The following is a 57671-nucleotide window of genomic DNA, read 5'->3' as shown; positions in this document are numbered from 1 at the left end:
TAGCTGAAACCCAGCATCACGCCATGGAAGCATCGCAAAAACAGCTACAAGATTTGGCGCAACATGCTAATTACCCCATCAAGCATACCTTGGTAGGTAGCGGTGATTTGACGAATGAACTGTGCGAAACCATCAGCGAATTTAACGTGGATTTATTGGTGTGTGGTCATCACCAAGATTTCTGGAGCAAACTGCTCTCCTCCACACGTCAGCTGATCAATAGCTCACCCGTGGATATGCTCGTCGTACCACTCTACGACTGACGAGCAGAAAATACTCAGGTAGACTGCGCACTCCATTCACTCATTTGATAGCGTTATGGTTTATCTCTCTGCAGTCACCCTGTTGTGGGCATTTTCATTTAGCCTGATCGGCGTCTATTTAGCCGGTCAGGTAGACTCTTGGTTTGCGGTCTGGATGCGAGTAGCCCTTGCGAGCTTAGTCTTCATTCCCTTTCTTCGTTTTAAAAACGTACCGCGTGCTCTGATTGCGAAACTGATGGCAATTGGCGGCATTCAGCTTGGCTTGATGTACTGTTTTTACTACCAATCTTTCTTGCTGCTTTCCGTCCCAGAAGTGCTGCTGTTCACCGTTTTCACCCCGATTTATGTCACTTTGATTTACGATTTGCTCACAGGGCGTTTTTCTCCTTGGTATTTAGTTACAGCATTCATTGCCGTTTTGGGTGCGGTGCTGATTAAATTTGCGGGAATTAATGACAACTTCCTGACGGGTTTTTTCGTGGTGCAAGGAGCCAACCTCTGCTTTGCGATTGGCCAAGTTGGCTATAAATACCTGATGGAGCGTGAGCAAACCTTCTTGCCGCAGCATACGGTGTTTGGCTATTTCTACCTCGGCGCGCTGGTAGTGGCTAGCGTGGCATTTTTGCTGCTTGGTAACCCTGAAAAGCTTCCGACCACTTCACTGCAATGGAGCATATTGCTCTATTTGGGATTGATCGCTTCTGGGCTTGGCTATTTTGCGTGGAACAAAGGCGCGTGCATGGTCAATGCCGGAGCCTTAGCGATCATGAACAATGCGCTAGTGCCTGCTGGTTTGGTGGTGAACATTCTAATTTGGAACCGCGATGTCGACCTCATCCGCCTTTCACTAGGTGGAGCCGTTATTCTCGCATCTTTGTGGATCAACGAAACTTGGGTAAAACGTCGCGTTGAGCGTGATTATCAACGCCAAAAATTAACCTAAGCGGACTCTATCGCCTAAAACATAAAAGCCCATCATTAGATGGGCTTTTGCTTACAATTTATCGACGTTTCAAGCTTAATGCATACTGACTTGAGCGGCTATCTCATGAACCAGAGCAGGGTTAGTCTGCGCGACTTTTCCTTCCAGCTGTTGCTGTTTTTTCATCAGCTTACGCTGCTTCTTCAGCACTTTTTCCAGTTTCTTATGAAACTTCTGCTGTTTCTTCAAACTGCCTTTCGGCAATAAACTCGCCACGCCGGTATTGGTTTCGTTTTCCGATAACGCGGAGATATTGGCAGCAGGAGACTTCGCACTCAAAGCTTGCGGTTTACACAGGCTTTTCTTATCACCCGCCACTCGCGCGCAGGCTCGACATAGAAACTGCGGCTCAGCCACTAAGCGTTCAATCTCACCAAGGGAAGTCGTAATCTCATTGCGGCTGAGTTTACATAGACGTTTAGCCACTGACTGCTCCAGCTAAAATACGAATTATTCTCAGGCGCCGATATTACGTGGTTCATTTGAAAACACAAGTCAGATTCTGTGCACGCTCTTTTCACCAATCATGTTGGGTTGAATTGGGTTATTCACCATCCATTGCAGCGAGCACATACACATCAAAGCGGTTTTTCTTGGTTTCTATCGCCATGCTCGGTTTACGATTTTGTAGCCACGGCGCGTAGTCTGGGCGCTTCACCACGACTCGTTTTTTTGCCAATTGCAGCGCTGGCTCAAGTAAGGCATCGGCATCATTATCTGCTCCCACCAGCGATTGAAAAACCCGCATCTCTTTTTTCACTAACGCACTTTTCTTTTTATTCTCAGGATGTGGATACATAGGGTCTAAATAGATCACATCAGGGGAAACAAAGTTTGGATCGGCGGCCAATTGCTGCAAAGCATCATGGCTTGAAGCGTGCAGTAGACTGATGCGATCACTCACCCAAGTCCCTATTTCACTATCTTGTTTAGCGCGTTGTAAGCCATCTTCCAGTAACGCCGCCACCACGGGATGGCGCTCCACCATTTGTATTCGGCAACCTAAAGAAGCCAGAACAAACGCATCTCGTCCCAAGCCCGCTGTCGCATCTAGCACAACAGGAGTCACCCCCTTGTTGAGACCCGCAGCTTTGGCGATCGACTGACCTTTACCACCACCGAATTTACGACGATGCGCTACAGCGCCGTCCACCCAATCAACATAGATTGCGCCCAGCTTTGGCTCATCTAATTTGCGCAGTTCAAGGCGTTCCTCAGTGAGTACCAAAGCAAATACACTGTCATCACTGGCTTGCAATTGCCAACGCGCAGCAATCTGCTCTAACTCCTGCGCACGGTATGGCGCTTCGCAAATCAGTTGTATCAACAAGGGAACTCCGAAAACCTAGACAAAACGGCGCTCAGTGTAGCGGATTTTGTTAGCAAACCCTACGCTTTCTCTTTGAGCTGCTTAGCAACCAAATCAGCAATAGGTTGTGGTCTACTGAACAGGTACCCTTGCGCATAGTCGACCCCGATCTGCTGCAAGGCTTGCAGAATTTGTTCGTTTTCGACAAACTCTGCAACCGTGGTCTTGCCCATCTGCTTAGTCAGCTCATGAATCGAACGCACCATCAAACGATCCATCTCGTTTTGGTCCATGTCACACACAAAAATGCCATCAATTTTCACGATATCTACTGGCAGTTTTTGTAAGTATCCAAACGAAGAGAGACCAGAGCCAAAATCGTCCAGCGCTAACACACATCCCAATTCCTTCAACTGCGACAAGACTGCAATGGCTTGATTGAGATTACGCATTGCGGCAGTTTCCGTGATTTCAAAACAAATTTTGTTGCACGGTATGTGGCCATGACATAAGCGATCGAGTAAAAAGGCCACAAAATCAGGATTGCCAATCGAGTTCCCCGAAAGGTTAATGGACACTCGCCCAAGTTTCTTTGTCACCTCAGGGCGCCCTTCAAGCCAACTGAGCGTCTGTTCCACGATCTGACGATCTAAACGGTGTGCAAGGTTATAACGCTCAGAAGCTGGTACAAAAATTCCGGGCGAGACGTATTCACCTGCCGCGTTTTTTATGCGCACAAGCACTTCAAAATGAAGCAGCACATCGGGGTGATTCAGAGGCACGATACGCTGTGCAAAAAGCTCAATTCGATCGTTGGCCAAGGCATCATGCACTAGGTTGACACATTCCATTTCCTGCTGGCGTCGGCGTAAATCTGCATCATCTTGTCGGTACAAGTTAAACCGATTGCGACCTTCTTCTTTCGCGGCATGACAAGCGGTATCTGCCTGCGCATGCACCATTTGTGGTGAAGTTGCGGTATGGTCAATCATACGAATGCCAATTGAACAGGTCAGATTAAATCGGATGTGCTCCCACACAAATGGCACTTCACTCAGCGCATGAATAATACTTTGCGCCACCAACACCGCATCTCGTTCGGTACAATCGCGCAATAAAATGGAAAACTCATCGCCTCCCATACGCGCCAACGTGGCTCTAAACGGTAATACATCTTCCAGCATACTGGCACAAAACTGAATGGCACCATCACCCGCATCATGCCCTGCGGTATCGTTAAGGACTTTGAGTTGATCGAGATCGAGATACAACATCGCGTGTGTACGCAGCTGGCTTTCTGTTTCTTTGAGTGCTTTGGCCAACTCCAATTCAAATTGGTTACGGTTGAGCGTGTGCGTTAATGAGTCATAACGAGCTTGATAAGCCAATTGGTCAGCAAGTTGGCGAGTTTCCGTAATATCTTCACCTACAATCAAGAGCGTTCCTGTTTCAAGCAGAGGACGGATATTTTCACGCACCCACACCGTTTCACCCGTACGGTGCTGATAACTGACTTCTCGTCGCCATACCGAAGATGCGTGTCGGCTGGGCAGTAACAAGACTTGCCTTGGCGTTAATGCGTCCTGATCTTGATAAAAATCACGAATGTGGTGCCCTAACATGGCATCAGCCGGATACCCCAAAAGCTGCTCAGCAAACTGATTCACTTGTTGTATATGGTTACGGTCATCCAACGTCAGCATCATCACGGGCTGCTGATCGTAGTAATGGCGTAAACTGGCTTCACGTTGGAACAACTTATCCTCCGTGATTTTACGCCAAGTAATATCCTGAGCTTCGAGCAGAATTTGTGACTCTTCGCGAGTAGGCAATGGTTTAAATTGGCACTCCAACACAATAGCACCTAGCTCGGGATGCCAGATTTCCGCATTAAATTGCCGAGTCTGCGGTAAGGATTCGGCAAAGTAATGTTGTATGTGTTCAACTGCAGAGTCCTCCCAGCCTTTGTGCAACCATATCGGCCGAAGTAAACTTTCCCCATGTCGATACAGCAGGCTTTGCAACTTACCATTGCAAGAGATAATGCGCCCTTCCAGATCAAAAATACCTATGTAATGCGTGCTTTGATCGAAAATTGATTCCAATAACTTTTGGTTCGTACGTAAGCGCTGAGTGTAGTAATACTGACGGACAATGATCATCAGCAGAAGAAATACGCCCCCGATGAGGGCAAACCACAACATCGTTCCCCCCACCATATCACTATCCCATTGATAGCGATTCACCGCCAACGGCGTTAATTCAGCTTTGCTTACCGGCAATGTTTGCCCTTGTGCCTGTGCTGCAACAATCAAGCAACTCAGCATAAGAGCAAATGGAATGCGGGGGCTTAGGCACATGATTCGCGATAGGCTCAATCCTGACTCCAAGGTTAAAGAATATTATTAATGATGATAAAATCAGCACTCTCTATTTTGTGTCGGCAGACTATCAGGAAGGACAATGCAAACCAACCACACCAAACTCGATGACTTGGATCGTGCCATCTTGAAAATTCTTATGGATGATGCGCGCACACCTTATGCAGAGATGGCGAAACAATTTAATGTTAGTCCAGCAACGATTCACGTGCGAATCGAGAAAATGAAAGCTGGGGATATTATTCAAGGGACAGAAGTGGTGGTAAATACCAAAAAGCTCGGTTATGACGTCTGCTGCTTTATTGGTATTAATTTGAATGCCGCGCGCGACTACCATTCGGCACTGGCCAAATTGAATGCACTGGATGAGGTAGTCGAAGCCTACTACACCACTGGCGCCTATAACATCTTTGTGAAATTGATGTGTCGTTCGATCGAAGAATTACAGCATGTGCTGATCGATAAGCTGCAAGCGATTGATGAAGTTCAGTCGACAGAAACGCTGATTTCTTTACAAAATCCCATTAACCGTAATGTGAACCCGTAAGGGTATTGAGCACGCACCCCGCCTTGTCATTTCGACATCAACCATAAGAAACACAAGGCTTGAGATGAGGATGGCGCTTTTTTAGGAGGAAAAATCGCTAGCGTTTCTGTAAGTAGTTCAGTAGTTCTTCTGCAGAAATACCTTGTTGTGCCAGTTCTTTGGCCATAATTTCAACTTGCTCACCTTTACGTGATTCAATCACTTGCTGGAACTGATAAACCAGATCACGTAACACGGTAATGGGAACTTGCTTTGCCGCGCTACGGATGCGTTCACTGCTTTGATTACCGAGTTCATTGAGTAATTTGCCAAACATCACCTTCTCTGGTGCTTCATCAAGCTGTTCCAGAATGCGAGCCATTTCATAGGTGGTTAAAGACATGGGTATTGAATTCCAAACGGTTAGTCAGTATCGAAGAGGCAAATAATATACACAGGATACACGCTGAGTAAAATAGCCTCAGCGTGTATTTATCTTGTTGAATCAGCACTCAGATGTTTGGGTATGCCAACGAAAACCTATCGGAGAGAACAAAATAAGTAATGCAGGTGCAGCGAGCCACATCGTCAAACCAATCAGCGGTTGAGGCTCAGACATGAAGCGTTGTAAAGTCCCGACGAGCAAACCCGCGCCACTCATTTGGAATAAACCTAAAAGCGCTGCTGCCGTACCCGCTTTGTCACCAAATGGGGCTAATGCTTTACCGGCTGCGCCACCAAGAATCCAAGCAAAACCCATTGAGGATAAAAATACAGGGAGCATAAATGCCAACGCCGTTGGCTGATGTTGCAGAATCATCATCAGCCCCCCAGCAATCATCAACGTCACAATCCCAATAATCAGTGAAACGCGCGTACCCAATTTATCCATGACTTTCGGAGCGGTCATACAGGCAATAATGTTAATCACCGCGTTAACGCCAAACCAGAAAGTAAACTCATTCATACTGAGCTGTAAACGTTCCATTAGGATCACAGGGGCCGAAGTCACATAGGCTAAAATCACCGCCATCGCTAGCAAACAGAGTGTCGCATGGAAAAGAAATGTCGGCTCTCTCAGTACCGCCACATAGCGTGAAAGCTTAAATACCGCCGGCCGACTCCCTGCATTAGGATTACTCTCTTGCATACGTAGCGCAATCGCCGAACCCACGACCAACGCAAAACAAGCCATAAAGCTGAAATTCGCTCGCCAGCCGAATTGTTGGGTAAGCCAGCTTCCCATAATGGGTGCAAGAGCCGGAATAAAGCAGATCGCTCCATTGAGGTAGCTGATCATTTTTCCACTCTTCTGAGGGCCAAATAAATCGCGAACCGTTGCAAAAGCTGCTACGGAGGTTGCACACGCTCCTAAGCCTTGTAGCAGCCGAGCCATCAACATCCACTCAATACTTTGAGCACTCCACGCCAATAAAGCGCTCAAGATATAGATAGTGATGCCTCCTAATGCAACCGTTCGACGACCGTACTTATCTGCTAATGGGCCTGCAAAAAGCTGCCCCACACCCATAGCAAACAAAAACCATGTGATCGTATCTTGCGCGAGTGCATGTTCCACGTGAAACGCTTGCGAAATTTGTGGCAATGCCGGTAAGTAAATATCGATGGCTAAAGGGCTAAAAAGAACCAAAAGCGTCAGTAATACCATTTGTTGTTTACTGACCTGATTAGGCATTGCTTGTTTCACTTCACACTCCGACTCAATTTTAAAGATCGGTGCATGATACGCGTCTCAAGATATGCTAAACAGTGGTATATCGTCATTGCTGTTATTCTATTTTGGAAAAACTCATGCAAATTGAAAAATTAGCGCGCATCGACCTCAATCTATTGGTGTGCTTAAAGGTCCTAATTGAAGAACTCAGTGTCACACGAGCCGCCGCTCGTTTGTGCTTAAGCCAATCAGCCGTCAGTAAATCACTGGCTAAACTGCGTGAGCAATTTGATGATCCGCTTTTTATTCGCACTTCTTATGGTTTAAATGCAACCCCTAAGGCACTATTTTTAAAACCCAAACTCGATGTATTGGTCAATCAACTTGAATTGCTCACACAACCCGCCCATTTTTCTCCTCAATCGAGCGAATACCGCTTTCAAATTGCTGCGGTAGAAAGTGCTTATCCACTGATCATGCCCTACTTTTTACCCACCATTTTCCGTCATGGTCCACATCTCAGTATCAGCACTCATTCATGGAATGAACAAACGTTTCGTAAGCTCCAAGTGGGAGAGCTCGATTTTGGTCTGACCGGAAAAGACATCGACATCAACGATGCCAAACTCACTATGCTTCCTCCTAGCGATATTTGTGAACAGGAGTTATTTCAAGACAGGCAGCACTGTGTGCTACGCAGAGATCATCCACTGCTAGCTCAGGAGTGGAACCTCACTACCTACTTAAATCATCGTCATGTACAAGTCCGTTGTGATGGTAATGATCGCTGGTTATTAGATTATCGTTTAGCCGATATTGGTTTTCAGCGTGATATAGCCATTACGGTTCCAGATTTCAATAGCGCGGCAAGCTTGTGCACCTACACTGATTTTGTCTTTACTGCGCCAAGCCACTTCACCCAGTTAGTGGCAAAACAACTCGGCCTGATTGAACTTCCATTGCCTTTCGAACTCCCCCCGATGGCCTACACCCTGTTTTGGCATCGTGACCGAGAAAGTGATCCGGCAATCCGTTGGCTGCGCGAAGTGATACAAACCAATACACTTCATTTACGTTGAATCCATAGTCGGATATTTGCGCGCCTTGCATAAAAGGAGTAGCTTATTCGCTCTCGTCCACTTGCTGTATTGTCTCTTTCATCGCGATACAGCAAGCCATAACAAAGGACTGTTTAGAAAAAGGATAACCTCAGATGTCAAACTCTTATGCTCAGCGCCTCGCGGATTTTCGCCACTGGCTACACACCCAACAACTTGATGCTTTCATCATCCCTCATGAAGATGAATATCTCGGTGAATATGTCCCCGAACACAACGAGCGCTTGCATTGGTTAACGGGTTTTACTGGTTCTGCCGGTGCTTCGATCGTTGCTACCAATCGTGCTGCGATTTTTGTTGATGGCCGCTATACCGTTCAAGTACGTAAACAGGTCTCTCCTGAGTTGTTTGAGTACCGCCATTTGATTGAAGAACCTTACTTAGGTTGGTTAGCGGAACAACTTCCAGCGGGAGCCAAAGTGGGTTATGACCCACGTATGCACCGTGGCAGCTGGCTTACTCAAGCGCAGCAAAAACTTGCGGGGAAAGTGTTACTGTGTCCGGTAGCGGATAATCCCGTTGATCGGTTATGGCATGATCGCCCAGCACCTGTTGTGTCTGAAATGCGCTTAATGCCTTTGGCGCGAGTTGGCCAGACTAGCCTTGAAAAGCGAGAGTTGATCGCAGCCACCTTGCGCTCTAAAAATGTCGATTGCGTAGTGCTTACCGAGCTTGATTCGATCGCATGGCTACTCAATATCCGTGGTTTGGATGTTTCTCGCTTGCCCGTTTTGCTTTCTCACGCGATTGTTCATAGCGACGCAAGTGTCGATTTTTTCCTTGACCCTGTACGCTTGGCGGCAGACTTTGATGCCCATGTGGGAGGGACGGTTCGCGTACATCATCCTGAGCAGCTTGAAGCGAAACTGCGTCAACTCTCTGGTCGTCGTGTCATGCTCGATTCTGCGACTAGCAATGCTTGGTTCACACTCACGTTGCAGAATGCAGGAGCAGAGTTGATCAATGAAGCGGATCCGTGCTTACTGCCTAAAGCAGCCAAAAACAGCGTTGAAGTGGCAGGAATGCGCGCTTGCCATGTGCGCGATGGTGCAGCCATGGTGCAATTTCTCGCATGGTTAGACAGTGAAGTAGCCAACGGCCGTTTACATAACGAAGCGCAGCTGGCTGAACGATTGGAAACTTTCCGTCGCCAGGACCCGACTCTAGTCGACCTAAGTTTTGATACGATTTCCGCGGCAGGCACCAACGCAGCCATGTGTCATTACAACCATCAAAATCAACCCATACCTGGTGAGCTTTCAATGAATAGCCTGTATTTGGTTGACTCTGGTGGCCAATACACCGATGGAACCACCGACATTACCCGCACCATTGCGATTGGTAATGTCAGCTCTGAGATGAAACAACAATTCACTTTAGTGCTCAAAGGACACATCGCGTTAGCTCGTGCCCGCTTCCCTAACGGCACTACAGGTTCACAACTGGATGTGTTAGCTAGACAACACTTGTGGGCGCAAGGCTATGACTATGACCATGGTACTGGCCACGGTGTAGGCCACTTTTTAAGTGTTCATGAGGGGCCACAGCGGATCGCAAAAGTACACAATAGTGTCGCTTTACGTCCCGGAATGGTGCTCTCCAATGAACCGGGCTATTACCGAGCTGACGCTTTCGGGATTCGTATTGAAAACCTAGAGCTCGTCTCTGAGTTCCAAACTCAAGGTGATTTCTCGGTACTCGGCTTTGAGTCTTTAACTCGTTGCCCGATCGATAAGCGTGCGATTGACGTGAATTTACTGACCAAACCGGAGTTGAATTGGCTCAATCAATACCATCAAAAAGTATGGGATGAAGTAAGCCCTCTCATCACTAACGAGGCAACTCACCAATGGCTTGTTCAAGCGACGTCACCATTGAGCCATTCATAACGCAATACCCGTGGGTTTAATGCATTTAGCAAGAACCTACTGATAAAAGAAAACCGCCGATTGGCGGTTTTCTTTTATCTATAACTTTTTGGAGCGTTAACTTTTACAAACTAATTAAAACCAAGTTGGTTTCACGTGAAACATCATCTCGAATAGGCTCGATGCCAATCTTGCCAAACGACTTGTAATCCCTGTGTCATTAACGCTGCGCTCACTTCTGCCGCAGAACGCTCATCACTGACAGAAAACTGCTCTAGCTCCACTTTTGGATCTGCGTATCCCCCCGGCTGAGTTTTCGAAGCCGCTGACATCGAAGTCACCCCAAGTTTGGCCACCTGATTGCGGAATTCGGGAGACTCCCGAGTAGAAAGTGATAACTCAACTTCACCGTTCAATAAGCGATAAGCACAGATTAATTGAACTAATTGCCGATCAGACATTACCGATTTCGGTTGCAATGCACCTTCACACGGGCGCAAGCGTGGGAAAGAGATCGAGTAGCGTGTTTTCCAATACTGCCTCTGTAAATAGTCCAGATGTGCGGCTACAAAAAAGCAGTCAGTGCGCCAATCTTCAAGGCCAATTAATGCCCCAATACCGATCTTATCAATACCCGCTTTCGCCAAACGATCCGGCGTTTCCAATCGGAATTGGAAATCCATCTTATTGCCACGTAGATGATGCTGAGCATAAGTTGATGGATGATAGGTTTCTTGGTAGACCATGACGGCATCGAGCCCGAGTTCAATCAGCTGAGCGTACTCTTCTTGTTGTAACGGCTGTACTTCCATCGCAACGTAGCTGAATGCCCGCTTGATGATGGGCAATACTCGGCGAAAATAGTCGATACCAACTTTAGTTTCATGTTCTCCCGTGACGAGCAAGACACTATCAAATCCCATTTTCTTGATCGCTACAACCTCACGCTCAACCTCTTCAACATTCAGTGTTTTGCGCTTGATTCGGTGCTCCATCGAAAAACCACAATAGGTACATGAGTTTGAACAAAGATTCGAAAGATAAAGCGGGATATACATCGACATAGTGTTACCAAATCGCTGACGAGTAGCTTGATAAGCGACTTGAGCCATTGCTTCGAGGTAAGGCTCTGCAGCAGGAGAAATCAGTGCTTTGAAGTCCTCCAGTGTACGCTTATGCGAAGAGAGAGCCTGCTCCACATCCCTTGCTGTTTTGGCATGAATAGATAGGCGAATGTCATCCCAGTCCATTAGTTGGAAGCGCTGCATGAACGTCATAACGCAAAATCCAAAAATCCAGTTAACGGGCTCGAAGCTGATGCCGTCCTTAAGCGTGATGGCATACCTGACTCATACGCCATGCGTCCCGCTTCAACTGCAAGCTTAAATGCTTGAGCCATCGCGATTGGATCCCTAGCGGCTGCAATAGCCGTGTTAACCAGCACCGCATCGGCACCCAATTCCATCGCTAATGCCGCATCAGAGGGTGAACCAATCCCAGCATCAACAATCACCGGAACATTAGCTTGTTCGATGATAATATCGAGGAAAGCTTTAGAGGCTAAGCCTTGATTACTACCGATCGGGGAACCAAGCGGCATCACGGCGGCACATCCGACTTCTTCCAATCTTTTGCACAGCACGGGGTCCGCATGACAATAAGGTAAGACGGTAAAACCCAATTTAACCAACTGCTCTGCCGCCAGCAAAGTCTCCACGGGATCTGGCATTAAATATTTCGGATCGGGATGAATTTCTAACTTTAACCAAGATGTTCCCAAAGCTTCTCGTGCCAACTGAGCCGCATACACAGCATCGGCCGCGTTTTTGGCACCCGATGTATTGGGTAACAAGTTGATCTGCATGTTGAGTAGAGGTGCGAGAATATCGTCGTTAAGTTGGGTGAAATCAATACGCTTCAATGCCATGGTGACCAACTCCGATCCCGAAGCTGCGAGTGCATTCGTCATGACGGTGCGGTTGGAGAATTTTCCGGTACCCGTAAATAATCTGGAATGAAATGTTTTGTCTGCAATCTTCAGCATGGGATTAGCCTCCTGCTATCGCTTGAAATAGTGAAATCTGATCACCTGCACTTAACCCAACGTGTTCCCATTCACTTCTGGGAATCACATCGCCATTGAGACTAAATACACAGCCTTGTTGCGGGAGCTTGAGCTGGGTGTGCAATTCACGCAATGAAGTTTCAGCAACAACGTTAAAAGGCTGTTGATTAATAAATATAACTAACACTGGGCACACTCCTTGATTACTGCGGAATGAATACCGCAAACAGGACAGGCTTTATCTTGGTGTAATTGCAAGGTTTGCCATTGCATTTGCATTCCATTAAAGCGCATCAATTGTTCGGCAGGAAATCGCGTGTTATCGAGTAAATAATGTAGAGCAAGTAATGCTTGTGCATTCCCTACCATTCCCACCACGGGTCCAATCACACCAGAGTCGCTGCAGCGCTGTCTCTCCGACATATCTGGAACAATGCAGTGATAGCAAGGCGAGTTTTGCTGATAGCGAAACGCCATCAAATGTCCTTCCCACCCGATTGCCGCACCACTAATGAGTGGAACTTGTGCATTAAAGCAGACTCGGTTAATGGCATGACGGGTTGCCAAGTTGTCACTGCAGTCAATGACCAGATCCACTTGATCTATTTCCAGTGTCAAAATCAGCTCGTCAACTTGCCTTGGAACGGTTCGAATGCGGACATTAGAATTCAATAGGCGGAGATGTTGGACTAGTAATTCCGCCTTATTGCCTCCTAACTGTTCTTCGCGATAGATAATCTGCCGATGTAAATTGTGTATTTCCAACTCATCTCCATCAGCAATGGTGAGACTCCCGATACCAGCTCCGACTAAATAAGGAGCCACCACACAACCAAGACCACCGCACCCGACCATCAAAATTCGCGCATTGATGAGTTTTTGTTGACCGATGTGATCCACTTCGGCAAGGCTAATTTGCCGTTGGTAGCGCAGAAAAAGTTGATCACTGAGCATCACTAGCCTCCTGAGTCAAAGTGGCTATTTTCTGTTTCAGACCCAGAAACTGCTTTTCCTTACACTCATAAAACGCAGAGAAGAGTTGGTGCACGGCGAAAGCTGGATTCTCAGCTAGAGTGATCGCCCGAACAACAGCAGCTGACGTCACTCCACAAGCGAGCACATCACGAATATTTGAGAGTTCAATCCCTCCAATCGCCACCGTGGGTATGCCTAGATCACCGTGATAAGGCATCTGATCAGCAACGGTTTGATAAGCCGCCAAGCGTACCAATCCTTGTGGTCTTGATGGCATCTGTTTAGTTGTCGTGGGGAAAATATGGCCCAGTGCAATATAGCTAGGTTGTATACATGCCGCATTCACTAACTCAAAATAACCATGGGTCGAGAGGCCTAATCGCAATCCTGCTTGCGACAACAGTTCTAAATTGGCAGACGTCAGATCCTCTTGCCCCAGATGAACACCATAAGCATGGTACTTAATGGCCAGCTGCCAGTAATCGTTAATAAAGACTTGTGCGTCATATTCCCGCCCCAAACTGACTGCGCGAGAGATTTGCTCTTCCAAGTCTTGCCGTGATGGATCTTTAATACGCAATTGAACCGTGGTTACTCCAAGCTTCAATAGAAGTTCAATCCAAGCCACATCGTCTACTACAGGGTAGAGTGTAAATTTTGCCTTATCGATTGCAGGGAAAGCGACAACTTTAACGGAATGCGACGCTGTTTTGACTACAGGAAAATGCTGCCACTGTGTCGGCCATGTTTCACGTGAAACATACAGAGCTTGACTCATCGCGGCACGAGCAATACACAATGTATCCTCAAGAGGAAAATCCAGAGCTAACAGTGCTAACACCCAAGCAAGATGTTGATTATGCTGATAATTCAATGATGTATGAACAAATGGATAAGAGATCTGTTGTGGAGTGTTCGCCTTAGTAAGCCACTGATCTATTTGGAAATCACCGTCACGCGGATCGGGCAGCCCCACCTTCACCGTACAGTTGGCCTGATGTACTGGCTGCCCTGCTAAATACTGTATGTAATAATCTAAAGGTTCACTTGCGTTCTCTGGGGAGCACACATCACTGCCAATCACTAACGAACACCCACCGATTAATACAAAATATGGACTATCACCCACATCTAAGCTGATGTGTTGTATAGAAAATCCCTGCTTTTCAGCCAGAAACAACACTGATTGCACTCGGCCAGTGAATGCAGCCATGTGACGGGGAAAAACTAAGCGAGCCATCATCACTCCTCAGCTAATTCTTTAACTAATGGATGATAGAGCTCAGCCCCCGAGGCTAAAAACTCTTGAGATTTATCGTGCATTCCTTGTTGAGCCAATTGCTCCGGCATGGTCAATTCAATGACTGAAGTCTCTGAGGTTTGTTGATGATTAGCGTAATCTCTTACCTCTTGTGAAATCTTCATAGAACAGAATTTAGGGCCACACATAGAACAGAAATGGGCAACCTTACCCGACTCTTGCGGTAAAGTTTCATCATGGAAAGCACGAGCTGTTACCGGATCTAATGAAAGGTTGAATTGGTCTTCCCAACGGAATTCAAAACGCGCTTTTGATAATGCATTGTCGCGAATCTGAGCCCCTGGATGCCCTTTTGCTAAATCAGCAGCATGTGCAGCTAACTTGTACGTAATAAGGCCTGTTTTAACATCTTCTTTATTGGGTAATCCTAAGTGCTCTTTCGGCGTTACATAGCAGAGCATGGCACACCCAAACCAACCAATCATTGCCGCACCAATACCTGAGGTAATGTGATCATAACCAGGAGCGATATCGGTGGTTAATGGTCCAAGAGTATAGAAAGGAGCCTCATGGCAGTGTTTTAGCTGCTCATCCATATTCGCCTTAATCAAATGCATCGGCACATGTCCTGGGCCTTCAATCATGACCTGAACATCATATTCCCAAGCTATTTGGGTTAGCTCACCAAGGGTACGTAACTCAGCAAATTGTGCTTCATCGTTAGCATCAGCAATCGAGCCTGGACGAAGCCCATCTCCAAGAGATAGAGCCACATCATATTGCGCGCAAATCTCACAGATTTCACGAAAATGGGTATAAAGGAAATTCTCCTTATGGTGAGAAAGGCACCATTTAGCAATGATAGAACCACCGCGAGAAACAATCCCAGTCATGCGTTTTGCCGTCATCGGCACATAACGTAATAACAAACCGGCATGAATCGTAAAATAGTCCACACCTTGCTCGGCTTGCTCAAGCAAAGTGTCACGCATGACTTCCCAAGTGAGATTTTCAGCGATGCCATTCACTTTTTCTAATGCTTGATACATAGGTACAGTACCAATAGGGACAGGGCTATTGCGCAGAATCCATTCTCGTGTTTCGTGAATATTCCGCCCAGTAGAAAGATCCATGACCGTATCTGCACCCCAGCGAGTAGCCCACACCAGTTTCTCCACCTCCTCTTCGATAGATGAACTGACCGAAGAGTTACCAATATTTGCGTTCACCTTAACCAAGAAATTACGACCAATGATCATTGGCTCGGATTCAGGATGATTAATATTGCATGGGATAATGGCACGCCCTTCTGCAACCTCATTGCGTACGAATTCAGGGGTAATCAAATCAGGAAGGTGTGCTCCAAAATTCTGGCCTGCATGTTGCTGAGTTAAACTGGGGTCTTGATTTGATAGGCGACGAGAGTTTTCTCGAATCGCAACGAACTCCATTTCAGGTGTAACAATACCCTGTCTTGCGTAATGTAACTGAGTCACTCGACGCTGCTTTGCAGACCGTCGAATCCGAGGAAGATGCCCATAGCGCAGCTCATCAAGTGTCTCATCGGCCAATCGCTCACGAGCAAAATGAGAACTCATGCTAGATAGAATCTGGGTATCCTGACGCTCTTCAATCCATGACTCTCTCAGTTTAGGGAGTCCTGTATAGAGGTCTATATCATGCTCAGGATCAGTATAAACACCAGAGGTGTCGTAGACACAGATCGGCTCGTTAGGCTCAAAAATAGGTGCCTCTTTGCTACCACCGATCAAAGTATTACTGAGGGTTATTTCACGCACAGGCACACGAATATCCGTACGAGATCCTACAAGATATGTCTTTTGAGAGTTTGGATAGGGTTCAACTGAAAGAGTTTCTATAAAACGTTTAGCTTCCAGTCTTGCTTGCTTACGATTCGACATAGCATTTCCTTTTTAATAAGAGGGAGAAATGCTTGACGGAAAAATGCTATAAGAGGTGAGTCGACAGGTAAGATCGCTACTAAAAATAATAGGTCACCCAGAGAGTCTTCTCTTGTTCCCTTCGCAGGTATTAACCTGATCAGGTTCAACGGATCCCGAATAAACGGTCTCAGCCCAATGGCACTCCGACAAGTGGAAGCATTATAGATAAAGGTTATTGGTTAACCAAGTAAAATGACTGTTTCACTTATCAACTTTTTATTAACCAGTAGAACCCAAGCCAAGCAGCGGAAATACTCAAAATCACGTTGAGCAGCACATTCGCTCCCATTTTAAAAAAGGCTCCTTGTTGCATTAACAGCACATTATCCATTGAGAAAGTAGAGAATGTCGTCAATGCCCCCAGAAAACCGAGGCCAATCACTTGTTTCCACGGGTAAGGGCTTAACCACTCGTTTTCAACACAAGCAATCAAAACCCCCATAATGAATGAACCAACAACATTCACGGTGAGCGTTCCCACAGGGAAACCCCGGCCAAAAAGAGTAATGCACATTTCAGAGACTAAGAAGCGGGCACAAGCGCCAATCGCCCCACCCAAAGCAATAAACCCCAACATAGATAGCGGCATGCTTGTTCCTCCATTATTTAGAGAAGCTATTTTAAACATTCATAATGATAAAGTGCGATATTTCAGCGCAAGAATAGATTTAATTAAAAGAAGAAATATGGGAAGAAGGGAGGCATAGATGGTAAATAAGAAAAGTTACATACGTCACGTATCACGATGTTTGACTGGAATTTGTCAAAACACAGATAAAGAAAAACCTCAGCATTGCTGCTGAGGTTCAATATATGGCAGGGGTGGAGAGATTCGAACTCCCAACACGCGGATTTGGAATCCGCTGCTCTGCCAATTGGAGCTACACCCCTGTTGTTCTTGTGAGCCTAAGCTCTAAATAAGTGGCGGAGCGGACGGGACTCGAACCCGCGACCCCCGGCGTGACAGGCCGGTATTCTAACCAACTGAACTACCGCTCCGCATTGGTTAGCGCTTGGTGCTAAATTAAAAGCCTGGCGATGTTCTACTCTCACATGGGGAAACCCCACACTACCATCGACGCTGTTTCGTTTCACTTCTGAGTTCGGGATGGAATCAGGTGGGTCCAAAACGCTATGGTCGCCAAGCAAATTCTTAAAATTCGGAAAGCTGTTTTCGTTCTCACACACATTCTTATGCGCTTAGCTTATTGAGTCCACTACAAAACCCCTTGGGTGTTGTATGGTTAAGCCTCACGGGCAATTAGTACAGGTTAGCTCAACGCCTCACAACGCTTACACACCCTGCCTATCAACGTTCTAGTCTCGAACAACCCTTTAGGATACTTAAAGTATCAGGGAAGACTCATCTCAGGGCTCGCTTCCCGCTTAGATGCTTTCAGCGGTTATCGATTCCGAACTTAGCTACCGGGCAATGCGTCTGGCGACACAACCCGAACACCAGAGGTTCGTCCACTCCGGTCCTCTCGTACTAGGAGCAGCCCCCTTCAATCTTCCAACGCCCACGGCAGATAGGGACCGAACTGTCTCACGACGTTCTAAACCCAGCTCGCGTACCACTTTAAATGGCGAACAGCCATACCCTTGGGACCGACTTCAGCCCCAGGATGTGATGAGCCGACATCGAGGTGCCAAACACCGCCGTCGATATGAACTCTTGGGCGGTATCAGCCTGTTATCCCCGGAGTACCTTTTATCCGTTGAGCGATGGCCCTTCCATACAGAACCACCGGATCACTATGACCTGCTTTCGCACCTGCTCGAACCGTCATTCTCGCAGTTAAGCGGGCTTATGCCATTGCACTAACCTCACGATGTCCAACCGTGATTAGCCCACCTTCGTGCTCCTCCGTTACTCTTTGGGAGGAGACCGCCCCAGTCAAACTACCCACCAGGCACTGTCCTCAACCCAGATAATGGGTCTAAGTTAGAACATCAAACATACAAGGGTGGTATTTCAAGGACGGCTCCAACGCAACTAGCGTCACGTCTTCATAGCCTCCCACCTATCCTACACATGTAGGTTCAATGTTCAGTGCCAAGCTGTAGTAAAGGTTCACGGGGTCTTTCCGTCTAGCCGCGGGTACACTGCATCTTCACAGCGATTTCAATTTCACTGAGTCTCGGGTGGAGACAGCGTGGCCATCATTACGCCATTCGTGCAGGTCGGAACTTACCCGACAAGGAATTTCGCTACCTTAGGACCGTTATAGTTACGGCCGCCGTTTACCGGGGCTTCGATCAAGAGCTTCGCTTACGCTAACCCCATCAATTAACCTTCCGGCACCGGGCAGGCGTCACACCGTATACGTCATCTTGCGATTTTGCACAGTGCTGTGTTTTTAATAAACAGTTGCAGCCACCTGGTATCTGCGACTCTCGTCAGCTCCATCCGCGAGGGACTTCACCATCAAGAGCGTACCTTCTCCCGAAGTTACGGTACCATTTTGCCTAGTTCCTTCACCCGAGTTCTCTCAAGCGCCTTGGTATTCTCTACCCGACCACCTGTGTCGGTTTGGGGTACGATTCCATCAAATCTGAAGCTTAGAGGCTTTTCCTGGAAGCATGGCATCAATGACTTCACTACCGTAGTAGCTCGACGTCGTGTCTCAGCCTTAGAAAGAGCCGGATTTACCTAACTCTTAAGCCTACGCACTTGAACCAGGACAACCGTCGCCTGGCCCACCTAGCCTTCTCCGTCCCCCCATCGCAATTTGATTGAGTACGGGAATATTAACCCGTTTCCCATCGACTACGCTTTTCAGCCTCGCCTTAGGGGTCGACTCACCCTGCCCCGATTAACGTTGGACAGGAACCCTTGGTCTTCCGGCGGGGAGGTTTTTCACCCCCCTTGTCGTTACTCATGTCAGCATTCGCACTTCTGATACCTCCAGCAAACCTTACGATTCACCTTCAACGGCTTACAGAACGCTCCCCTACCCAATGTCCAAAGGACATTGCCGCAGCTTCGGTGTATTGCTTAGCCCCGTTACATCTTCCGCGCAGGCCGACTCGACTAGTGAGCTATTACGCTTTCTTTAAATGATGGCTGCTTCTAAGCCAACATCCTAGCTGTCTGAGCCTTCCCACATCGTTTCCCACTTAGCAATACTTTGGGACCTTAGCTGGCGGTCTGGGTTGTTTCCCTCTCCACGACGGACGTTAGCACCCGCCGTGTGTCTCCCGGATAGTACTTACTGGTATTCGGAGTTTGCAAAGGGTTGGTAAGTCGGGATGACCCCCTAGCCTTAACAGTGCTCTACCCCCAGTAGTATTCGTCCGAGGCGCTACCTAAATAGCTTTCGGGGAGAACCAGCTATCTCCGAGTTTGATTGGCCTTTCACCCCTAGCCACAAGTCATCCGCTAATTTTTCAACATTAGTCGGTTCGGTCCTCCAGTTGATGTTACTCAACCTTCAACCTGCCCATGGCTAGATCACCCGGTTTCGGGTCTATATCCAGAGACTGAGCGCCCAGTTAAGACTCGCTTTCGCTACGGCTCCCCTATACGGTTAACCTTGCCACTGAATATAAGTCGCTGACCCATTATACAAAAGGTACGCAGTCACACCACGAAGGTGCTCCTACTGCTTGTACGTACACGGTTTCAGGTTCTATTTCACTCCCCTCACAGGGGTTCTTTTCGCCTTTCCCTCACGGTACTGGTTCACTATCGGTCAGTCAGGAGTATTTAGCCTTGGAGGATGGTCCCCCCATATTCAGACAGGATATCACGTGTCCCGCCCTACTCGATTTCACGCTCGATGAAGCGTCGGTTACGGGGCTATCACCCTGTATCGCCAAGCTTTCCAGCTTGTTCACCTACTTCACCGAGTGCTTAAGGGCTAATCCAGGTTCGCTCGCCGCTACTACCGGAATCTCGGTTGATTTCTTCTCCTCGGGGTACTTAGATGTTTCAGTTCCCCGGTTTGCTCTGTTAACCTATGTATTCAGTTAACAGTAACTGCTTATGCAGTTGGGTTTCCCCATTCGGAAATCGCAGACTCAAACGGCTCTTACTGCCTTATCTGCGCTTATCGCAAGTTAGTACGTCCTTCATCGCCTCTGACTGCCCAGGCATCCACCGTGTACGCTTAGTCACTTAACCATACAACCCGAAGGAGTTTCGGGTTGTTGTTTAAACAACCTAAGTTGTCTCGCGTTTAATTTACATGAGTGCGAGACAGATTTTGCCGGACTCAAATTTTGAACAAGACCGAAGTCTTATTCGATACCAAGCACACTTGAATGTGTTGTTGGTGTTTATCTTTCGATAAACATTGAGAACTTTACAAACAACAATAATTTGTTGTTTTGTCAGCTTTCCAAATTGTTAAAGAGCAAGATTTTCTGATGAAAACCATTTTTAAACATTCTCAGCGAAAACGCTTAAAGATGGTGGAGCTATGCGGGATCGAACCGCAGACCTCTTGCATGCCATGCAAGCGCTCTCCCAGCTGAGCTATAGCCCCACTTAATGCTCAAATCTAAACCGAATCAATCTGTGTGGACACTCATCACGATAACCATCGTGTAAGGAGGTGATCCAGCGCCAGGTTCCCCTAGCGCTACCTTGTTACGACTTCACCCCAGTCATGAACCACAAAGTGGCAAGCGTCCTCCCGAAGGTTAAACTACCTGCTTCTTTTGCAGCCCACTCCCATGGTGTGACGGGCGGTGTGTACAAGGCCCGGGAACGTATTCACCGCAACATTCTGATTTGCGATTACTAGCGATTCCGACTTCATGGAGTCGAGTTGCAGACTCCAATCCGGACTACGACGTACTTTGTGAGATTCGCTCCACCTCGCGGTATCGCTGCCCTCTGTATACGCCATTGTAGCACGTGTGTAGCCCTACTCGTAAGGGCCATGATGACTTGACGTCGTCCCCACCTTCCTCCGGTTTATCACCGGCAGTCTCCCTGGAGTTCCCACCATTACGTGCTGGCAAACAAGGATAAGGGTTGCGCTCGTTGCGGGACTTAACCCAACATTTCACAACACGAGCTGACGACAGCCATGCAGCACCTGTCTCAGAGTTCCCGAAGGCACTCCAGCGTCTCCGCTAGATTCTCTGGATGTCAAGAGTAGGTAAGGTTCTTCGCGTTGCATCGAATTAAACCACATGCTCCACCGCTTGTGCGGGCCCCCGTCAATTCATTTGAGTTTTAATCTTGCGACCGTACTCCCCAGGCGGTCTACTTAACGCGTTAGCTCCGAAAGCCACGACTCTAGGTCACAACCTCCAAGTAGACATCGTTTACGGCGTGGACTACCAGGGTATCTAATCCTGTTTGCTCCCCACGCTTTCGCATCTGAGTGTCAGTATCTGTCCAGGGGGCCGCCTTCGCCACCGGTATTCCTTCAGATCTCTACGCATTTCACCGCTACACCTGAAATTCTACCCCCCTCTACAGTACTCTAGCTTGTCAGTTTCAAATGCGATTCCTAGGTTGAGCCCAGGGCTTTCACATCTGACTTAACAAACCACCTGCATGCGCTTTACGCCCAGTAATTCCGATTAACGCTTGCACCCTCCGTATTACCGCGGCTGCTGGCACGGAGTTAGCCGGTGCTTCTTCTGTAGGTAACGTCAAATGATTAAGGTATTAGCTTAACCACCTTCCTCCCTACTGAAAGTACTTTACAACCCGAAGGCCTTCTTCATACACGCGGCATGGCTGCATCAGGCTTGCGCCCATTGTGCAATATTCCCCACTGCTGCCTCCCGTAGGAGTCTGGACCGTGTCTCAGTTCCAGTGTGGCTGATCATCCTCTCAGACCAGCTAGGGATCGTCGCCTTGGTGAGCCCTTACCTCACCAACTAGCTAATCCCACCTGGGCATATCCGGTAGCGCAAGGCCCGAAGGTCCCCTGCTTTGCTCTTACGAGGTTATGCGGTATTAGCCATCGTTTCCAATGGTTATCCCCCTCTACCGGGCAATTTCCCAGGCATTACTCACCCGTCCGCCGCTCGCCACCCAAGGAACAAGTTCCTCTGTGCTGCCGCTCGACTTGCATGTGTTAGGCCTGCCGCCAGCGTTCAATCTGAGCCATGATCAAACTCTTCAATTAAAAGTTTTTGAAGCTTTCGCTTCGGCTCAATGAATACTGATACTATCTTTCGATAGTGAATTGACTGTGCTGAATGATTGCTCATTCAAATGGCCACTCAGTTCATTGATAAATCTTTTTTTGATTATCATCAACGAGTGCCCACACAGATTGATTGGTTTATATTGTTAAAGAGCGTTCTTCTTGGCGGTCCGCTTCAGAAGAGGCGGCCATTTTAGCGAGATAAACTGTTGTGTCAAACACTTTTTTCAGTTTATTTTCGTTGGCGATTTCGCCACCTAAAACACCGAACTGAATCACTGCTAACGCTTGTTGCGTCTGCCGTGTCAGTGAGGGCGGATTATAGAGAAGCTAGTTATATTGGCAAGCACTTTTTAGAAGTTTTTTAAAGATTTCGGATACTTGGTGATGTTTTAGGCATAATTGGCTATTTGTTAATGATTAGGCCATCTACTATACCCACTACTCGCTTATAAAAAGGTGAAATCATGAGTTCAATTCGTAGCTATAAAGGCATTGCGCCAAAATTAGGGGAAAAGGTTTATGTGGATGCCAGCGCAGTCATCGTTGGAGACATTGAACTGGATGATGATGCAAGCATTTGGCCTTTAGTGGCAGCTCGTGGTGATGTGAACCACATTCGGATTGGGAAGCGCACTAACATTCAAGACGGCTCTGTATTACATGTCACCCACAAAAACGCTGAAAACCCGAATGGATATCCTCTACTGATAGGAGATGATGTGACGGTTGGGCATAAAGTCATGCTACATGGTTGCACTATTCATGATCGTGTATTAGTCGGTATGGGTTCTATCGTGTTGGACGGCGTCGTAATTGAAAGTGATGTGATGATTGGCGCGGGCAGTTTAGTGCCTCCTGGCAAGCAACTCGAAAGTGGCTTTCTTTATATAGGTAGCCCAGTCAAACAAGCACGCCCTCTCAATGAAAAAGAGCGCGCTTTTCTCTTAAAGTCTTCAAGTAACTACGTTCAGAGTAAAAATGACTATCTGAATGACGTTAAAACCGTTCGCGAGTGATCTCAATTTGACCTAGAGAGTTAAACATTTCGTCTTCAATCGCTTGTTCGGCGAGTTCCTCTAGGTCAAAACGCCATTCACTGAATACCATCATCACGTGTTGCGATTCTGCTAAGGCTTCGCCTGAGAGTTCTTGTAGAACTTGACGTGCCACAAGACATTCGATTAACGCTCCGTTTTGCTGAGCAAAAAATACGACGGCTTGTTTGCTCTCATCCCAATGCTGTAAGTCTGGAAACAGGATGGATTGGTTCATAGTGCCCCCTCAAGATTTTTACGCAGCTCGCGCAAAATTTGCTTGGTTCCCGGACGTAATCCTCGCCACAACATAAAACTTTCCGCAGCTTGCCCCACTAGCATACCTAAGCCATCAATCACCTGCGCACAGCCTTGTTGTAGGGCCCATTGGTTAAATACGGTGTGCCCTTTGCCATACATCATGTCATAGCAGACAGAGCGAGGTGAAAAAATCACAGGATCAAGCGCAGGAAGCTCACCATCTAGACTGGCTGAGGTCGAGTTAATGATCACATCATAGCTTTGAGTAATCTCTGTGAAAGGTTTGGCTATCACAGTACCGTAGGGTGCCAGTATCTCCGCCAATTGTTCGGCTTTAGATAACGTCCGATTGGTAATCGTAATCGAGGAGGGCTGTTGATCCAGCAGTGGTTTGAGCACACCACGCGCCGCACCACCTGCGCCAATCAACAAAATAGTCGCACCTTTCAGTTGCACTTGTTGAGCGAGCAGATCTTGTACCAAGCCTTCGCCATCAGTGTTGTCACCGAGTATTTCACCATCATCCAACTTTTTCAGCGTGTTCACCGCACCAGCCAACCGAGCGCGTTCCGTCAGTCGCCCAGCAAAACGATACGCATCTTCCTTGAAAGGCACCGTTACATTACAGCCTCGCCCACCTTGCGCAAAGAAGTGATTAGCCGCTTCGATAAACCCATCGACTGGCACGCATTGTGCGGTATAGGTCATGGGCTGTTGGGTTTGACGTGCAAACAGCGTATGAATAAAGGGGGATTTACTGTGGTTAATGGGATTACCAAAAACTACATACTGATCGATTTGAGAAGCCATATCTTTGCCTAAACAATCAAAAGGGTCACTTTCGCGACCCTATCACTCAGAACTTCAAGTGTCACCATTCACGCGGAACTAAAAACTCGCTCAATTGGGCTTCTGGGGTATCAGACTCAGGTTGATAAGCGTATTCCCAACGTGCTAGAGGCGGCATCGACATCAAAATTGACTCGGTACGACCACCGGTTTGCAGACCAAACAGCGTGCCGCGATCCAACACCAAATTAAATTCAACGTATCGACCACGGCGATAGAGTTGGAATTGGCGCTCGCGCTCTGTAAAGGGCGTGTTTTTGCGTTTTTCGACAATCGGCACATAAGCTTGGGTATAACCTTCACCGACCGCCTGCATATAGGCAAAACATTGCTCGAATGGCCATTCATTCAGATCATCAAAAAATAATCCGCCGATACCACGTGTTTCATTACGGTGCGGTAAATAGAAGTAGCGATCACACCATGCTTTATGCTCGTTATAGATTTCTGCACCAAAAGGTGCGCAGAGATTTTTCGCAGTTTGGTGCCAGAGCTGGCAATCCTCAACAAAGGGATAAAACGGCGTAAGGTCAAAACCACCACCAAACCACCAGATCGGATCTTCCCCCTCTTTTTCAGCAATAAAAAAGCGCACATTGGCATGAGAGGTCGGGACGTACGGGTTTTTCGGATGCATGACCAGAGAAACACCCATGGCTTCAAAGCGGCGACCTGCCAATTCTGGACGATGGACCGTCGCAGAGCCGGGCATCTGTTCACCAAATACATGGGAGAAGTTCACACCGCCTTGTTCGAAAACGGCGCCATCTCGCATCACTCGGGTACGGCCACCACCACCCAACTTTTCGCCCGGCTCACGTTGCCATGCATCTTCAATAAATTGCGCTTGACCATCTGTGGCTTCCAATTGTTGGCAAATCTTATCTTGTAGCTGCAGTAAAAAGTGCTTCACTGCTTGCTTATCTATGTTTGACTTCACGTTCTCTCCTGCGCAGGGTTATCCCTGTCTTAACACTTGTAAACTGCGTGCATCGCGAATTTCACTCGGGCCACAACGGCCACTGGTTTTGCCTTCCAACACGGCCTCAATTTGACTTCCTAACTGAGCCACCACTTCTTGCTGTGTGGTACAAGCGGGTTGTCCACTTAAGTTGGCACTGGTTGACGTTAATGGTTTGCCAAACGCCAAACACAATTTCTGGACTAACGGATGATTAGACACTCGCACCGCCACCGTATCAAACTGACCTCGTACCCAACTCGGGGTATGAATGCTTGCGGGCATCACCCAAGTCAACGGAGCGGGCCATGACGCTAATACCTGAGCCAACTGCTCTGCCGTAAGCTGGTTTTCATCGATATAGGGACGTAACTGCTCATAGTTTGCCGCAATCAAGATCACCCCTTTTTCAATCGGACGCTGCTTAATCGCAAGTAAACGCAGCATCGCGGCTTGGTTGTCCGGATCACAGCCTAAACCAAATACCCCTTCGGTGGGATAGGCAATCACACCGCCACTTTGCAGCACATGCACTGCTTGTTGCAGATTGTCCACTTTATCGACTCCTATATATCACTCAATAGCAGTGTACGAATAGTATGGCGATTGACCAGTCATTCTCACCACCAACAAAAAGCAAACGTTTGCTTGAGATAAAAATCCCCGTATAATGCGCCGCAACACGGGTTTATCAACCCAATTATTAACACTGAAGGAGTTTGAGATGACAGTCGGTATTATCATGGGTTCCAAATCAGACTGGCCAACCATGAAACACGCAGCAGAAATGCTTGACCAGTTTGGTGTCGCTTATGAAACCAAAGTGGTTTCGGCACATCGTACTCCTCATCTGCTGGCCGATTACGCCTCAAGCGCCAAAGAACGTGGTTTACAAGTGATCATCGCCGGTGCTGGCGGTGCAGCGCATCTGCCGGGAATGACGGCAGCGTTTACAAGCCTGCCTGTTTTAGGTGTACCCGTTCAATCACGTGCTCTGTCTGGCCTCGACTCCTTATACTCAATTGTGCAGATGCCAAAAGGTATTGCAGTGGGTACTTTAGCGATTGGAGAAGCTGGTGCCGCGAATGCAGGATTACTAGCCGCGCAAATCATCGGCATTCACAACCCAGAAGTGATGAGCAAGGTAGAAGCCTTCCGCGCTAAGCAAACCCAGTCCGTGTTAGACAACCCAAATCCTGCGGAGGAGTAACGGATGCGTGTTTTAGTTCTGGGTGCTGGTCAGCTGGCGCGCATGATGTCGCTAGCGGGAGCACCACTCAATATTGAGACAATTGCCTTTGATGTCGGTAGCGAAAACATTGTTCATCCCTTAACCCAAACCGTGCTCGGCCATGGATTGGAGCAAGCGATTGAGCAAGCTGACGTTATCACCGCGGAGTTTGAACACATTCCCCATCCGATCCTCGATCTCTGTGCACGCAGTGGCAAGCTTTACCCAAGCGCTGAAGCCATCAAAGCCGGTGGCGATCGTCGTTTAGAAAAAGCGTTGCTGGATCGCGCCCAAGTGGCGAATGCACGTTATTCGATTATCCGCAGTCGAGATGATCTGAGCGCTGCAATCGCTGAGATTGGATTGCCTATGGTGCTGAAAAGTGCGCTAGGTGGCTATGACGGCAAAGGTCAATGGCGTTTAAAAGAGCAAACTCAGCTCGATAATATCTGGAGTGAGTTAGCACAGTATCTAGAGGCAAATCCTGAACAAGCGATTGTGGCCGAAGAGTTTGTGGCTTTTGACCGAGAGGTTTCGCTGGTTGGTGCTCGTAACTTAGCGGGTGACGTGGTGGTTTATCCCTTGGCAGAAAATGTCCATACCCAAGGTGTACTCAGCCTTTCAACAGCGATTGATGCACCAGCTCTGCAAAGCCAAGCAGAAACGATGTTTAAAGCGGTGGCTGAGCAGCTCAATTATGTCGGCGTATTAGCGCTGGAATTTTTTGAAGTGCAAGGCAAGTTACTGGTCAATGAAATCGCACCACGAGTACACAATTCAGGTCACTGGACTCAACAAGGCGCTGAAACCTGCCAATTCGAAAATCACTTACGCGCGGTATGTGGTTTGCCACTGGGTAGCACCAAACTGGTTCGTGAAACCGCAATGATCAATATCCTTGGTGAAGACCAACTCCCCTCTGCCGTGTTGGCGATGGAAGGCTGCCACGTACATTGGTACGGCAAGGCCAAACGCCCAGGACGCAAGATGGGGCATATCAATGTGACCGCCGATTACAGTGGAGAGTTGCAACGCAAACTATGCCAATTAGCGACCGTGTTAGATGAGAAGGCTTTTCCTGCCGTACACGCAGTAGCCAATCAGATTCAAGATTAATAAACACATCTCATGATGTAATAAAGCCGCGTCTAACGCGGCTTTAACTTTGTATGCGATGAGCATGATGAAGCTAGCATTCCTGAATATGTCCACATTGACGATTGGCGCATTGATAACGGAGACCTGCCGCGCTATTTTTCTCAACCATCACCGTAAAGCCACACATGGCACAAGTCTGAGCAATCGGCTTAACGTTGAGCGCAAATTTGCATTTAGGGTAAGCATCACAAGCATAAAATAGCTTGCCGAAGCGAGACTTTCGTTCGATGAGATGACCTTTACCACATTCAGGGCAAGTAATATCCGGAGAGCTTTCCGCTTGATTAGGCGAATCCATCGACTCGATATGATGGCACTGCGGATAATGGCTACAACCAATAAACATCCCGTAACGACCTTGGCGTAGCACCAGCTCATGTCCACACTCAGGACAAGGCACACCTAACTCTTTGATGATATGGCCATCATTTTGATGCAAAGGCTTAATGTAGTCACAACCCGGATACGCAGTACAGCCTAAAAAAGGCCCGTGTTTACCGTGGCGCAGTTGTAATTCTGCGCCACACTGGGGGCAAGGTGAAGATTGCAGCGCATGTTCATGGGCGGCAAACAGTTGTGGGTCGATTTTACTGCTCATAGACAAGTCACTAGCTTAATGCAAAATGCCTTGCTCTTTGCTATACAGCAGTTCTTCCATCACTGTGTAAGCATTTTCATTGCCCGGCACATTGAACAACACCATCAGGATGATCCATTTCAGGTCATCTAGCTCAAACTCATCGGTTTCTAACCCCATGACACGATCGATCACCATCTCGCGCGTTTCCGGAGTCAGCACATTGATATGTTCGAGAAACAACAAAAAACCGCGCGATTCGAGATCAAGTCGCTCAATTTCTTCCGGTGCATAAATTCGCATCGAAGTTGAAGCGCTTTTCGCAATCGCGGTTTGCGCATCGGTCTGTTGCAAAGCCGCTAAATCTTCCAACCAGTGAAGGGCTTTGTAGATGTCTTTTTGGTGAAACCCAGCACGCAGCAATTCATCTTCCAGCTGGTCCTGATCCACTTGCAACTCAGCATCGCTATGGATATAGGTTTCGAACAGATACATCAAAATATCCATCATCATAGCTAGCCTCTCCCCTTTCTAATATAGCCACCAGGTACTGCAACCACATGCCCAAGGAGCTCAAGCTCCAAGAGCTGCATCATGACATCTTGAACCGGTATATGGGTCCGGCTTGCGAGAATATCAATAGGTGTAGCCTCTACTCCTACGTTAGCTAACAGCTCGGGAAATGGCAATTCTTCATCGCCCTGCTGAGCAGAAAAAAGTGTGGCTTGGTAAGGCACTCGCTCAGAGAGTGACCAAGTGAGCGCATTTTTGAGCTCTTGATGAATTTGTTGCACGCTTTGCACTAAACAGGCACCTTGGCGAATTAACTGATTACTGCCTTGACTGGCAGCATTGTAAATCGAACCTGGCACCACAAAAACTTCGCGTCCTTGCTCTGCCGCATAACGCGCGGTGATCAAAGAGCCACTTTTCTCCGCAGCTTCAACCACGACCACGCCAAGCGATAACCCACTAATAATACGGTTACGCCGCGGAAAGTGATCAGCTTTGGGAGGCACATAAGGTGCAAATTCCGAGACTAAAGCACCTTGCGTGATAATTCGCTCCGCCAGTGCTTGATGCTGTTTGGGGTAGATTTGAGTCAAACCAGAACCTAAAACTGCCACAGTTTGCCCTTGCGCTTGCAACGCTCCATCATGGGCATAGCCATCAATGCCAAGTGCAAGGCCACTCACCACCACTAACCCTGATTGAACTAGCTCGCTAGCAAACTGACGCGCAATGTGTCGACCATCAATCGTGGCATTGCGACTACCGACAATCGCCACAGCTGGATCGTGCAAAACCTCCCACATCCCTTCAATAAACAATACCGGAGGCGGAACTGAGATTTCTTTTAATAAGCGGGGATAAAGCGAGCAATGCGGCGTCACTATGTGGCGATTTTTCGCACCATTCCGCCATTGCAAGCATTGTTCAGCTTGCTTGGCGGCTTCCGTGGTTAAATACACCAATTGTTCTGATTTGAGCCCAAGCGCCAACCATTGTTTAGGTGTAAGGCTTTGCAGCTGTGTGGGCGTTTGGGTAGCAAGGAGATGGGAAATAGTCCTGCTACCCAGTTTAGGTGTGAAGCAAAGCGCTAGCCAAATGGCTAAGTCCTGATCCTTCATTAACCAGCATCATTAACCAAATCAGTTTGTTCCTTAGATTGTGCAACCTCAGCTTGCGCCTCTTGGTTTGCAATCTGAGGCGACAGTGCCAGCACATCATGACTGATCGGGGCTGAACTATTGGTGATCAATGCCAAACTAAACCGTTCATAAGGGCGGATCACCATCAAAGTACCGACTTTTAGACTCGGCAATTGCACATCCACATCCGAGCCTTCTTGTTGGTAAGTAAACTCACCTTTCTTATCGCTGACTTTCGCACCCGCTTGGTAGAGTTCAAACATACTGCCCTGCGCAAGGCCATCACTACTGCCTTGATCCATCACCACGACTTGATTCTGCCCTGCATACTGGCTGCCTTCTAGCGAACCGAGAATATGCGCTTCGCTCCCCACTGGAGCTGGCTGCGGATAAAACGTCGTTGAGAGTTGTCGCTCTTCAATATCCACTTCTGGTAACGCAATATCGTTAGCCAAAATCTCTTGGTTTTGCTCTAGCAAACTGAGGCCACTAAAATTGCCCCCAGTCATCGCCAACTCGCCCACCGCCACCAAGCGCAGCGCAACCATTACGTCATCATCACGCTGATATTGTGCGACTTCGCGATAAATGCCCCACTTTTTCTCGGTTTGCACTCCCGTGATATACAGCTGATCTTGCTTGGTCAGATATTTACGGCCATCGCTTGAACCTATCACCCGCACACTATCTTGCAAGGCCGCTTGCGCAATCAAACGGTCAGACTGCAGATAAGGCAGCACTAAACCTTCCTGCACAGTCGGAACGGCCTGTTTTTCCAACACTCGCACTTGTGGGCTCAGTTTACGCATCGGTTTTAAACTCAGTACCGGTTGCCCATCACGCCAAATTAAAGTCAGTTTGTCGCCTGGATAAATAAGATGAGGGTTACCAATCTCTGGATTGATCTGCCAAAGCCTTGGCCACAACCAAGGGCTATCAAGATACAAAGCAGAAATATCCCACAAGGTATCGCCTTTCACCACGGTATAGGTTGTCGGAGCATTTTGTTTAAGAGTCAGTGGAGTTTGCTCATCCGCCATTACCGATTCACCGAGTAATGTGAAAGGTAATAAAGCGCAGGCAATATAACGGGTTAGTCGTGCCATGACCTTGCTTCCTTGGTCGAAAAAATAACGGGGTATTGGAGAAATCACGTCCGGATGCTGTCATTTGGGTCATAAAATGTCTAGAATTGAGCCAACACGCATTAAGCTGTTTCGGCACAGTTCAACATTTCGAGTGTATATGTCTGTATTGCAAGTATTAACATTCCCAGATGATCGGCTGCGCACCGTTGCGAAACCGGTCGAGAAAGTCACCCCTGAAATCCAACAAATTGTCGATGACATGTTGGAAACCATGTATGCCGAAGAAGGCATCGGTTTAGCGGCGACCCAAGTCGATATTCATCAACGTATTGTGGTGATCGATATTTCTGAAACCCGTGATGAGCCAATGGTGCTGATCAATCCTGAAATCATCGAAAAGCGCGGTGAAGATGGCATTGAAGAGGGTTGTCTATCCGTTCCTGGTGCTCGTGCTTTAGTGTCACGTGCGGCAGAAGTGACCGTGAAAGCCTTGGATCGTAATGGCCAAGAATACCGCTTTGAAGCTGACGACTTGCTCGCTATCTGTGTCCAGCATGAGCTAGACCATCTTGCGGGTAAGTTGTTTGTTGATTATCTGTCACCGCTAAAACGCAACCGCATTAAAGAGAAGCTAGAGAAAATCAAACGCTTCAATGAGAAAAAATAATTTACTGTGAGGTAACCTTGAGCCAATCACTACGTATTGTCTTTGCAGGTACTCCGGACTTCGCCGCCCGTCACTTGGCGGCGTTGTTGTCTTCGGAGCACGAGATCATTGCGGTCTACACCCAGCCCGATCGCCCAGCAGGTCGCGGCAAAAAACTCACTGCTAGCCCAGTCAAAACCCTTGCACTTGAACACAACATTCCGGTTTATCAACCTGAAAACTTTAAATCTGAAGAGTCTAAGCAGCAGCTTGCCGCACTCAACGCCGATTTAATGGTGGTCGTCGCTTATGGCTTGCTACTGCCCAAAGTGGTTTTGGATACGCCTAAACTTGGCTGCATTAATGTGCATGGTTCGATTCTGCCGCGTTGGCGTGGTGCTGCGCCAATCCAACGTTCAATTTGGGCAGGTGATAGCGAAACTGGCGTCACCATCATGCAGATGGATGTTGGCCTCGATACCGGTGATATGCTGAAAATCGCGACTTTACCGATTGAAGGGAGCGACACCAGTGCCTCGATGTACGACAAACTGGCAGAACTGGGGCCACAAGCGCTGATCGAATGTTTAAGCGACATCGCTCAAGGCACAGCAGTGGCAGTAAAGCAAGACGATACACAAGCTAACTACGCGCACAAGCTCAGCAAAGAGGAAGCACGTATTGATTGGAACAATGACGCCGTTCATATTGAACGCTGCATTCGTGCCTTTAATCCATGGCCAATGAGCCACTTTGAAGTCGCAGAAAACAGCATCAAAGTGTGGCAAGCGCGAGTGGAAAACCGCGCGGTAGTTCAAGCTCCAGGCTCGATTCTCCAAGCCGATAAGAGCGGAATTTACGTCGCAACCGGTGAAGGCGTGTTGGTGCTCGAAAGCCTACAGATTCCTGGCAAGAAAGCCTTGCCAGTACAAGATATTCTCAACGCGCGTGCCGACTGGTTTAGTGTCGGCAGCCAACTCAGTTAATCCTGAACCCTAGTCAATCGATGGCTAGGGTTCTGCTTTTTTGTTTAGGTTTTATTATGAATGTTCGCGCCGCTGCTGCGTCAGCTCTATACCAAGTGGTTGATTTAGGGCAATCCCTATCCAATGCTTTGCCTGCGGCTCAGCAGCAAATCAGACCGCGAGATCACGCCCTGCTGCAAGAGATCTGCTATGGCGTTTTACGCCAATTGCCACGTTTGGAATCCATCAGCCAAGCTCTGATGGAAAAACCGCTGAAAGGCAAACAACGCGTATTCCACTTTCTGATTCTGGTGGGTTTATACCAATTAAGCTTTATGCGTATTCCCGCCCATGCGGCAGTCGGGGAAACCGTTGAGGGCGCACAGGATCTAAAAGGCCCGCGCCTACGTGGATTGATTAACGCCGTACTGCGTAACTATCAGCGCGATCAAGAACGTTTGGATGCTCAAGCGACCAGTCATGATGCAGGTCGCTACGGTCACCCAGGCTGGTTACTCAAGCTCCTTAAAGAAAGCTACCCAGAGCAGTGGCAACAAATCGTCGAAGCTAACAACAGCAAAGCGCCCATGTGGCTACGTGTTAACCACCAGCATCACACGCATGCTGAATATCAAGCCCTGCTAGAACAAGCAGATATTACCTGCACACCGCATTCTCAAGCCGAAGATGCTCTTTGCTTGGAAACGCCTTGCGATGTGCACCAACTACCCGGTTTCGCGGATGGATGGATTTCAGTACAAGATGCTGCCGCGCAGTTAGCACTGACTTACCTCGCACCTAAAGCCGGAGAGCTGATTTTAGATTGCTGTGCCGCCCCCGGTGGCAAAACCGCGCACATTCTGGAGCGTACTCCGGATAGCCAAGTCGTGGCCATTGATTGTGATGAAACTCGCCTGAAACGCGTGCAAGAAAACCTACAGCGTTTACAACTCAATGCTCAAGTGATTTGTGGTGATGCGCGTTACCCGCAACAGTGGTGGCAAGGCGAGCAGTTTGATCGCATCTTGCTCGATGCCCCTTGCTCAGCAACAGGGGTTATTCGTCGCCACCCAGACATCAAATGGCTGCGCCGCGCAGACGATATCACCGCATTAGCCGAGCTACAGCGCGAAATTTTGGATGCGATGTGGCAACAACTTAAGCCCGGTGGTACTTTGGTGTACGCAACATGCTCGATCACACCTCAAGAAAACTGTTTACAGGTCAAAGCGTTCCTTGAACGTACGCCAGAAGCAAGCTTGGTAGGTTCCGATCCTGCGCAGCCCGGCCGCCAGATTCTTCCGGGAGAAGAATCAATGGACGGCTTCTATTACGCCGTGTTAAGCAAACAGAACTGATTCGGTCAACCAAGGTGAGTCCTCACTCACCTTGGGCGTAAGTAAACAAAGAGAACAGGTTATGAAAATCATCATTCTTGGTGCAGGACAAGTCGGTGGCACGCTCGCCGAAAACTTGGTGGGCGAAAATAACGACATTACCGTTGTCGATAAAAACGCTGACCGACTGCGCGATTTACAAGATAAATATGATTTACGGGTGGTCAATGGTCATGCCAGCCATCCCGATGTACTGCGTGAAGCAGGTGCACAAGATGCCGATATGCTGGTTGCCGTCACCAATACTGATGAGACCAATATGGCAGCTTGTCAGGTGGCCTTTACTCTGTTTAACACGCCTAACCGAATCGCCCGAATTCGCTCTCCGCAGTATCTGGCAGAAAAAGAAGCGCTGTTCCAATCAGGGGCAGTGCCGGTCGATCACCTGATTGCTCCGGAAGAATTGGTCACCAGCTATATCGAGCGTTTGATCCAGTATCCGGGCGCATTGCAAGTGGTGAGCTTTGCGGAAGAAAAAGTCAGCCTTGTGGCGGTGAAAGCCTATTACGGTGGCCCGTTGGTCGGTAATGCACTTTCCGCCCTACGTGATCACATGCCACACATCGACACTCGCGTGGCAGCGATTTTCCGTCAAGGCCGTCCGATTCGTCCACAAGGCACCACCATTATTGAAGCGGATGATGAAGTGTTTTTCGTTGCAGCCAGCAACCACATTCGCTCGGTGATGAGTGAGTTGCAGCGTCTTGAAAAACCGTATCGCCGAATCATGATTGTCGGCGGCGGCAACATAGGTGCAAGCCTTGCAAAACGCTTGGAACACACTTACAGCGTGAAGTTGATTGAGCGAAGTTACCAACGTGCTGAGCAGCTCTCTGAAGAGTTGGAAAACACCATCGTGTTCTGCGGCGACGCCGCCGATCAGGAATTGCTCTCGGAAGAGAACATCGATCAGGTCGATGTGTTTATCGCGCTCACCAACGAAGATGAAACCAACATTATGTCAGCCATGCTTGCCAAACGCATGGGCGCCAAAAAAGCCATGGTGCTGATCCAGCGCAGCGGCTATGTCGACCTAGTTCAAGGCGGCGTGATTGATGTGGCCATTTCACCACAGCAAGCGACCATCTCCGCTCTGTTAACTCACGTACGTCGTGCCGACATTGTTAACGTTTCTTCTTTGCGTCGCGGCGCGGCAGAAGCGATCGAAGCCATTGCGCATGGCGATGAAGCGACGTCAAAAGTCGTAGGGCGTGCAGTGGGTGATATCAAACTGCCACCGGGTACCACCATCGGTGCCATTGTGCGCGGTGAAGAAGTGCTGATCGCCCATGACCGCACCGTTATCGAGCAAGACGACCACGTCGTCATGTTCTTGGTTGATAAAAAATATGTGCCCGACGTGGAAGCTCTATTCCAGCCGAGCCCATTCTTCTTGTAAGGGCTGGCGTCATGCTCAACTTACGCCCCATTACCTTTATCATCGGACTGGTGTTATCGAAACTCGCCCTCTTTATGTATGTGCCAACATTGGTCGCGTTTTTCACCGGTAGCGGCGGTTTCCTCGATTTTGCACAAGCGGTGATCATCACCCATCTGGTTGCCTTTCTCTGCCTAAGCATTGGCCGTACGGACAGTTTTCGCCTCAATGTTCGCGATATGTTCTTGATCACCAGCTTGGTATGGACGATCGCCAGCGCATTTGCGGCCTTACCTTTTGTATTTATCAACCACATCAGCTTTACCGATGCCTATTTTGAAACCATGTCCGGCCTGACGACTACAGGCTCCACGGTACTCAGTGGCTTGGACGATATGCCGCCCAGTATTCTGTTGTGGCGTTCCATCTTGCAATGGTTAGGTGGGGTGGGCTTTATCGTAATGGCGGTAGCGGTACTCCCAATGCTCAATGTGGGGGGATGAAGCTGTTCCAAACCGAATCCTCAGACTGGTCGGATAAAAGCAGCCCACGCGCAAAAACCGTGGCAAAAAATATTGTGGCAGTCTATCTCGTACTCACTGGCTTGTGTTTTGTCGGCTACATCGCCACAGGGATGACCCCCTTTGAGGCGATAAACCACGCCTTTACCACACTTTCAACCGGTGGGTATTCCACCAGTGATAGCTCGATGAATCGTTTTTCGCATGGCGCGCACTGGGTCGCAACCCTGTTTATGTTTCTCGGCGGCTTACCCTTTTTACTTTTCGTGCAAGTATTACGTAAACAGAGCCCTCGCGCCCTCTTTAAAGATGAGCAAGTCCGCGGCTTCTTCTGGTTATTTATGGTTTCGAGCCTGATTGTCGCCACTTGGTTATGGCTACATAACGGCTATGCCATCATAGATGCACTTCGTGTTTCGATGTTCAACATCGTTTCCGTCGTCACAACAACTGGTTATGGTCTGGATGACTTCACGGCTTGGGGCGCTCTTCCCTCAACGATTTTTGCGTTCTTATTGATGGCCGGAGCCTGCTCTGGCTCGACCTCAGGTGGGATCAAAGTATTCCGCTTCCAGATCGCGATGGCACTACTCAAAAAGCAACTACTGAACCTTATCCACCCTTCCGGCATTTTTATCCAGCGCTATAACAAACGTCCAGTCAACGAGGAGATCATCCGCTCGGTGGTTGCGTTTGGCTTGACGTTTTTTATCACTATCGTGGTACTGGCAGGCGCACTCTCCGCAATGGGGTTGGATTCCATCACCAGCATCTCAGGTGCTGTCACCGCGGTGGCCAACGTCGGCCCTGGAATGGGAACCGTGATCGGTCCAACCGGTAATTTTGCGCCGTTGCCTGATGCGGCCAAATGGTTATTGAGCTTCGGTATGTTGATGGGACGCTTAGAGATTCTCACCATCTTAGTGCTGTTTTTCCCCGCCTTCTGGCGCCACTAACAAGAAGAAAAATGATGATGAAAAGGTTCGTTTGGGCGGTTGGTTTAGCTAGCCTGACTCTACAGGCTTTCGCCACAGAAACATTGCAACTGAAAGATGGCCGTTCCGTGCAGCTTAATGATGATTTCACTTGGCATTATGTGTCAGAAAACACAGCCGGCAGCACCACGTCCGTTGCTGTTGCGCCAGTCACTCAACCAACCCTCTCTGCCGTAACCGTCAAAGTGGGGGACAATAGACCGATATTACAACTGAGTGATTCGGGGGTGGATGTAGTACTTAGCAACCCACGCTATGAACAAGGTAAGCTCAAACTCGATAGCGCCATCACCAACCAAAGCAGTCAAGCTGTGATTTCCGTGCGTTTAACAGTGCGAATGCAAGATGCACAAGGGGTTTGGTGCGATGAGCAAGAGGTGACGGTTTGGCAGTCGATTAAACGTATGGCCGAGACATACTTACGCCCACACACCTCCGTGGCGGGGAAACCTCTGGAGTTCACGGTTGACCAGCAACCTGAGTACCCACTGCACGTAACCATTCAGCAAGTCGAGACGCGCTAACCCGTTAGCGCGCCTTTTGAGAATAGCGCACGCCCAGTTTAGATAGGCTCAACATACAGATAGATGGCTAAGAAATGGCACGCACACCCCGCCAGTACAAAAGCATGCCAAATGGCATGATTGTAAGGGATCCGTTTGGCCACATAGAAAATCACCCCGAGCGAATAGATTAACCCACCAGCCGCTAATAAACTTAAACCACCGACATCCAAATGAATCGCCAACTGATAAATCACAATCAGCGAAAGCCAGCCCATGGTCAGATAAGTCACTAGCGAGAGCTTTTTGAAGCGGTAAACAAACGCGATTTTCATTAGGATGCCAATCAAGGCTAGCGACCAAATAACGATCATCAATCCAACCGCCAATGGGGTTCTCAAACTCACCAATAAAAACGGTGTATAACTGCCAGCAATCAACAGATAAATAGCACAGTGGTCAAAGGTTTTGAGCCAACGTTTTGCACGTCGGTAAGGGATAGCATGATAAAGCGTTGATGCTAAAAACAACGCAATCATGCTGCCGCCATAAATGCTCATACTGGTAATAGTCAATGCATCGGCTTGATGATCAACCGCTTTGACTAACAACAGCACTAAACCCACTATCCCTAAAATCAACCCCACACCATGGCTAATGGCGTTGGCGACTTCTTCCTTAAAACCGTAACTATTGGACATATGCACGCGATCCGAGCCTGAAAGTTGCCGTTAGTATCGCACATTGAGCGTACATGTGTTAGCTAAAATTTCATGCCTCCATCAGCAGGTTTGATCGAGAAATTGAACCACTTGCTTGCCCACCTCTTGCGGTGACGTGTGTGCTGACAAGGTTAACTCACGTTTCAATTCTCCGCGGCTAAGTAAACTCGCTAACATACCAGATGCCCCACGTTGATAACGATCCACCTCAAACCAAAGTTGAAGTTTCTCATGATCACGATAGGCTGCAATTTCCACTTCACGCCAACGACCGTGGAAAGACCCCGTGGTAGGGACAAATTCGAACTCTTGAACAAAGGGTAAAGCAAAGCCTTTAGCTTGTTCACACGCCACCTGACGTAAACGCAAACCTTGTGCTTCAAGCGCACTAAAAATAGCATCCATCATCGGATCGGGGCGCACGGTGAGAATATCTTTGTCCGTGGGGTCGAGTGCCATCGTGATATCCAATCCCGTTTCCAACCAGACCTTGGCCTCCCCAATGGTCACCGGCGTATTCCAAGGAATATCGAGTTCAATATCAAAATCTCGGGTTTCACCCGCCTCTATCGTAAATGCATACGGAAGTGACCAACTGGCGAGAGTGTAAGTGTGAGGGATGCGACGGAGCTGCTGTCCTTGCTGCTGGCCACGATCCTCAGCGGCTTCCGCGATATATCGGCAGCAAAGTTTAAGATCGATATTATCGATCTCTTGGGCTGTGCCTCCGCCGTAAACATGGATGATCACTTTAACGGACTGACCGGGGTAGAGCACTTCTTGCTGCAACACTGAGTCAACTTTGGCTGAACCAATCCCAAAACTCGCTAGGGTTTTCTTGATAAACGACATACACACCTCCAGCAGTGAGAACTGCATAGTAAAAACGAACCGAAATCTCACTCAATCGACGCAGAGAAAAATAAATGTTACGCAAAATTGGTCAACTATCGATCATTCTAGTAACTGGTGCTAATCTATCAACGATATGAACGCATATCATTATTCCTGTCTCATTGTTCGGATCGGCAATCGCCAAAAGAGTGAATCGAGGTTTCGTCCTGTTACTAAGCTCCACTCATAATGATTCAGGGTTTACCATCGGCAATGGATATGCCTGACAGTTAGGTTATGTCATGCGCCCAACAACCGTCAGGTTTTCACATACAAACCGTAGTGCAATGCGTCGCCGCAGTGGTTTTGCAGTGGCCCCAGTTGCAAAAAAGACAGCAACAGCCCCCACGCTGGTGGAAAGAAATGCGTTGACCGCATCCCCCGAAACCAAAGTGGTTCAGGCAGCTTAATTAGAAAGCGCAGTTAATCTGCGCTTTTTTCTTGCCGATGAATTGGTATTACCCAACGCTTTTGATACCTTTAGCCACAAATCACTATAAAAATTGTGGAGAAAGTCATGAAATGTCATCGCGTAGAAGAACTGCTACAACTACTTGAGCCCGAGTGGCACAAAGATTCCGAGCTTAATCTGATTCAATTTCTTCTGAAGCTGGCTCAAGAAGCGGGTTATCAAGGTGCACTGGAAGATCTCACCGACGATGTGCTGATCTACCATCTGAAAATGCGCAATAGCGCCAAAGATGAAGTGATTCCCGGGCTCAAAAAGGATTATGAAGATGATTTCAAAACGGCGATTTTACGCGCCCGTGGCGTAATCAAATAATCCCACTCCCCTGTTAATCGACAGAAAATTGCACAAAAGCGGCCTTGGCCGCTTTTTTATTACTTGGTTAATATCGTGAAGAAATGTAAGGAAATTTGTTGTTAAAGGTTGATTGCCTTAAAGAAATAAACTGGAGATTAACGCTATACTTACGCCCTAAAAAGTAATCAGCCCCCTCTAGCCTTCTTACTGAGGGAATGAGCAATGTATTTGAGTGTGAACAACAGAAATCACACCGAATGCCCAGAAAGGATAGTGTCATGAGTCAGGATAAAATCGATGTCAAAGATGTGACTCCTAAAGTGTTCAACCCCAAGACCCACAAAGGCCAGGGCGGAGATCGCTTTAACCCAAGCAATCGCATCTATGTTCGTGAAAGTAAAGGTACTTATCAGAAATTACGCCGTTATGGTGGCTGGTTTCTGCTGCTCCTGTTTGGGTTAGTGCCATGGATTTCTTATGGTGATCGACAAGCCATCTTACTTGATATCGGAAATCAACAATTTAACTTCTTTGGTACCACTCTCTACCCGCAAGATCTCACTCTGCTCGCGCTACTGTTTATGATCGCCGCCTTCGGCCTGTTCTTTATCACCACCTTCTTAGGCCGAGTCTGGTGTGGTTATCTCTGCCCGCAAACCGTATGGACGTTTATGTACATCTGGTTTGAAGAGAAACTGGAAGGCAATGCCAACAAAAGACGCAAACAAGACAACAGCCCAATGACGGCAGAACTTGTTGCACGTAAAGCCCTTAAACATCTGGCTTGGTTTGCGATTGCGCTAGTCACTGGATTTACCTTCGTGGGCTATTTTGTCCCCGTCCGCGAACTCGTCATTGATTTCTTCACTTTTAACTCCACCTTTTGGCCAGTGTTTTGGGTGATGTTTTTTGCCATTTGTACTTACGGGAATGCCGGCTGGATGCGCTCGATCATGTGTATCCACATGTGCCCATATGCACGTTTTCAATCTGCCATGTTCGATAAAGATACGTTTATCGTAGGGTACGATGCCGCACGTGGTGAACAACGCGGCCCACGCTCTCGTAAAGCCGATCCTAAAGAACTCGGGTTAGGTGACTGTATTGACTGTGATCTCTGCGTGCAAGTGTGTCCAACCGGTATCGATATTCGTGATGGTCTACAGTACGAGTGCATCAACTGTGGTGCCTGTATTGATGCTTGTGACAACACCATGGAACGTATGGGCTACGAAAAAGGACTCATTAACTACACCACCGAGCATCGCCTTTCAGGCAAGCACACTAAAGTATTGCGCCCGAAACTGCTTGGCTACGGTGCTGTACTGCTGGTCATGATTGGTTTGTTCTTTGTCCAAGTAGCCTCGGTTGACCCTGCCGGGCTCTCAGTATTACGTGATCGTACCCAGTTGTTTAGAACCAACAGCTCCGGTGAAATTGAAAACACTTACAACTTAAAAGTGATCAACAAAACCCAGCAACCACAAACCTATCAACTCTCGGTAAAAGGATTGGATCAGGTCTCTTGGTATGGTAAGCAAACCATCGTCGTTCAACCCGGAGAAGTGCTCAATCTCCCGATGAGCCTTGGTGTCAAACCCGAAAATCTTAGCTCTGCGGTAATGACAATTCAGTTTATACTGCATGACGAAAGCCACCAATTTACCCTGGAAGTCGAGAGCCGATTTATTCAAAAGCTCTGACCGACATCAGTATGGAAAAGGGCTCAGTAATGAGCCCTTTTTATTCAATGACCCAAGCCACTTTTCATTTTGATGCTTTAACTCCAGATCTCATTTGGTATGCGCTGGAGAGTATCGGTATTCGCGCCGAGTCTGGATTTTTGCCACTCAACAGCTATGAAAACCGCGTTTACCAATTTACAGATGAAGAACGTCGTCGCTTTGTGGTGAAGTTCTATCGTCCCCAACGCTGGACTAACGAACAGATCCAAGAAGAGCATGATTTCGCCTTAGAACTAGAGCAAGAAGAGATCCCAATCGTTCCGCCACTGAACATCAATGGTGCCACCCTGCATTACTACCAAGGCTACCGTTTTGCCCTGTTTACCAGTATGGGCGGCCGCCAATACGAAGTGGATAACGAAGAACACTTAGAATGGGTTGGGCGCTTCTTAGGTCGCATTCACAAAGTCGGGGCGAGCAAGCCATTTATCCATCGCCCTTCGCTCTCGCTGGATGAATATCTGCATCAACCAAGGCACATCCTTGAGTACAGCCACTGTATTCCCGCCCATTTACAGCGGGTATTTTTTCATGATCTTGATCTCTTGATCGCGGAAATCAAGCAGCATTGGGTACCCACCCAACCTCAGATCCGCCTGCATGGAGACTGTCACCCTGGCAACATTCTGTGGCGTGATGGCCCAATGTTTGTCGATTTGGACGACGCGCGTAACGGTCCAGCAATTCAAGACTTATGGATGCTATTGCATGGTGATCGCCAAGAAAAACTACTGCAATTGGATATCTTGCTTGAAGGTTACCAAGAGTTTTGCGATTTTAATCACCAAGAATTGAAACTAATCGAGCCTTTGCGTGGTCTACGCATGGTGCACTACATGGCATGGCTCGCAAAACGTTGGCAAGATCCGGCTTTTCCTATCGCGTTTCCTTGGTTTAATGATGCGAAATACTGGGAAAATCAGATCCTCGCTTTTAAAGAGCAGATTGCCGCTCTGCAAGAATCCCCGCTGTCACTGCAACCGCAGTGGTAAGCAAACACAATAAAATTCAATGGAGAAAGTCATGAAAAAGCTGTTTGCCCTGGTTGCAACTCTGATGTTAAGCGTTTCAGCCTATGCCGCTCAATTTAAAGAAGGCGAACATTATCAAGTACTGAAAACGCCGGTATCTTCTACGCCGATGGTCAGTGAGTTTTTCTCATTCTACTGCCCGCACTGTAACACTTTCGAACCTATTATTGCTCAACTGAAACAGCAGTTACCTGAAGGCGCTAAATTCCAAAAAAACCACGTCTCTTTCATGGGCGGTGCGATGGGTAAAGCGATGAGCAAAGCTTACGCGACCATGATTGCACTCGAAGTGGAAGATAAAATGGTGCCGGTGATGTTTAACCGCATTCATACGCTACGTAAACCACCAAAAGATGAACAAGAACTGCGTCAAATCTTCCTCGATGAAGGGGTAGATGCAGCAAAATTTGATGCCGCTTATAACAGTTTTGCGGTTGACTCTATGGTTCGCCGTTTTGACAAACTGTTCCAAGACAGTGGTTTAACGGGCGTTCCTGCCGTCATCGTCAACAATCGCTATCTAGTGCAAGGTCAATCCGTAAAGTCGCTTGATGAATATTTTGAACTGGTGAATTTCTTGCTGACTCAAAAGCAGTAATTCAAACCGATACTCAGGTGTTGGAAAACATGAAGGGAGCCAATGGCTCCCTTCACTTTAACAAACTCTCAGCACTAATCGGCTTTATAAATCTGCTCTAAGCGCTGATCTTTACGTTGCCAAACATCACTCAACCATAACTGAAACTGACGTTTAAACTGCTTGTCGGTGAAATAATCACCTTGCACCTGATCATCAACGGGTAGCAAATCAATGTGTACCACAATACGCTGCATACGCCCCATCAATAAATCACGAAACGGTTTTGCTCGGTTATCGGGATAAGCTAAGGTCACATCAATAATATGCTCGAACTGCTCACCCATTGCGGCTAACGTGTAGGCAATGCCACCAGTTTTCGGCTGCAATAAATGCTGATAACCCATGCCGCAACGTTGCTGCTTCTGTGAGTTAAAACGCGTCCCTTCCACATAGTTTACGACGGTGGTGGGAACCGAGCGGAATTTTTCACACGAACGGCGCGTCGTCGCTAAATCTTGACCGCGTTTGTGCGGATTACGCAGCAAATACTCACGCGAGTAGCGGCGCATAAACGGCATATCCAGCGCCCAACAGGCCATGCCAATGAATGGTACATACAGCAGTTGCTGTTTGAGGAAAAATTTCGGCATCGGGATACGGTCTTTAAACACGCAACACAGCACCACAATATCCGTCCAACTCAGGTGATTGGAAATCAGCAGATACCACCCCTGCTTACTTAGGGTTTCACCGCCTTGAATATCCCACTCAACCCGATTGGAAAGCTGCAAAACCCAAGCGTTTACACTCGCCCATGACCACATCACCCAGTTTGCGGCTTGTGTGGCATGCGCTTTCCATGCCGCTGACGGCAGCAAGAGTTTAATCAAAGCAATAAAGCAGATCAGCAGCGAATGGAGTGCCGAGTTCAGCACCACGAAAGTCACATTCAGCGCAAGGAGCAAGTAAGCCAACATAGTTCTCAGTTCAAAGATGAGTAAAAAAACAGCGTGTGATTATACAAACTTGTCATCGTAATGAAACATGAACTCTGCAGGTCAGAGTACTAGACGTTTTGCGCACTGAGCTGTTTGAGTAAGCGGTCCATGGCTCGATAGCCCAACGCCTCGGCCAAATGTGGACGAGCGATCTGCGCTTCACCTTGCAAATCCGCTATGGTTCGCGCCACTTTAATGATGCGGTGGTAAGCCCGAATCGATAAACCCAAGCGATGCAGCGCACTTTCCAAAAATTCGGCATCAGTTTTGACCAAAGGACAATATTGTTCAATTTCTCGGCTTTGCAGCAAGGAATTCACCTTACCAGAACGTACAAGCATTCGCTCCCGAGCAGCCAACACTCGCTGGCGCACAGCCGCAGTCGATTCACCACGATCACCACCATTGGCCAAGGTGCCCTTCGGTAAGGCAGGGATCTCTATCGACATATCAAAGCGATCCAACAAAGGGCCAGAGAGCCGACTCAAATAGCGCAAAATACTCTGCGGATTGGCACGCGCCTGACTGCCCTCGTAATAACCCGTGGGGCTTGGATTTAACGCGCCGACTAATTGAAAGCGTGCTGGAAAACGGGTTTTCCCCTGCGCGCGAGAAATCACGATCTCGCCTGATTCCAACGGTTCACGCAGTGAATCCAACACTTTACGCTCAAACTCCGGCATTTCGTCCAAAAACAGCAGACCATTATGGGCAAGCGAGATTTCACCGGGGCGCGGAATGGTGCCGCCACCGACTAAAGCCGCCATTGAGCTTGAATGGTGCGGCGCACGAAAAGGGCGTAGCTTCCAGTTGTGTTGGTTAATCTCTTGCTGCGTGAGGGACGCAATAGAGGCTGTTTCCATCGCCTCTTCATCACTCATTTCTGGCAGTAAATCGCACAGCCGTGAAGCGAGCATAGTTTTACCCGTCCCAGGAGGGCCGAGAAACAGCAGGTTGTGATTGCCAGCCGCTGCGATTTCTAACGCACGCTTACCCTGTTGCTGACCAATAATATCCTGTAAATCGCGGGTAGTTGGTATCTCCAACACACTTGGTGCACTTTGAAATAACGACAGGTTCTGCTGTCCACACAGATCGGCACATACTTCCAATAAGCTTTGCGCAGATTTATGCCGCTCACTCCCGACTAACGCCGCCTGATCGCCATTACAGTGTGGCACCACTAAACAGCGATGGACTTGATTAGCCGCGAGTGCGGCAGGCAATACCCCTTTCACGCCACGAATTTCACCCGATAGCGCCAGTTCACCAATAAATTCGCAACTTTCGAGCTTAGTTCGCGCAATTTGATCCGAGGCTGCCAAAATGCCAAGTGCAATCGGCAAATCAAAACGCCCTCCCTCTTTAGGCAGATCTGCAGGGGCTAAATTGACCGTAATGCGTTTCGCTGGAAACTCAAACCGAGAATTAATGATCGCACTACGCACTCGATCGCGTGACTCTTTTACCGTGGTTTCCGGCAACCCAACTAAGGTAAACCCCGGCATTCCATTACTGATGTGAACCTCAACCGTAACCGGAGGTGCCTGCACGCCAATACTGGCGCGGCTATGAATGATCGCAAGTCCCATTGCATCCCTTAGTATTTGATCAAAAAGCATTCAGCGCCTGAAAGTGTGGCGATAAAAAGCACAGAATGGGTTATATAGCGTGATGAGATAAAACGGGAATGTGAAAAAAGAATGAGTTTTTGCTTGTCATGTAACGAAGATGTGTGTTAACACTAGAAGCGCAAACACATTGGTAAGATATTAGTTCAACCTTAACAACGAATTTACTATGAACTTGAACGCTCGCATCAACGCTCTAATTAACCTAATTATCGTGGTCATTCTAGTGACAACGCGGGGGCGAGTGGGCGAAAAATAAGTAACCGAATCCAAGAAACCCCCGCACTGAAAAGTCCGGGGGTTTTTTTACAACTCAGACAGACCAAAAAAAGCACATTCTGAATAAGTTACACCCAGCAACTGATGAATACCGAATCGGTAACCCTCAGTGGGATAACCCCAGAATAAGCAGGAAGAATGGGAGCGGCACATGAAGTGCAAACACAACACACAGGAAGGCAGCGACACGTATTGTTGCCATAAGGAGGCACGATGACCGGAGCACAGTTAGTCGTTGCCGCATTAAAACAGCAGGGCATCAAAACCGTTTTTGGTTACCCTGGTGGCGCTATCATGCCGATTTATGATGCGCTGTATGACGGAGGTGTCGAGCACATCCTCTGCCGCCATGAACAAGGTGCGGCCATGGCTGCGATTGGTATGGCGCGCTCAACTCAACAAGTCGCGGTGTGCATGGCCACATCTGGCCCCGGCGCCACCAACTTGGTGACAGGTTTGGCCGATGCCTTTCTTGATTCGGTTCCGCTGGTCGCCATCACTGGGCAAGTTGCCAGCTCACACATAGGCACCGATGCGTTTCAAGAGATGGATGTGATCGGCATGTCGCTCTCTTGTACCAAACACAGCTACTTAGTCACCGACATCAACGAGCTGGCACCAACTCTGGCAGAAGCGTTTGAAGTTGCAAAAACTGGTCGTCCCGGCCCAGTGTTGGTAGACATCGCCAAAGACGTACAGCTCGGCAAAGCGCCGGTCTCCGCTTTGCCAAGCTTTACTCCCCCCGCCATGCCACATGTGGATGCTACACAGCTAGCCAACGCACAAGCTCTGCTCGCGCAAAGTAAACGCCCTGTATTGTATGTGGGTGGCGGTGTACAACTGGCGAATGCAACAGACACAGTGCGTGAGTTTTTACGCCTAAACCCTATGCCTTCAGTCAGCACACTCAAAGGCTTAGGAACCATCGAGCGTCACGACCCACACTATCTTGGCATGCTGGGCATGCACGGCACCAAAGCGGCAAACTTAATCGTACAAGAGTGTGATTTGCTGATCGCGGTTGGCGCGCGTTTCGATGACCGCGTGACAGGCAAGCTCGATACCTTTGCGCCTCATGCCAAAGTGATCCATATCGATATCGATGCCGCCGAGTTCAACAAACTGCGTCATGCCCATGCTGCACTGCGCGGTGATATCAACCTCATCCTGCCGCAGTTGGAACTGAGCCACGATATTTCACCTTGGGTGCATCGTAGTGAGAGCCTGCGTAGCGGGTTCAAATGGCGCTACGATCATCCGGGCGACAACATCTTCGCACCACTGCTGCTCAAGCAACTGTCGGACATGATGCCGGACTCTTCGATTGTCTCGACCGATGTCGGCCAACACCAAATGTGGGCAGCGCAGCACATTCAGCCACGCGCACCACAAAACTTCATCTCGTCCGCAGGTCTTGGCACCATGGGCTTTGGTTTACCGGCGGCAATGGGTGCTGCGGTTGCGCGTCCTGACGATCAATCGATCCTGATCAGCGGTGATGGCTCTTTCATGATGAACGTGCAAGAACTCGGTACGCTCAAGCGTCGCCAGATCCCCGTCAAAATGGTGCTGCTGGATAACCAACGTTTAGGCATGGTGCGCCAATGGCAGTCACTGTTTTTTGATGGTCGCCACAGCGAAACCATTTTGGATGACAACCCAGATTTCGTGATGCTGGCCAAAGCCTTCAACATCCCCGGCAAAACCATCAGCCGCAAAGAAGAAGTCGAACCTGCATTACGTGAAATGCTGGCTAGCAAGACCGCTTATCTGCTGCACGTGCTGATTGATGAAGAAGAGAACGTGTGGCCATTGGTGCCACCGGGCGCATCCAACACTGACATGCTTGAGAACACCTAGGGAGAGGCCACATGCAACGTTATCTACTCGATATTAAAGCGGACGATAAACCGGTTTTATTAGAGCGCGTTTTGCGCGTGACGCGTCATCGTGGATTTGTCATCAAGCAAGTCGCGGCAACACAAAATCATGAAAGCAAAATCGCCAGCGTTGAGATCATTGTCGACAGTGACAGACCGATCACGACCCTGACCAATCAAATTGAAAAACTGTGGGATGTGCGTACTGTGGAAGTCACAGCGATCAGAAATGACGAGCTGCCCAATAACAATTTACAACAAAAGATTTGCGCATAAGGAAGGCAATCATGGCAACAAAAACTGCTGATTACATTTGGTTCAATGGCGAGATGATCCCATGGGCGAATGCGACCGTTCACGTACTCACCCATGCAATGCACTACGGCACTTCGGTGTTTGAGGGCGTTCGCTGCTACAACACTCCAAAAGGCCCTATCATCTTCCGCCATCGCGAACACGCGCAGCGCCTGCTTGATTCTGCCAAAATCTACCGCTTTCCAATCCCTTATTCGATTGAGACCATCATGGAAGCGACGCGCGAAACCTTACGCGTGAACAAACTCGATAACGCTTACATTCGCCCATTGGCGTATGTGGGTAACGTGGGTCTCGGCGTGTGCCCGCCAGTCGGCACCGAAATGGATCTGATGATTGCCGCTTTCCCTTGGGGTGCTTACCTCGGTGAAGAAGCGCTAGAAAATGGCGTGGATGCCATGGTTTCAAGCTGGCATCGCGCTGCACCGAACACCATTCCAACCGCGGCAAAAGCGGGTGGTAACTACCTATCTTCTCTACTGGTTGGTGGTGAAGCACGTCGCCACGGTTACGCGGAAGGTATTGCGCTGAGTGTAGATGGTTATCTTTCTGAAGGTGCGGGCGAAAACATTTTCGTGGTGAAAAACGGCGTGATCCTGACGCCACCGACCACCAGCTCAATCCTGCCGGGTATCACCCGTGATTCGATCATGACGCTGGCACGCGACATGGGTTATGAAGTGCGCGAAGCCAACATCTCGCGTGAAGCACTCTATCTGGCTGATGAGATTTTCATGACCGGCACCGCCGCCGAAGTGGTTCCTGTGCGTAGTGTGGATAAGATCACCGTTGGCTCAGGTAAACGCGGCCCAATCACCAAAGTGGTACAAGATGCTTACTTTGGCCTGTTCAAAGGCACCACGGAAGATAAGTGGGGCTGGTTGGATTACGTTTACCCAGAAGCGAAGTAAGGAGTTTCCATGCCTAAATACCGTTCCGCCACGACCACACACGGACGTAATATGGCGGGTGCGCGCGCATTGTGGCGCGCCACTGGCGTCAAAGAGGAAGATTTTGGCAAGCCGATCATTGCGGTGGTCAACTCCTTCACTCAATTTGTTCCCGGCCATGTGCATTTAAAAGATCTCGGCCAACTGGTCGCACGCGAAATTGAAGCCGCGGGCGGCATTGCCAAAGAATTCAACACCATTGCGGTCGATGACGGTATCGCCATGGGCCACGGCGGCATGCTCTACTCGCTGCCATCGCGTGAACTGATCGCCGATTCCGTCGAATACATGGTTAACGCGCACTGCGCCGATGCCATGGTGTGTATTTCCAACTGTGACAAAATTACTCCGGGAATGCTGATGGCGGCGATGCGCCTTAATATTCCGGCGATTTTCGTCTCTGGCGGCCCGATGGAAGCGGGAAAAACCAAGCTTTCTGACCAAATCATCAAGCTCGACTTGGTCGATGCCATGATGCAAGGCGCTGACCCCAAAGTATCGGATGCCCAAAGTGAGCAGATCGAACGCTCGGCCTGTCCTACTTGCGGCTCTTGCTCGGGGATGTTTACCGCCAACTCGATGAACTGTTTGACCGAAGCTCTTGGCCTCTCTCAGCCGGGTAACGGCTCACTACTCGCCACTCATGCCGATCGCAAACAGCTATTTTTGACTGCAGGGCAACGCATTGTTGAACTGACCAAACGCTACTACGAACAAGATGATGCTTCGGCTCTGCCACGCAACATTGCCAACAAAGCGGCGTTTGAAAACGCGATGGCGCTAGACATTGCGATGGGGGGCTCCACCAACACGGTGTTACACCTATTGGCAGCAGCGCAGGAAGGCGATGTTGCGTTTGATATGACCGATATCGATCGCATGTCTCGTCAAGTGCCACACTTATGTAAAGTCGCGCCTTCTACTCAGAAATACCATATGGAAGATGTGCACCGTGCCGGTGGTGTGATGGGGATTTTGGGCGAGCTGCAACGCGCGGGCCTACTCAATGACCAAACCCGCACTGTATTGGGCATTTCGCTGCAAGAGCAGCTTGCACAATACGATGTGAAACAGAGCGAAAACCAAGCGGTACGAACTATGTTCCGCGCAGGTCCTGCAGGTATTCGCACCACTCAAGCTTTCTCACAAGATTGTCGCTGGGATACGCTCGATGACGATCGCCAAGAGGGTTGTATCCGCGATAAAGCACATGCTTACAGCCAAGATGGCGGCCTTGCCGTACTCAAAGGCAACTTGGCGCTGGATGGCTGTATCGTAAAAACCGCTGGCGTGGATGAAAGTATCCTCAAATTCCGTGGCCCTGCCGTGGTATTTGAAAGTCAGGAAGATGCGGTCAGCGGCATTCTTGGCGGCCAAGTCAAAGCTGGCGATGTCGTGGTCATTCGTTATGAAGGCCCCAAAGGTGGTCCGGGCATGCAAGAGATGCTCTACCCAACCACCTACCTCAAATCGATGGGACTGGGTAAACAGTGCGCTCTGCTGACTGATGGTCGCTTCTCGGGTGGCACGTCGGGCTTGTCGATTGGTCATGCCTCTCCGGAAGCGGCGAATGGCGGTACGATTGGCTTGGTACGCAGTGGCGACAGCATCGCGATTGATATTCCAAACCGCTCGATCACGCTGGAAGTCAGCGAATCAGAGCTGGCGGTTCGTCGCGCTGAGCAAGATAAACTCGGCTGGAAACCTGTGGATCGTCAACGTACCGTTTCTTTGGCGCTTAAAGCCTATGCCAGCATGGCAACCAGTGCAGACAAAGGTGCAGTGCGCGATAAGTCCAAACTTGAGGGCTAAGTCATGGGATCAACCAATCAAACTGGCGCAGATTATCTGCGCCAGATCTTACGCTCTCCGGTGTATGAGGTAGCCAACGTCACGCCATTGCAAACCATGCCGCGTCTTTCGGCGCGGATTGGTAACCAAGTGCAGATCAAACGTGAAGATCGCCAGCCTGTGCACTCGTTTAAACTGCGCGGCGCTTACAACATGGTGTCGCATCTGAGTGAAGATCAGAAAGCAGCGGGCGTGATTGCGGCTTCCGCAGGCAACCATGCTCAAGGCATGGCGCTGTCGGGGACTAAACTTGGCATCAAAACCACCATCGTCATGCCACGCACCACGCCGGACATTAAAGTTGAAGCGGTACGCGGATTTGGCGGCGAAGTGCTGCTGCACGGCAGCAATTTCGATGAAGCCAAAGCTGAAGCAGAACGTCTAGCCAAAGAACAAGGCTACACCTTTGTGCCACCGTTCGATCACCCTTTGGTGATTGCAGGACAAGGCACGATTGGCATGGAAATGCTGCAACAAAATGGCCACTTGGATTACATTTTTGTGCCTGTCGGTGGCGGTGGTTTAGCGGCGGGAGTGGCGGTTCTGGTGAAACAGTTGATGCCGGAGATTCAAGTCATTGCAGTTGAGCCAGAAGACTCTGCCTGCCTCAAAGCCGCCTTAGATGCGGGTAAACCTGTGGTGCTGGATCAAGTCAGCATGTTTGCAGATGGTGTCGCTGTAAAACGAATTGGCGATGAAACCTTTCGCCTTTGCCAGCAGTACATTGATGGGCACGTGACGGTTTCCAGTGATGAGATCTGCGCGGCAGTGAAAGACATCTTTGAAGATACGCGCGCCATCGCTGAACCTTCTGGCGCATTGGCGCTGGCTGGGCTGAAGAAATTTGCCGAACAGCAGCAGCTCAAAGGCAAGCAGTTGGGGACGGTACTTTCTGGTGCCAACACCAACTTCCACGGTTTGCGTTATGTTTCTGAACGCTGCGAACTGGGTGAAAAACGCGAAGGCTTACTCGCAGTGACCATTCCAGAACGCAAAGGGGCATTTTTCGACTTCTGCCAAATTATTGGTAACCGTGCCGTCACTGAATTTAACTACCGTTACAGTGATGACCAACTGGCCAATATCTTTGTCGGTGTGCGTTTAGTCGGCGGTCCAGAAGAGCTGAAATCCATCATTCACGAGCTGCGCCAATCCGGCTATCCGGTGCAAGATCTCTCCGATGATGAAATGGCTAAGCTGCACATTCGTTACATGATTGGCGGGCGTCCTTCCAAACCGCTGACCGAGCGTTTGTACAGCTTTGAGTTTCCTGAATACCCCGGTGCACTACTCAAATTCTTGAGCATGCTCGGCACACACTGGAACATCAGCTTGTTCAACTATCGCAACCACGGCGCAGACTACGGTCGCGTGCTGTGTGGCTTTGAACTGGATACACCAGACCTAGTGCGCTTTTCAGAGCATTTGGTTGAACTCGGTTATCGCTATAAAGATGAAACCGATAACCCTGCGTATCGTTTCTTCCTGGCTAAATAGTCTTCGCCCCACCTTGTTGTGGGGCTCTTTCTTGCATGAACGTAAAATGGTTTTCGCTCATCCACACTTCCAATCTTGTTGAAAAAACACTCATTCCATTCGTGCGCGATTCTTGGTAAAACTTGTTCTATATCCAGTCACCATCACCAATAGACTGGCATACTCCCCTACTTTCGCTTGGCTCTACCACCCGTCCCTGTCTACTTGGCGTTTTAGTTAGAAAGGGATAAAACAGAGGGAAAACCCGTATGTTCAATGCGTTGCTACTTACTCAACAAGATAAAACCACTCACGCTACCGTCACCCAAATCCAAGAAGAACAACTGCCCGCAGGCAATGTGACGGTGGCAGTCGACTATTCTTCGCTCAATTACAAAGATGGTCTCGCCATTACTGGCAAAGGCAAAATTATCCGTGAATTTCCTATGGTTCCAGGGATTGATTTTGCAGGCACAGTGTTGGAATCGGCAGACGCGCGCTATCAAGTCGGAGATGCCGTGGTCCTGACCGGATGGGGTGTGGGTGAAAATCATTGGGGTGGCATGGCGCAAAAAGTGCGATTGAATGCCGACTGGCTGGTGAAACTGCCACAAGGCTTAACCAGTCAGCAAGCCATGATGATTGGTACAGCTGGCTTTACTGCTATGTTGTGTGTTCAGGCACTGATTGACGGTGGTATCAAACCGGAAGATGGCGAAATTTTAGTGACCGGAGCGAGTGGTGGTGTGGGCTCAGTTGCGGTGAGCTTGCTCGCACAACTCGGCTACCAAGTAGCTGCAGTGACCGGACGCGTAGCACAAAATAGCCCTCTTTTAGAACAACTCGGTGCCTCGCGCGTTATCGATCGCCAAGAATTTAGTGAAGCCTCCAGACCGCTCGAAAAACAGCTCTGGGTTGGTGCGGTCGATACCGTAGGCAGCAAGGTGTTGGCGAAAGTGCTGGCACAAATGCACTATAATGGAGTTGTCGCTGCGTGTGGTCTGGCTGGTGGTTTTGATCTGCCAACCACAGTCATGCCATTTATCCTGCGCAATGTGCGTTTACAGGGCGTTGACTCCGTATCTTGCCCTATCGAGAAACGCCTTGCTGCATGGAAGAAGCTAGCGGAGTTGTTGCCTGCAAGCTACTACGCTCAAGCCTGCCACGAAATCAGCTTGTCACAAGTGCCAGAATACGCAGAAGCGATTACCAATGGCCAAGTGACAGGCCGCGTGGTCGTTAAACTCTAAGCCAAAACGTATTGATTCGAATGGAAAGAAACCCGCGCTGTTGGCGGGTTTCTCATTGTGAACGTTATCTGGTAATAAATAGCAGGCAAAAAAATCCCGCCTTTCAGCGGGGAAGCCCAAGAAAAATGGGGATAGTGTCGGAATGTAATTGAGCGTAGTCAGTGACGTTGATTAACGATGTGGTTGCTCGGTAGTATCTTGCTCACTGCGCATTTCCAGCCAAATACCGAAAATCGAAGCTGCAGTTCCTACCACTGGCATTAATTGAGCTTGTGTAGTCTCTCCCAAGCCCAAGGCACACAAGGAAATAAAACACAAAACCGCGTAGATGGTCAGTCTATCGAGTGTGGTTAACATCATTTCCTCACTTAACTTGTTACCAACTTGTTAAGGAATTTATAACAAAATGATCCTTTTGCCAAGTGATTATTGAATAATTTTTCTTCACCAGTAATATCTACGCCTCAAATAGTGACGCCAATAAGGTTCGACCATGAGTTTTAATCCAGACATCGCGACCCATACTTTAGAAGCGCAAGGATTACGCTGCCCAGAGCCAGTGATGATGGTCAGGAAGACAATTCGTACGATGCAGGAAGGTGACGTGCTATTGGTTACGGCGGATGACCCTTCCACCACGCGTGACATTCCCAGCTTCTGCCGCTTTATGGATCACCAGTTGCTTGACGCAAAAACCGATGCATTACCCTATCAATACCTGATCAAAAAAGGTCTGGCGTAAAAACAAAAAAGACTGCCTTGGCAGTCTTTTTTCATTGGAAAGCATCAATGCTGTTCACTGGGAAGCGGCATTCATTGCGGATCACATCATTTCATCGCGCTGATGTAACTGACGTTGCAGTTCAGAGATCTGTTTTCTCATCGTCCGAACTTCATCATGCAGTGGGATAATATGTGCTACGCGAATCCAAGATTCGACCGCTAATGCCGTCATCACAATCGCGCCCACCACCATCGGCATCCATAAATCGGTTAACGCCATACCGAGCAAAGTTAACACCAAGCCAAAACTGAATAAGTAACTCTGGCTTTTCGGTGTCATCCCCATATAACGAGTCAGCATAATGGTGTCCTCTTACTCTTGATACCTGTTCATACCCTAGCATGATAATCCGCACTAGGATGGGTGGTAAGTCACGCTGCACAGCCTAAATCAAGTGCTCACCGCTCAGTAAAATGCTGTCGCCAGAGCCATCGCCAAAAACAAACCGGCGGTCACTTTACGGATCAACCCCAGCGGCATTTTGTCAGCCGAGAGTTTACCAATCAGCACCACAGGAACGTTCGCGAGCAACATACCTAAGGTCGTACCAAGAATCACCCAGTTCAAAGCATCCGCATACTGCGCCCCTAAAATTGAGGTGGCAATTTGAGTCTTATCGCCAATTTCAGCCATAAAAAAGGCAATAAAACTCGCAACAAAAGGACCTCGTGATGAAATGGATTCTTCCTCATCCAATTTATCCGGAATTAGAACCCAACCTGCCATTGCAAGGAAACTGACCACCAGCACCCATTTTAAAATGTCGGGAGAAAGATAATCCGCCACCACCACACCAAGCCAAGCCGCCAGCGCATGATTGGCAATCGTCGCGAGAAAAATCGCGGCAATAATCGGAATGGGTTTACGGTAACGGCTGGCGAGTAATAGTGATAACAGTTGGGTTTTATCCCCAATCTCTGCCAAAGCCACCGTAGTAATTGAAATCGCTAAAACGCTCATGACATGCTCTTTGGGACAGGGATTTATTATCGAACCGTAGACAAACAATCACGCCCTATCCCAGTTCGTGTTGTTTGTCTAAGGTCTTGCTAAACCTGAAGGCTCAGGTCTCACACACCATGGTAATTGAGTACCAAATATGTTGATGTGTGAATCGCCAAGTTGACAACTTAACGACCAGCTACTCCCCAAAGACGGAGCGAATTCTAGCCACCGAAATCGACAATCGCAACCCTCACTTGCCTACTTTTCCCTGATTCAGAGAGAAATTGGCATAAAAGTCGGGAAAAATGAGCGCAAAAGAAATTATTGTCGATTAATTCAGCAAGATTTCCGCTACTTTGTCAGGGAATATCTGGGTATACTTCAGTGTTATTTTTTATCAATTCAGACAGAAGAATCGCGCGAACCTGACTATGCAAAAATACGACATCAAAACCTTTCAGGGTATGATCCTCGCGCTGCAGGATTATTGGGCCCAACAAGGCTGTACTATTGTGCAACCTCTCGACATGGAAGTGGGTGCAGGTACTTCTCACCCGATGACTTGCTTACGAGCATTAGGCCCTGAACCTATCGCAACCGCGTACGTTCAACCCTCACGCCGCCCTACTGACGGCCGCTACGGTGAAAACCCAAACCGTCTGCAGCACTACTACCAGTTCCAGGTGATCATCAAACCGTCACCAGACAACATCCAAGAGCTGTACTTAGGTTCACTGCGCGTACTGGGTGTTGACCCGTGTGTGCATGACATCCGCTTTGTGGAAGACAACTGGGAAAACCCAACCTTAGGTGCTTGGGGTCTTGGCTGGGAAGTGTGGCTAAACGGCATGGAAGTGACTCAGTTTACTTACTTCCAGCAAGTGGGCGGTCTTGAGTGTAAGCCTGTGACCGGCGAAATCACTTACGGTATTGAGCGTCTAGCCATGTACATTCAGGGCGTGGATTCGGTTTACGATCTGGTCTGGACCGATGGCCCACTGGGCAAAGTCACTTACGGTGACATCTTCCACCAAAACGAAGTTGAGCAGTCCACTTACAACTTTGAACACGCGGATGTGGATTTCCTCTTCACTTACTTCGACCAGTGCGAAAAAGAGTGTAAATACCTGCTGGAGCTTGAAAAGCCACTACCTCTGCCAGCCTACGAGCGTATTTTGAAAGCGGCACACGCCTTCAACCTGCTCGATGCTCGCAAAGCAATCTCAGTGACTGAGCGTCAGCGCTACATTCTGCGCATTCGCAACCTAACCAAATCGGTCGCCGAAGCTTATTACGCATCCCGTGAAGCTCTGGGCTTCCCTATGTGTAAGAAGTCAGAACAGAAGTAAGGGGAAGACGTCACATGGCAAAAGAATTTTTAATTGAGCTAGGCACAGAAGAGCTGCCACCAAAGCAACTGCGCACGCTGGCCGAAGCCTTTGCGGCGAATTTTGCGGCAGAACTGGCAACAGCAGACATCGCACATGAAGGCGTAACTTGGTTTGCCACGCCACGCCGTTTGGCTCTGAAAGTCGCCAATTTGGCAGAAAGCCAACCGGATCGCGTCGTTGAAAAACGTGGCCCAGCCGTCAACGTTGCGTTTGATGCCGATGGCAAGCCAACCAAAGCCGCTGAAGGCTGGGCGCGTGGCAATGGCATCACGGTAGAGCAAGCAGAACGTCTCGTCACAGACAAAGGCGAATGGCTGCTGTTCAAAGAACAAGTGCAAGGCCAACAAACCGCTTCTGTGGTCGTGGACATGGCTGCCAAAGCGCTGGCTAACCTGCCAATTGCGAAACCAATGCGTTGGGGCGATAAAGAAACCCAATTTATCCGTCCAGTAAAAACTCTG

At 48.7% G+C, this 57671-nt stretch carries 54 protein-coding genes, 3 tRNA genes, 3 rRNA genes, 1 pseudogene and 2 riboswitches (2 of these 63 running past the window's edge); of the genes and pseudogenes, 27 read left to right on the top strand and 34 right to left on the bottom strand.

The genetic code is table 11. The annotated features are described in order from the left end of the window. Positions 1-263, top strand: the 3' portion of a protein-coding gene (gene uspA / locus EPB59_RS12680; protein WP_055052099.1) for a universal stress protein UspA. 163 nt of this gene lie to the left of the window's left edge; the window shows 263 of its 426 coding nt (coding positions 164-426); the start codon falls outside the window, past its left edge; the stop codon is at positions 261-263. Between the two features lie 55 nt (positions 264-318). Further along, entirely contained in the window at positions 319-1206 is an 888-nt protein-coding gene (locus EPB59_RS12675; RefSeq protein ID WP_055052098.1) for a carboxylate/amino acid/amine transporter, read from the top strand. Positions 1207-1281: 75 nt separating this feature from the next. Here EPB59_RS12675 and EPB59_RS12670 read toward each other — a convergent pair whose 3' ends face one another. The 3 genes from EPB59_RS12670 to EPB59_RS12660 all read right to left on the bottom strand — a co-directional run bounded on the left by EPB59_RS12670 (position 1282) and on the right by EPB59_RS12660 (position 4758). Continuing rightward, a complete protein-coding gene (locus EPB59_RS12670; RefSeq protein WP_154173050.1) occupies positions 1282-1671 on the bottom strand; it encodes a hypothetical protein in 390 nt (129 codons plus the stop codon). Between the two features lie 118 nt (positions 1672-1789). Beyond that, positions 1790-2575 carry a class I SAM-dependent methyltransferase gene (locus tag EPB59_RS12665; protein WP_154173048.1) on the bottom strand — a complete coding sequence of 262 codons (786 nt, stop codon included), beginning with the start codon at positions 2573-2575 and terminating at the stop codon, positions 1790-1792. 59 nt (positions 2576-2634) lie between these two features. Then, positions 2635-4758 carry an EAL domain-containing protein gene (locus tag EPB59_RS12660; protein WP_431355114.1) on the bottom strand — a complete coding sequence of 708 codons (2124 nt, stop codon included), beginning with the start codon at positions 4756-4758 and terminating at the stop codon, positions 2635-2637. A gap of 259 nt (positions 4759-5017) precedes the next feature. Here EPB59_RS12660 and asnC point away from each other — a divergent pair, with 259 nt between their 5' ends. Next, on the top strand, positions 5018-5482 hold the full coding sequence (gene asnC / locus EPB59_RS12655) for a transcriptional regulator AsnC (protein WP_055052095.1): 465 nt from the start codon (positions 5018-5020) through the stop codon (positions 5480-5482). A 97-nt stretch (positions 5483-5579) separates the two neighbouring features. Here asnC and EPB59_RS12650 read toward each other — a convergent pair whose 3' ends face one another. Further along, the gene (locus tag EPB59_RS12650; RefSeq protein ID WP_000060366.1) at positions 5580-5864 is read right to left on the bottom strand and encodes a hypothetical protein; all 285 of its coding nucleotides are present in this window, start codon (positions 5862-5864) and stop codon (positions 5580-5582) included. A gap of 102 nt (positions 5865-5966) precedes the next feature. Beyond that, complete coding sequence (locus tag EPB59_RS12645; protein ID WP_195707117.1) at positions 5967-7157, bottom strand: multidrug effflux MFS transporter; 1191 nt, start codon at positions 7155-7157, stop codon at positions 5967-5969. Positions 7158-7273: 116 nt separating this feature from the next. Between EPB59_RS12645 and EPB59_RS12640 the strand changes: the two genes are divergently transcribed. Continuing rightward, a complete protein-coding gene (locus EPB59_RS12640) occupies positions 7274-8215 on the top strand; it encodes a LysR substrate-binding domain-containing protein (protein ID WP_195707009.1) in 942 nt (313 codons plus the stop codon). Positions 8216-8349: 134 nt separating this feature from the next. Continuing rightward, positions 8350-10143 carry an aminopeptidase P family protein gene (locus tag EPB59_RS12635; protein WP_154173043.1) on the top strand — a complete coding sequence of 598 codons (1794 nt, stop codon included), beginning with the start codon at positions 8350-8352 and terminating at the stop codon, positions 10141-10143. 143 nt (positions 10144-10286) lie between these two features. Here the strand turns inward: EPB59_RS12635 and thiH are convergent, their stop codons facing one another. The 14 genes from thiH to EPB59_RS12565 form a co-directional block, all read right to left on the bottom strand. Beyond that, entirely contained in the window at positions 10287-11399 is a 1113-nt protein-coding gene (gene thiH, locus EPB59_RS12630; protein ID WP_154173041.1) for a 2-iminoacetate synthase ThiH, read from the bottom strand. Continuing rightward, entirely contained in the window at positions 11396-12166 is a 771-nt protein-coding gene (locus EPB59_RS12625; protein WP_154173039.1) for a thiazole synthase, read from the bottom strand. The genes thiH and EPB59_RS12625 overlap by 4 nt, the downstream gene beginning before the upstream one ends. Before the next feature lie 4 nt (positions 12167-12170). Next, positions 12171-12374: a sulfur carrier protein ThiS gene (gene thiS, locus EPB59_RS12620; protein WP_055052090.1), complete on the bottom strand. Its 204-nt coding sequence runs from the start codon at positions 12372-12374 to the stop codon at positions 12171-12173. Next, complete coding sequence (locus EPB59_RS12615) at positions 12368-13141, bottom strand: HesA/MoeB/ThiF family protein (RefSeq protein ID WP_154173037.1); 774 nt, start codon at positions 13139-13141, stop codon at positions 12368-12370. Before EPB59_RS12615 ends, thiS begins: the two co-directional genes overlap by 7 nt. Further along, positions 13131-14402 carry a thiamine phosphate synthase gene (locus tag EPB59_RS12610; RefSeq protein WP_154173035.1) on the bottom strand — a complete coding sequence of 424 codons (1272 nt, stop codon included), beginning with the start codon at positions 14400-14402 and terminating at the stop codon, positions 13131-13133. The genes EPB59_RS12615 and EPB59_RS12610 overlap by 11 nt, the downstream gene beginning before the upstream one ends. A 2-nt stretch (positions 14403-14404) precedes the next feature. Continuing rightward, a complete protein-coding gene (gene thiC / locus EPB59_RS12605) occupies positions 14405-16345 on the bottom strand; it encodes a phosphomethylpyrimidine synthase ThiC (RefSeq protein ID WP_154173033.1) in 1941 nt (646 codons plus the stop codon). Between the two features lie 99 nt (positions 16346-16444). Continuing rightward, a riboswitch (TPP riboswitch) is annotated at positions 16445-16543 on the bottom strand. A 52-nt stretch (positions 16544-16595) separates the two neighbouring features. After that, a complete protein-coding gene (gene crcB, locus EPB59_RS12600; protein WP_055052086.1) occupies positions 16596-16976 on the bottom strand; it encodes a fluoride efflux transporter CrcB in 381 nt (126 codons plus the stop codon). Between the two features lie 225 nt (positions 16977-17201). Next, positions 17202-17278: transfer RNA gene (locus tag EPB59_RS12595), tRNA-Trp, on the bottom strand. Positions 17279-17309: 31 nt separating this feature from the next. After that, positions 17310-17386: transfer RNA gene (locus tag EPB59_RS12590), tRNA-Asp, on the bottom strand. A 31-nt stretch (positions 17387-17417) separates the two neighbouring features. Continuing rightward, positions 17418-17533 (bottom strand): 5S ribosomal RNA (rrf, locus tag EPB59_RS12585). A gap of 94 nt (positions 17534-17627) precedes the next feature. Then, positions 17628-20513 (bottom strand): 23S ribosomal RNA (locus EPB59_RS12580). 288 nt (positions 20514-20801) lie between these two features. After that, positions 20802-20877, bottom strand: a tRNA-Ala gene (locus EPB59_RS12575). A gap of 62 nt (positions 20878-20939) precedes the next feature. Beyond that, positions 20940-22482 (bottom strand): 16S ribosomal RNA (locus EPB59_RS12570). The 16S, 23S and 5S rRNA genes sit together here with 3 tRNA genes alongside, the layout of an rRNA operon. Before the next feature lie 159 nt (positions 22483-22641). Then, entirely contained in the window at positions 22642-22782 is a 141-nt protein-coding gene (locus tag EPB59_RS12565) for a hypothetical protein (RefSeq protein WP_000614016.1), read from the bottom strand. A 188-nt stretch (positions 22783-22970) separates the two neighbouring features. Between EPB59_RS12565 and EPB59_RS12560 the strand changes: the two genes are divergently transcribed. Beyond that, positions 22971-23522: a gamma carbonic anhydrase family protein gene (locus EPB59_RS12560; protein WP_000095093.1), complete on the top strand. Its 552-nt coding sequence runs from the start codon at positions 22971-22973 to the stop codon at positions 23520-23522. Here the strand turns inward: EPB59_RS12560 and EPB59_RS12555 are convergent. From EPB59_RS12555 to EPB59_RS12540, 4 genes are all read right to left on the bottom strand, one after another. Next, positions 23503-23778 (bottom strand): DUF1488 domain-containing protein, encoded by a 276-nt coding sequence (locus EPB59_RS12555; RefSeq protein WP_154173031.1) that lies wholly within the window; start codon positions 23776-23778, stop codon positions 23503-23505. The genes EPB59_RS12560 and EPB59_RS12555 overlap by 20 nt on opposite strands. Beyond that, positions 23775-24611 carry a shikimate dehydrogenase gene (gene aroE / locus EPB59_RS12550; protein ID WP_154173029.1) on the bottom strand — a complete coding sequence of 279 codons (837 nt, stop codon included), beginning with the start codon at positions 24609-24611 and terminating at the stop codon, positions 23775-23777. The genes EPB59_RS12555 and aroE overlap by 4 nt, the downstream gene beginning before the upstream one ends. Before the next feature lie 61 nt (positions 24612-24672). After that, positions 24673-25590 carry an oxygen-dependent coproporphyrinogen oxidase gene (gene hemF, locus EPB59_RS12545; RefSeq protein WP_154173027.1) on the bottom strand — a complete coding sequence of 306 codons (918 nt, stop codon included), beginning with the start codon at positions 25588-25590 and terminating at the stop codon, positions 24673-24675. Between the two features lie 18 nt (positions 25591-25608). Continuing rightward, positions 25609-26166 carry an L-threonylcarbamoyladenylate synthase gene (locus tag EPB59_RS12540; RefSeq protein WP_154173025.1) on the bottom strand — a complete coding sequence of 186 codons (558 nt, stop codon included), beginning with the start codon at positions 26164-26166 and terminating at the stop codon, positions 25609-25611. Between the two features lie 169 nt (positions 26167-26335). Between EPB59_RS12540 and purE the strand changes: the two genes are divergently transcribed. Together purE and EPB59_RS12530 are read left to right on the top strand one after the other, a co-directional pair. Continuing rightward, positions 26336-26821, top strand: coding sequence for a 5-(carboxyamino)imidazole ribonucleotide mutase (purE, locus tag EPB59_RS12535; protein WP_000215768.1), 486 nt, complete (start codon positions 26336-26338; stop codon positions 26819-26821). A gap of 3 nt (positions 26822-26824) precedes the next feature. Continuing rightward, complete coding sequence (locus EPB59_RS12530) at positions 26825-27958, top strand: 5-(carboxyamino)imidazole ribonucleotide synthase (RefSeq protein ID WP_154173023.1); 1134 nt, start codon at positions 26825-26827, stop codon at positions 27956-27958. Positions 27959-28031: 73 nt separating this feature from the next. On the opposite strand, the gene EPB59_RS12525 is transcribed toward EPB59_RS12530, so the two are convergent. Genes EPB59_RS12525 through EPB59_RS12510 form a run of 4 tightly spaced genes read right to left on the bottom strand, consistent with a single transcriptional unit; the run spans position 28032 to position 31335 of the window. Further along, on the bottom strand, positions 28032-28598 hold the full coding sequence (locus tag EPB59_RS12525; RefSeq protein WP_195707008.1) for a DNA topoisomerase family protein: 567 nt from the start codon (positions 28596-28598) through the stop codon (positions 28032-28034). A gap of 15 nt (positions 28599-28613) precedes the next feature. Further along, the gene (locus tag EPB59_RS12520; RefSeq protein WP_055051992.1) at positions 28614-29090 is read right to left on the bottom strand and encodes a DUF494 family protein; all 477 of its coding nucleotides are present in this window, start codon (positions 29088-29090) and stop codon (positions 28614-28616) included. 2 nt (positions 29091-29092) lie between these two features. Further along, a complete protein-coding gene (dprA, locus tag EPB59_RS12515; protein ID WP_154173019.1) occupies positions 29093-30208 on the bottom strand; it encodes a DNA-processing protein DprA in 1116 nt (371 codons plus the stop codon). Next, a complete protein-coding gene (locus EPB59_RS12510; protein ID WP_195707007.1) occupies positions 30208-31335 on the bottom strand; it encodes a LysM peptidoglycan-binding domain-containing protein in 1128 nt (375 codons plus the stop codon). Before EPB59_RS12510 ends, dprA begins: the two co-directional genes overlap by 1 nt. 139 nt (positions 31336-31474) lie before the next feature. Between EPB59_RS12510 and def the strand changes: the two genes are divergently transcribed. The 6 genes and pseudogenes from def to EPB59_RS12480 all read left to right on the top strand — a co-directional run bounded on the left by def (position 31475) and on the right by EPB59_RS12480 (position 37743). Continuing rightward, positions 31475-31984 (top strand): peptide deformylase, encoded by a 510-nt coding sequence (gene def, locus EPB59_RS12505; protein WP_000115005.1) that lies wholly within the window; start codon positions 31475-31477, stop codon positions 31982-31984. A gap of 17 nt (positions 31985-32001) precedes the next feature. Beyond that, positions 32002-32949 carry a methionyl-tRNA formyltransferase gene (fmt, locus tag EPB59_RS12500; protein WP_154173016.1) on the top strand — a complete coding sequence of 316 codons (948 nt, stop codon included), beginning with the start codon at positions 32002-32004 and terminating at the stop codon, positions 32947-32949. 56 nt (positions 32950-33005) lie between these two features. Further along, positions 33006-34286 (top strand): 16S rRNA (cytosine(967)-C(5))-methyltransferase RsmB, encoded by a 1281-nt coding sequence (rsmB, locus tag EPB59_RS12495; protein ID WP_195707006.1) that lies wholly within the window; start codon positions 33006-33008, stop codon positions 34284-34286. A 61-nt stretch (positions 34287-34347) separates the two neighbouring features. Continuing rightward, positions 34348-35724 (top strand): Trk system potassium transporter TrkA, encoded by a 1377-nt coding sequence (gene trkA, locus EPB59_RS12490; protein ID WP_000691365.1) that lies wholly within the window; start codon positions 34348-34350, stop codon positions 35722-35724. Between the two features lie 11 nt (positions 35725-35735). Next, a pseudogene (locus EPB59_RS12485) lies at positions 35736-37180 on the top strand (TrkH family potassium uptake protein). Positions 37181-37197: 17 nt separating this feature from the next. Next, positions 37198-37743: a DUF3157 family protein gene (locus tag EPB59_RS12480; protein WP_195707115.1), complete on the top strand. Its 546-nt coding sequence runs from the start codon at positions 37198-37200 to the stop codon at positions 37741-37743. Between the two features lie 38 nt (positions 37744-37781). On the opposite strand, the gene trhA is transcribed toward EPB59_RS12480, so the two are convergent. Both trhA and EPB59_RS12470 read right to left on the bottom strand, forming a co-directional pair. Beyond that, positions 37782-38423 (bottom strand): PAQR family membrane homeostasis protein TrhA, encoded by a 642-nt coding sequence (gene trhA, locus EPB59_RS12475; protein ID WP_055051986.1) that lies wholly within the window; start codon positions 38421-38423, stop codon positions 37782-37784. An 81-nt stretch (positions 38424-38504) separates the two neighbouring features. Next, the gene (locus EPB59_RS12470; RefSeq protein ID WP_154173014.1) at positions 38505-39296 is read right to left on the bottom strand and encodes a sporulation protein; all 792 of its coding nucleotides are present in this window, start codon (positions 39294-39296) and stop codon (positions 38505-38507) included. Between the two features lie 559 nt (positions 39297-39855). Between EPB59_RS12470 and EPB59_RS12460 the strand changes: the two genes are divergently transcribed. From EPB59_RS12460 to EPB59_RS12445, 4 genes are all read left to right on the top strand, one after another. Beyond that, positions 39856-40122, top strand: a complete 267-nt coding sequence (locus EPB59_RS12460; RefSeq protein ID WP_000649656.1) for a YihD family protein — start codon at positions 39856-39858, stop codon at positions 40120-40122. 260 nt (positions 40123-40382) lie between these two features. Then, a complete protein-coding gene (gene ccoG / locus EPB59_RS12455; protein WP_055051984.1) occupies positions 40383-41807 on the top strand; it encodes a cytochrome c oxidase accessory protein CcoG in 1425 nt (474 codons plus the stop codon). 47 nt (positions 41808-41854) lie between these two features. Next, positions 41855-42841 carry a serine/threonine protein kinase gene (locus EPB59_RS12450; RefSeq protein ID WP_055052000.1) on the top strand — a complete coding sequence of 329 codons (987 nt, stop codon included), beginning with the start codon at positions 41855-41857 and terminating at the stop codon, positions 42839-42841. 31 nt (positions 42842-42872) lie between these two features. Further along, entirely contained in the window at positions 42873-43478 is a 606-nt protein-coding gene (locus EPB59_RS12445) for a thiol:disulfide interchange protein DsbA/DsbL (protein WP_055051983.1), read from the top strand. Positions 43479-43552: 74 nt separating this feature from the next. On the opposite strand, the gene EPB59_RS12440 is transcribed toward EPB59_RS12445, so the two are convergent. Both EPB59_RS12440 and EPB59_RS12435 read right to left on the bottom strand, forming a co-directional pair. Further along, the gene (locus EPB59_RS12440; RefSeq protein WP_154173012.1) at positions 43553-44437 is read right to left on the bottom strand and encodes an acyltransferase; all 885 of its coding nucleotides are present in this window, start codon (positions 44435-44437) and stop codon (positions 43553-43555) included. Positions 44438-44526: 89 nt separating this feature from the next. Further along, positions 44527-46050, bottom strand: coding sequence for a YifB family Mg chelatase-like AAA ATPase (locus tag EPB59_RS12435; protein WP_154173010.1), 1524 nt, complete (start codon positions 46048-46050; stop codon positions 44527-44529). A gap of 531 nt (positions 46051-46581) precedes the next feature. On the opposite strand from EPB59_RS12435, the gene ilvG reads away from it, so the two are divergent. The 6 genes from ilvG (at position 46582) to EPB59_RS12405 (ending at position 54090) form a co-directional block, all read left to right on the top strand. Continuing rightward, positions 46582-48228, top strand: coding sequence for an acetolactate synthase 2 catalytic subunit (gene ilvG, locus EPB59_RS12430; RefSeq protein WP_154173008.1), 1647 nt, complete (start codon positions 46582-46584; stop codon positions 48226-48228). Between the two features lie 11 nt (positions 48229-48239). Further along, positions 48240-48524 carry an acetolactate synthase 2 small subunit gene (ilvM, locus tag EPB59_RS12425; protein ID WP_001190201.1) on the top strand — a complete coding sequence of 95 codons (285 nt, stop codon included), beginning with the start codon at positions 48240-48242 and terminating at the stop codon, positions 48522-48524. 11 nt (positions 48525-48535) lie between these two features. After that, positions 48536-49474 carry a branched-chain-amino-acid transaminase gene (gene ilvE, locus EPB59_RS12420; RefSeq protein WP_000212002.1) on the top strand — a complete coding sequence of 313 codons (939 nt, stop codon included), beginning with the start codon at positions 48536-48538 and terminating at the stop codon, positions 49472-49474. 9 nt (positions 49475-49483) lie between these two features. Beyond that, positions 49484-51325, top strand: coding sequence for a dihydroxy-acid dehydratase (gene ilvD / locus EPB59_RS12415; RefSeq protein ID WP_001127455.1), 1842 nt, complete (start codon positions 49484-49486; stop codon positions 51323-51325). 3 nt (positions 51326-51328) lie between these two features. Continuing rightward, positions 51329-52861: a threonine ammonia-lyase, biosynthetic gene (gene ilvA / locus EPB59_RS12410; RefSeq protein ID WP_154173006.1), complete on the top strand. Its 1533-nt coding sequence runs from the start codon at positions 51329-51331 to the stop codon at positions 52859-52861. Between the two features lie 248 nt (positions 52862-53109). Next, positions 53110-54090, top strand: coding sequence for an MDR family oxidoreductase (locus EPB59_RS12405; protein WP_154173004.1), 981 nt, complete (start codon positions 53110-53112; stop codon positions 54088-54090). Between the two features lie 171 nt (positions 54091-54261). Here EPB59_RS12405 and EPB59_RS12400 read toward each other — a convergent pair whose 3' ends face one another. Continuing rightward, positions 54262-54447, bottom strand: coding sequence for a hypothetical protein (locus EPB59_RS12400; RefSeq protein ID WP_000958281.1), 186 nt, complete (start codon positions 54445-54447; stop codon positions 54262-54264). Positions 54448-54583: 136 nt separating this feature from the next. Here EPB59_RS12400 and tusA point away from each other — a divergent pair, with 136 nt between their 5' ends. Beyond that, positions 54584-54832 (top strand): sulfurtransferase TusA, encoded by a 249-nt coding sequence (tusA, locus tag EPB59_RS12395; RefSeq protein ID WP_000009548.1) that lies wholly within the window; start codon positions 54584-54586, stop codon positions 54830-54832. Positions 54833-54913: 81 nt separating this feature from the next. Here the strand turns inward: tusA and EPB59_RS12390 are convergent, their stop codons facing one another. Next, complete coding sequence (locus EPB59_RS12390; protein WP_055051977.1) at positions 54914-55174, bottom strand: hypothetical protein; 261 nt, start codon at positions 55172-55174, stop codon at positions 54914-54916. A 105-nt stretch (positions 55175-55279) separates the two neighbouring features. Further along, positions 55280-55834: a TMEM165/GDT1 family protein gene (locus EPB59_RS12385; RefSeq protein ID WP_055051976.1), complete on the bottom strand. Its 555-nt coding sequence runs from the start codon at positions 55832-55834 to the stop codon at positions 55280-55282. A 91-nt stretch (positions 55835-55925) separates the two neighbouring features. After that, positions 55926-56036: riboswitch (yybP-ykoY riboswitch) on the bottom strand. A gap of 214 nt (positions 56037-56250) precedes the next feature. On the opposite strand from EPB59_RS12385, the gene glyQ reads away from it, so the two are divergent. Then, positions 56251-57168, top strand: coding sequence for a glycine--tRNA ligase subunit alpha (gene glyQ, locus EPB59_RS12380; protein WP_001174901.1), 918 nt, complete (start codon positions 56251-56253; stop codon positions 57166-57168). A gap of 14 nt (positions 57169-57182) precedes the next feature. Next, positions 57183-57671, top strand: partial view of a glycine--tRNA ligase subunit beta gene (gene glyS / locus EPB59_RS12375; RefSeq protein WP_154173002.1) — the 5' portion only. The gene runs 1578 nt beyond the window's last position; the window shows 489 of its 2067 coding nt (coding positions 1-489); the start codon lies at positions 57183-57185; its stop codon lies off the right edge, out of view.

The sequence above is a fragment of the Vibrio metoecus genome, assembly GCF_009665255.1.
GTDB lineage: Bacteria > Pseudomonadota > Gammaproteobacteria > Enterobacterales > Vibrionaceae > Vibrio > Vibrio metoecus_B.
This window is presented reverse-complemented; position numbering and strand designations above follow the sequence as displayed.

Coding starts and splice junctions, on each gene's coding strand:
- ilvA (WP_154173006.1), top strand. CDS start 51,329: ATGGGATCAACCAATCAAACTGGCGCAGATTATCTGCGCCAGATCTTA.
- trkA (WP_000691365.1), top strand. CDS start 34,348: ATGAAAATCATCATTCTTGGTGCAGGACAAGTCGGTGGCACGCTCGCC.
- EPB59_RS12480 (WP_195707115.1), top strand. CDS start 37,198: ATGAAAAGGTTCGTTTGGGCGGTTGGTTTAGCTAGCCTGACTCTACAG.
- EPB59_RS12615 (WP_154173037.1), bottom strand. CDS start 13,141: ATGCTCAGTGATCAACTTTTTCTGCGCTACCAACGGCAAATTAGCCTT.
- EPB59_RS12390 (WP_055051977.1), bottom strand. CDS start 55,174: ATGCTGACTCGTTATATGGGGATGACACCGAAAAGCCAGAGTTACTTA.
- ccoG (WP_055051984.1), top strand. CDS start 40,383: ATGAGTCAGGATAAAATCGATGTCAAAGATGTGACTCCTAAAGTGTTC.
- EPB59_RS12635 (WP_154173043.1), top strand. CDS start 8,350: ATGTCAAACTCTTATGCTCAGCGCCTCGCGGATTTTCGCCACTGGCTA.
- thiC (WP_154173033.1), bottom strand. CDS start 16,345: ATGTCGAATCGTAAGCAAGCAAGACTGGAAGCTAAACGTTTTATAGAA.
- EPB59_RS12525 (WP_195707008.1), bottom strand. CDS start 28,598: ATGAGCAGTAAAATCGACCCACAACTGTTTGCCGCCCATGAACATGCG.
- EPB59_RS12470 (WP_154173014.1), bottom strand. CDS start 39,296: ATGTCGTTTATCAAGAAAACCCTAGCGAGTTTTGGGATTGGTTCAGCC.
- EPB59_RS12560 (WP_000095093.1), top strand. CDS start 22,971: ATGAGTTCAATTCGTAGCTATAAAGGCATTGCGCCAAAATTAGGGGAA.
- crcB (WP_055052086.1), bottom strand. CDS start 16,976: ATGCCGCTATCTATGTTGGGGTTTATTGCTTTGGGTGGGGCGATTGGC.
- ilvM (WP_001190201.1), top strand. CDS start 48,240: ATGCAACGTTATCTACTCGATATTAAAGCGGACGATAAACCGGTTTTA.
- EPB59_RS12610 (WP_154173035.1), bottom strand. CDS start 14,402: ATGGCTCGCTTAGTTTTTCCCCGTCACATGGCTGCATTCACTGGCCGA.
- EPB59_RS12625 (WP_154173039.1), bottom strand. CDS start 12,166: ATGCTGAAGATTGCAGACAAAACATTTCATTCCAGATTATTTACGGGT.
- EPB59_RS12675 (WP_055052098.1), top strand. CDS start 319: ATGGTTTATCTCTCTGCAGTCACCCTGTTGTGGGCATTTTCATTTAGC.
- ilvD (WP_001127455.1), top strand. CDS start 49,484: ATGCCTAAATACCGTTCCGCCACGACCACACACGGACGTAATATGGCG.
- EPB59_RS12435 (WP_154173010.1), bottom strand. CDS start 46,050: ATGGGACTTGCGATCATTCATAGCCGCGCCAGTATTGGCGTGCAGGCA.
- ilvE (WP_000212002.1), top strand. CDS start 48,536: ATGGCAACAAAAACTGCTGATTACATTTGGTTCAATGGCGAGATGATC.
- EPB59_RS12405 (WP_154173004.1), top strand. CDS start 53,110: ATGTTCAATGCGTTGCTACTTACTCAACAAGATAAAACCACTCACGCT.
- EPB59_RS12640 (WP_195707009.1), top strand. CDS start 7,274: ATGCAAATTGAAAAATTAGCGCGCATCGACCTCAATCTATTGGTGTGC.
- tusA (WP_000009548.1), top strand. CDS start 54,584: ATGAGTTTTAATCCAGACATCGCGACCCATACTTTAGAAGCGCAAGGA.
- glyQ (WP_001174901.1), top strand. CDS start 56,251: ATGCAAAAATACGACATCAAAACCTTTCAGGGTATGATCCTCGCGCTG.
- dprA (WP_154173019.1), bottom strand. CDS start 30,208: ATGAAGGATCAGGACTTAGCCATTTGGCTAGCGCTTTGCTTCACACCT.
- EPB59_RS12555 (WP_154173031.1), bottom strand. CDS start 23,778: ATGAACCAATCCATCCTGTTTCCAGACTTACAGCATTGGGATGAGAGC.
- EPB59_RS12520 (WP_055051992.1), bottom strand. CDS start 29,090: ATGATGATGGATATTTTGATGTATCTGTTCGAAACCTATATCCATAGC.
- ilvG (WP_154173008.1), top strand. CDS start 46,582: ATGACCGGAGCACAGTTAGTCGTTGCCGCATTAAAACAGCAGGGCATC.
- EPB59_RS12460 (WP_000649656.1), top strand. CDS start 39,856: ATGAAATGTCATCGCGTAGAAGAACTGCTACAACTACTTGAGCCCGAG.
- EPB59_RS12510 (WP_195707007.1), bottom strand. CDS start 31,335: ATGGCACGACTAACCCGTTATATTGCCTGCGCTTTATTACCTTTCACA.
- EPB59_RS12400 (WP_000958281.1), bottom strand. CDS start 54,447: ATGTTAACCACACTCGATAGACTGACCATCTACGCGGTTTTGTGTTTT.
- def (WP_000115005.1), top strand. CDS start 31,475: ATGTCTGTATTGCAAGTATTAACATTCCCAGATGATCGGCTGCGCACC.
- EPB59_RS12645 (WP_195707117.1), bottom strand. CDS start 7,157: ATGCCTAATCAGGTCAGTAAACAACAAATGGTATTACTGACGCTTTTG.
- asnC (WP_055052095.1), top strand. CDS start 5,018: ATGCAAACCAACCACACCAAACTCGATGACTTGGATCGTGCCATCTTG.
- purE (WP_000215768.1), top strand. CDS start 26,336: ATGACAGTCGGTATTATCATGGGTTCCAAATCAGACTGGCCAACCATG.
- EPB59_RS12450 (WP_055052000.1), top strand. CDS start 41,855: ATGACCCAAGCCACTTTTCATTTTGATGCTTTAACTCCAGATCTCATT.
- EPB59_RS12660 (WP_431355114.1), bottom strand. CDS start 4,758: ATGTTGTGGTTTGCCCTCATCGGGGGCGTATTTCTTCTGCTGATGATC.
- EPB59_RS12385 (WP_055051976.1), bottom strand. CDS start 55,834: ATGAGCGTTTTAGCGATTTCAATTACTACGGTGGCTTTGGCAGAGATT.
- thiH (WP_154173041.1), bottom strand. CDS start 11,399: ATGACGTTCATGCAGCGCTTCCAACTAATGGACTGGGATGACATTCGC.
- EPB59_RS12445 (WP_055051983.1), top strand. CDS start 42,873: ATGAAAAAGCTGTTTGCCCTGGTTGCAACTCTGATGTTAAGCGTTTCA.
- EPB59_RS12440 (WP_154173012.1), bottom strand. CDS start 44,437: ATGTTGGCTTACTTGCTCCTTGCGCTGAATGTGACTTTCGTGGTGCTG.
- EPB59_RS12650 (WP_000060366.1), bottom strand. CDS start 5,864: ATGTCTTTAACCACCTATGAAATGGCTCGCATTCTGGAACAGCTTGAT.
- trhA (WP_055051986.1), bottom strand. CDS start 38,423: ATGTCCAATAGTTACGGTTTTAAGGAAGAAGTCGCCAACGCCATTAGC.
- EPB59_RS12530 (WP_154173023.1), top strand. CDS start 26,825: ATGCGTGTTTTAGTTCTGGGTGCTGGTCAGCTGGCGCGCATGATGTCG.
- aroE (WP_154173029.1), bottom strand. CDS start 24,611: ATGGCTTCTCAAATCGATCAGTATGTAGTTTTTGGTAATCCCATTAAC.
- rsmB (WP_195707006.1), top strand. CDS start 33,006: ATGAATGTTCGCGCCGCTGCTGCGTCAGCTCTATACCAAGTGGTTGAT.